This is a genomic window from Pantoea sp. PNA 14-12 (assembly GCF_004364735.1).
Taxonomy (GTDB): Bacteria; Pseudomonadota; Gammaproteobacteria; order Enterobacterales; family Enterobacteriaceae; genus Pantoea; species Pantoea stewartii.
Genome location: NZ_SOAJ01000007.1, coordinates 57,672 through 115,075, shown reverse-complemented (window position 1 = coordinate 115,075; position 57,404 = coordinate 57,672). Strand labels below are relative to the sequence as shown.

Here is a 57,404-nt window from a genome sequence, read left to right as displayed (position 1 = left end):
CAGCGTCGTGCGGCGCGATATCTGTCACGTCGGCATCCGCCAGCGCCAGCGCGGCCAGCTCATCGTCGCTCAGCGGCGCATCATCCGCCTGTTCAGTTTCAGCGATGGCAGCGTCGTGCGGCGCGATATCTGTCACGTCGGCATCCGCCAGCGCCAGCGCGGCCAGCTCATCGTCGCTCAGCGGCGCATCGTCCGCCAGAGGTGCCTGTTCAGGCGCGGATGAGGCAAGCTCAACCTCCGCTGACGGCAGCGCAGTCAGTTCCTCATCATTGACGTCATCGGCAGGCTCAACGGGCGTGATCATACCGGTATGCGGATCAACCGCCGTTTCAGGCCCGGCTACACGGGCGGTAACCGGTACGTCTTCAGACGTAGCTGCATCACTTTCCTGTTGCTGTTCAACACGGTTTTCAGGTGCGGCACCGCGTTCCTGTTCAGCGGTTTCCGCCTGACTGCGTGCCGGGGCTTCCTGTTCTGGCTGCTGGGCTTCCGGTTGTGCCGTCTGCGCATCCGTTAAGGGTTGTTTCTCTTCTTCTTTGCCAAATCCCAGCCAGGAAAAAAAGCCTCGTTTCTTCTCTTTTGCCATTGTGTAACCACACTCCTCGATGGCTTCATCCCGGTAGCACAATGTTCCCAGGGTTAAAAACAGTATTGGTGATAAACGCCAAAGTGGCGTTAAACCGCAGAATTATGCATAACATCAGCAGCGTCGTAGTCTAACACTTTCCTGGCGGCTCACCACAGCACCCTTTTTTAACGTTTCTTCTCATCGTTTCGCCCGTTAAACTACGCAACAAATTATGACGATTTGTGAGCAAGATGATAAAACCTCCCCGTAAAACAGGTGGTGCGGGCCAAATCCGCATTATTGGCGGACAGTGGCGCGGCCGCAAATTACCGGTGCCAGACAGCGCGGGTCTTCGTCCCACCACCGACAGGGTGCGAGAAACCCTGTTTAACTGGCTGGCACCCCACCTGCAGCAGGCTGACTGCCTGGATTGCTTTGCCGGAAGTGGCGCACTGGGGCTGGAAGCGCTCTCACGCTATGCCGCGTCGGCAACGCTGCTTGAGCTGGAGCGCCCGGTGGCGCAACAGCTGAGCAAAAACCTTCAGACATTGCAGGCCTCAAACGGCAACGTTGTACAAACCAACACTCTGAGCTGGCTGGCGCAGGACGGCCATCCCTTTGGTATCGTGTTTGTCGATCCTCCGTTTCGGCAGGGTTTGCTGGAGCAAACCCTGCAACTGCTGGAAAAAAATAACTGGCTGACAGCGGATGCACTCGTCTACGTTGAAAGCGAAGTTGAAAACGGCCCACCGCCGGTGCCGGTTCACTGGGATTTACATCGCGAAAAAATTGCGGGCCAGGTGGCCTATCGTTTATATCAGCGCCAACAGGAGACGCATGATGTTACTTAATTTAGGACGCCTGCTGATGCTGTGCGTATGGGGTTTTTTACTGTTTAACCTGATTCATCCGTATCCGAAGCCCCTGACCTGGTTCATCAATGTGGCCTTGATATTTATGATCCTGATGCACGGCCTGCAGTTAGTCCTGCTGCGCACGACGCAGGGCAAAGATGCACCACCGCTCGATCGCGCTACCCAGATCAAAGTCTTTTTGTTTGGCGTGTTCGAACTGGTTGCGTGGCAGAAAAAAAATTTCCCACGTAAATAAAGGATAACGGCGGGCATCACGCTCGCCGTCAGTTTTCGGCAGGCGTGAAGCGGATAAAACGCGTGCCCTGAAGTGTCAGCTCGCCTTTCGTGCCCTTGTCCATCAGATGGTAGTCGCTTTCATTAACGCGCATCTTAATATCGCTTTCGCCATTGAGCGGATGAAACCAGGCCTCATAGCGCATTTCGTCTCCGGCGATCACTTCGCGCTCACGTGAGCGGCGACTGGATACCGAAAACTCACGTTTGGTTTTGACCTCAACCGCGACGGTGCGTACCGGCGAGGCATCGTTGACGGCTGCCTCGCGCCGCTGTTTGATGAACTGGCGTGTCGCGAGTACGGCAATAATGGCCACGACGATAATAAAAAGTAGCGGTGGTTTCATCTTTCCTCAGCGTTTATCCGGTCTCAGATCGTCTTGCATTGCGCGATAAAGCATACAACCAGAGTTGACCGATTGTCACATCGCGCTGGCATAACCTAGACTGACAGGAGTGTTTCAGGAACTGTCACCATTTTGGTAAAAAGGGAGAAGCAATGCTCTGGTCCTTTCTCGCTGTACTTTTCTCCGGCTGGCTGTACGTTGATGCCTCTTACCGGGGCCCGCAATGGCAACGCTGGTTATTTAAACCTGTCACGTTGCTCCTGTTAGTCGGTGTGGCCTGGCAGGCCCCCACACGCAATACATCTGATTACCTGATTGTGGCTGGGTTAGTCGCCACGCTCATCGGCGACACGCTGACGCTGCTCCCGCGGCAACAAATGCTTTATGCGCTGGGCGCGTTTTTCCTGTCGCATCTGCTGTACACGCTGTGTTTTGCGGCCAATATGACGATGACATTTTACTGGCCCATCCCACTGACCTTTCTGATCATCGGGGTGGTTGTGATTGGTGTGCTGTGGAGTAAGCTGGAAACGCTGCGCTGGCCCGTCTGTACGCTGATCGGCATGACGCTGGTCATGAACTGGATGGCTACTGAACAATATGTCTTCCGCCCCAGCGATTACAGCTTCTCAATTCTGGTTGGCTCTGCCCTGCTGCTGCTGGCTAATATCGTGTGGTTTATCAGTCATTTTCGCCGCCGTTTCAGCGCCGACAGCGCGATTGTCGCGGCCTGCTACTTTGCCGGTCACTTTATGATCGTCCGCTCCCTGTGGATCTACTGAAAAAAGACACAATAATGCTGGCGTTGGGTTAAACCTCTGGGTGTAAGATAAGCCGTGGGCACGTCGCCCACGTCTTCCGGAGGTTATATGCATCAACATCATGCTTGTGGCTGCGGTAAGCCACGCAATACTCATCGAGCCGCAAAACCACTTTGTGCCATTCGCCCTGTTCGTCCGGGCACCTTATCCATTACTGCGGCCTCTCCTGAAACGACAGAGAGCACCAGCTGCGGCGGCGACTGTAGCTGCTCTGCCGCGTCTGCCGGCGAAGCCAGTGACGAAGGTGACCGACGACGATCCTCTGATGCTTTTCAGTTCAGCTGGCAGGTTAGCGGTATGGACTGCCCCAGTTGTGCCCGCGCAATCGAAACCGCCGTTCGCCAACTCCCTGACGTCCTGCAGGTCCGCGTCGTCTTTTCCAGTGAAAAACTTGTCGTTAATGCCCGTGCCCCGGTTCAGTCTGCAATAGAAGACGCCGTGATAAAAGCAGGTTTTCATCTCTCCTCAACCTCTGTTTCTGCGCCTGCGCCATCGCCCTGGCGTGCCCGTTTCCCGCTTTTACTGCTTGCTGCGCTCATGGTAGCCAGCGCTGCGCTTACGCAGGTGAATGCCGTTTGGGGCGACCGGTTATTTATTCTGACGACGCTGGTCGGGCTGGTGCCGGTCGCGCGTAAGTCGTGGCAACGTCTGCGAACCGGCTCTGCCTTTACCATTGAAACTCTGATGACCCTGGCGTCGGCAGGTGCGTTATTAATTGGTGCGCATGCGGAAGCCGCCATGGTTCTGCTGCTGTTCCTGTTGGGCGAAAAACTGGAAGCCTATGCCGCAACCCGCGCGCGCAGTGGGGTAAGCCAGCTGATGGCGCTGCGTCCCGAGTTCGCTGTGCGCCTGCAAAATGGCACCCGTAGTGAGGTGCCCCTGTCCGCGTTGCAGCCTGGCGACCGGATCGTAATCGCCGCCGGTGACCGTTTGCCGGTCGACGGCTGCTTACTGGCGGAAAGCGCCAGTTTCGATGAGAGCGCGCTGACGGGCGAGTCGGTACCGGTGCTGCGTCAGCGTGGCGAAAAAATACTGGCGGGTGCGACCAGCGTTGATCGTCTGGTGGAACTGGAGGTGGTTTCCAGGCCTGGCGAAAGTGCCATTGACCGCATTTTGCAGTTGATTGAGGAAGCCGAAAGTCATCGTGCTCCGGTAGAACGTTTTATCGATAACTTTAGCCGGATTTACACGCCAGCCATCATGCTGCTGGCCCTGCTGGTGATGGTGCTGCCGCCCCTGTTTGGCGCGGGTGCCTGGCTGCCCTGGGTTTATAAAGGCCTGACGCTGCTGTTGATCGGCTGTCCCTGTGCGCTGGTGATCTCCACGCCCGCCGCCATCACGTCCGGACTGGCCGCCGCCGCCCGCCGTGGTGCGCTGATTAAAGGAGGCGCGGCCCTGGAACGGCTGAGCACAGTGCAGACGATCGCGTTCGATAAAACGGGTACGCTGACAGAAGGCCGGCCGCAGTTGACGCGAATTTTGCCGTTCGGCGAGGCTAACGAAGACGCGATTCTGCAATTAGGTGCCGCGGTGGAACAAGGTTCTACCCATCCACTGGCAACGGCGATTGTGGCAGCCGCACAGTCCAGGGCACTGCCGCTTCCGTCTGCCACTCAACAGCAGGCACTGGCGGGAAGCGGTATTCAGGCTGAAGTGGACGGCCAGCGTATAACGTTGCTGGCACCGTCGTACGTCAGCAGCCTGAGCCCGGCGCACCAGGCAATGGTGCATGAGCAGGAAGCCCAGGGCGAAACCCTTGTGATGGTGCTGCGTAATGGCGAGGTGCTGGGGGCGCTGGCCTTACGGGACAAGCTGCGCAGCGAAACCCCCGCCGCCTTGCAGGCCTTAAAAGCGCTTGGCATCAACAGCCTCATGCTGACAGGTGATAACCCGCGGGCGGCCGCTGTCGTCGCCCAACCTTTAGGCATCGCCTGGCATGCCAGCCTGTTGCCAGCCGGTAAGGTGGAGGCGGTTCGTCAGCTCAGTGAGCAGCAGGTGGTGGCGATGGTGGGCGACGGTATCAACGATGCGCCAGCCATGAAGGCCGCCACGCTGGGTATTGCGATGGGCAGTGGGACGGATGTCGCGCTGGAAACGGCGGATGCCGCCCTGACGCGCAATCAGCTCAGCAACCTGGCCCCGATGATTGCCCTGGCGCGCCGCACCCGGGCGATTATCCGTCAGAATATTGGTATTGCGCTGGGGCTGAAGGCGCTGTTCCTGGTGACGACGCTGGCGGGGTTAACGGGATTGTGGCTGGCGGTGCTGGCTGATTCCGGTGCCACCGCACTGGTCACGGCAAACGCGTTGCGGCTGTTGCGCACGCGGGATGCATAACCTGACGGCGGCTCACTGCCGCCGTTATTCTCCCATCCCTTTCTGAATCAAAAACTGGTAAGGCAGCGTGTCGGTTTGTTCGGCCAGTAGCTGATGCTCCATAAACCGGCAAAAACCGGGGATATCCCGCGTGGTTGCCGGATCGTCCGCGATAATCAGCAGCGTTTCACCGTCCTGCATGCCGCGCACCGTTTTACGTACCATCATGACCGGCTCGGGACAACGCAGGCCCTGAGCATCCAGTTGATGGTCGGCGGAAGAAAATGCATCACTCATGACGGTCTCGATTTCAGTTAACGGGCGCTTATTCTAGCGCGTCCGCCCTTTGACGCAAGGCGGTAACGATTGCGTTAAAATTAGCCATTGCATTAATAGCACAACAGGGTAAGATGCGGCCGTTTTTTGTTCATAAAACTGCAGCGCACTGAATGTTCAGTTGCCTGCACTGGGTTCCCTCACCCCACCACTAAAAAGGCTTACTATGCTCGCATTTACCCCGCGTCAGCGCGCTCATGCGCTCGTCTGGTTGTCCCTGTTTCATCTGCTGGTGATCACTTCCAGCAATTATCTGGTGCAGTTGCCTGTTTCCCTTTTCGGTTTTCATACCACCTGGGGCGCCTTTAGCTTTCCGTTTATTTTCCTGGCCACTGATCTGACCGTGCGCATCTTTGGTGCGCCGCTTGCACGCCGCATTATTCTGGCGGTGATGGTGCCGGCCCTGTTTATCTCTTACGCGATTTCCAGCCTGTTTTACCAGGGCGAATGGCAAGGCTGGCAGGCGCTGCAACAGGTAAACCTGTTTGTCGCCCGTATCGCCTGCGCCAGCTTTATGGCTTACGCATTGGGCCAGATTCTGGATGTGCACGTTTTCAACCGCCTGCGTCGCTTGCCGCAGTGGTGGGTGGCGCCAGGCTGTGCCATGTTTTTAGGCAACATCAGCGATACGCTGGCCTTCTTTTTCATTGCCTTCTACAAAAGCTCCGATCCGTTTATGGCACAGCACTGGGTAGAAATCGCTCTGGTCGATTACAGTTTCAAAGTGCTGATTTGTATAATTTTCTTTTTGCCTGCCTATGGTGTTTTACTCAACGCTGCGCTCAAACGCCTGGCCGAACGCCAGGCCCAGCCGCAGATACATTTCGGCTAACCGGCAATACAGCCTTTCCTGACAATCCGCTAAAATCTCCTGACAATACTCAGGTTGCGTTTGCAACCTGATTCCTGTTGTATAAACGCCTTCGTGGAATGTTAAAAAGGGATTCTGATGCGTAATTTAGTGAAATATGCGGGAATTGGTTTGCTGGTACTCGGCCTTGCCGCCTGCGATCAAAAGAAAGATGAAGCAGCAAACGATAATGGCGCATCTGCCAGTCAGTCTGCACAAACCGTGGCGCTGATGGACGGTAAATTACGTTTTACCCTGCCACCTGGCCTGTCAGATAAGAGCGGTAAACTGGGTTCTCAGAGTACCAACATGCACGTTTATGCTGATGAAAGCGGTGCGCGGGCGATTATCGTCATTGCCGGTGAGCCGACGAATGAGGGCCTGGATGTGTTAGCGCAACGCATGGAACAACAGCAGCGTAATCGCGATCCCCAGCTTCAGGTTGTCTCCAATAAAGCGGTCACGCTGGGCGGTGAGCCGGCACAGCAGCTGGATACCGTCATCTCAGCAAACAACCAGACCTCCTGGTCCTCGGTTGTTCTGGCCAAAGTCGATGGTAAGCTGATGACGATGCAGATTACGCTGCCCGGGGACAATCAACAGCAGGCCCAAAGCGATGCTGAAACCGTGGTGAAAAGTATTACCCTGAAATAACGGCAAGGGCACACCACACCACCGCGCGTTAATACTGAGCCATGCAATGATCATTCTGCCGCATGGCTCAGTTATCACTCATCCCTTCTGCTTTAGACACACTGTTCGCGCGCCTGACGCCAGTAATCAATCAGCCGCAGGTAGTTCTCTTTTACCGCCGCCACCAGTGCGTCGTCACGTATTTCACCCTGCAACCACTGGCGCGAGGGCTGTGCAAAGATTGTGCGCCCCACCGCAAACCCTTTTACCCACGGGGCCTGCGCCGCCGCGGCAAACCCCGCTTTAAGCGTGGCTTCTGGCGCATCAAGTCCCAGTAATAAAATGCCACGACAGTAAGGATCCTGCTGTTCGATCAAGGCACCTATGTCACGCCAGCTTGCCGGAGACAGGGGTGGGAGCTTCCACCAGTCAGGCTTGATGCCAAGCGCATAAAAGTGGTTCAGCATCTTCAGAAAATGCGCTTCATTGTGGTCTGGCTGGCTGTCAGGCAGGATCACTTCCAGCAGTAACTCATGACCGCTCTGGTTACAGCTTTTCCACACTTCCAGCAACAGCGCGTCCTGCTCCTCGCGCAGTTCGGCACTGTCGTGAGGATGATAAAACACCAGGCATTTCACCACATGCTCCGCTGGCCAGCCGATCAACTGGGAACCAATGCTGCCATGTTCCAGGCGTAACGGACGCGACCCCGGTAGTTCAATGGGTCGGCCAATCCATCGGTTCTTACCCGTAATCGCATTCAGCGTTTTCTGACCGAAGGTCGTGTCCGCCAGAATGCCGCTTTTACTTTCAATGCCGGCTTGCTGCACGGCCTGCTCCGCAGCCTGCAATAGCAAAAGTTTCAACTGCGGAATGCGCGAAACGTCCGCGCCAGCCTCCGTAGCCATCTCTACCAGCTGTTTGCGGTGATCAAAAGCGAAAATATTCAGTTCCGGCCAGGCGTGTTGACGCGACGTGACGCGGTGCAGATGGGTCAGACGGCTATCCAGATCGGGGCGTTTCACGTCCTGTTCGCGGCTTAAAAAGTCATCCAGCTCCTGTCGGGTGGGCATCGCAGGGGCGCACCCGTGTCGCGAAACCACCAACGCGCCACAGGCGTTTGCGTAGCGGCAGGCCTGTTCCCATCCTTCATCATTTAACCAACCGCGCAGCAGACCGGACATAAACGCGTCCCCTGCGCCCAGCACATTCAGGACCTCGACACGCACGCCGCTGTGCAGTTTCACCGCTGCCCAGTTGTCTGGAATCGCGCCTTCAAATACCACGCATCCCATTGCTCCTCGCTTACAGACCAGCGTTGCGTTGCTCACCGTGCGCACGTTTTTCAGCGCGGTCAGCGTATCGGTGCTGCCGCCTGCGATATGAAACTCTTCTTCCGTGCCGACAATGAGATCGAAATAATGCATAACCTGCTGCAGTTGCGCGGTGACTTCAGAGGAGGCAATAAACCGGGTTTCCCCGTCCCCCAGTGAAGTCAGGCCCCACAATACCGGGCGATAGTCGATGTCCAGCGCGGTACGCAGACCATGCTTACGGGCATACTCCAGCGCTTTCAGCACGGCCGCTCGCGTCTGCGGGTGCGACAAATGCGTGCCGGTTACCGCAACCGAGCGAGAAGAAGCGATAAAGTCTTCATTAATGTCGTCTGGCACCAGGGCCATATCGGCGCAGTTGTCGCGGTAAAAAATCAGCGGAAAAGTGTCTTCATCTTTAATGCCCAGGATGACCAGAGCGGTCAGCCGCTTTTTGTCCGTGATAAGTGCTTCTGTATTGCAGCCGACCCGCTGCAAACTTTCCCGCAGAAAACGGCCATTATGTTCATCGCCTACACGAGCCAGCATGGCGGATTTCAGCCCCTGAATCGCCGTACCGTATGCGACATTGCCTGATGACCCGCCCAGATATTTCGCGAAAGACGTGGTGTCTTCCAGCCGCGCGCCAATTTGCTGACCATAGAAGTCGACGGCAATGCGTCCGATACAAATCACATCAAGACGCTTCTGTTCTCTCTGCATGCTTCTGGTTTCCTTCTGTGATGAGCAGACACTGCGGACAGGTTGTGCGTGGGGTCTGAAGGTGTCTGGTTAACGATAAACGCAGTATGAGGAACAAATATTCCAAACTCAATTCAAAATGAAACTTACACTGCGATTATGTGAAGCAGTTAAAAATCTGTTATGCCCGACACGTCAGTCAGGCGTTGCCGGACGGGACCTCGCGGACCCGGTGCGACAGGGCCATGATGCTCCTGCCCGTTTTGCAGCATCTTTCTGCGTGATGAAATGAAATCTCGAAAACTTTGTAACTCTCACTAAACATTCCAGTTACGCTTATGGCATAGCTTCCCGCTGCCCTGTCAGCAAGGGTAAATTTGATCCCCCTCGCAAAATGAAATATTTCTTCTGTAATCGTATTTTATGAAAAATGCATTTGTTTATAATCCTCTGACATTTCAGTTCTTCAGGTAGCCTTTTCCGTTACGTCACGCCTTTTTAGCGCGGTGCCGGACTCTGCTACTGCCAGCACGTTGAGGAAGGTTTATGGCCACCATCAAACTGACTACCGCACAGGCATTAGTTAAGTTTCTCGATAATCAATACATTGACGTAGACGGCACAGAGACAAAGTTTGTAAAAGGCATTTTCGCCATTTTCGGTCATGGCAATGTGTTGGGACTGGGACAAGCGCTGGAGCAGGACAGCGGCGATCTGGTGGTCTATCAGGGGCGTAATGAACAAGGGATGGCCCACGCCGCAACGGGCTTTGCCAAACAGTCTTTGCGCCGCCAGATTATCGCCTGTACGTCGTCCGTAGGGCCCGGCGCCGCCAATATGCTGACGGCCGCCGCCACTGCCACCGCAAACCGAATTCCTCTTCTGCTCCTGCCTGGCGACGTCTTTGCCACCCGCCAGCCCGATCCGGTCCTGCAGCAGATTGAGCAGCCCTGGGATCTGAGTATCAGCACCAACGACGCCTTTCGTGCCGTCAGTAAATACTGGGACCGCGTCAGCCGTCCGGAGCAACTGATGAGCGCCTGTATTAACGCTATGCGCGTCCTGACCGATCCGGCTGAAACGGGTGCCGTCACGCTCTCTTTACCGCAGGATGTTCAGGGTGAAGCCTGGGATTATCCGGATTATTTCTTCCAGAAACGCGTTCATCGTCTGGATCGGCGTCAACCCACCGTTGCCCAGCTCGAAGATGCGCTGAAGCTCATCATCCGTAAACGTAAGCCATTAATTATCTGCGGCGGGGGCGTGAAATATTCCGGCGCAGGCGAGGCACTGCGTGCATTTGCCGAACGCTATCAGATTCCGTTTGCTGAAACCCAGGCGGGAAAAGGTACCTTATTATCTGATCATCCTCTCAACGTCGGCGGCGTGGGTGAAACCGGCTGTCTGGCGGCCAACCTGCTGGCAAAAGAGGCCGATCTGGTGATAGGCATTGGAACGCGCTACACCGATTTCACCACCTCGTCGAAATGGATCTTCCAGCATCCTGATGTGAGCTTTCTGAATGTCAACGTCAGCAACTTTGACAGTTATAAGCTTGATGGCGTGCAGCTGCTGGCCGACGCACGTGAAGCACTGCTGGCGCTCAGTCATGGACTGGTTTCACAGCACTATGCCAACGACTGGGGCGATCAGGTTGCCCTGGCCCGGCAGCAGCTGGAAGACGAGACACAGCGCGTTTATCACATCACGCCCAACGATACCGCCTTTGAGCCTGAGATTGCCGATCACCTTGACCGAAAAGCCGTCTATGCCGAATTTAACCGCCTTACGCAGTCTCTGCTGACACAAAGCAGCGTAGTGGGCACGCTGAATCAGCACCTGCCTGCCGATGCCGTGATCGTGGGCGCTGCGGGCAGCCTGCCCGGCGACCTGCAACGCGCCTGGCGTACGCGGGGTTATAACGGCTATCACCTTGAATATGGTTACTCCTGCATGGGGTACGAAGTGAATGCGGCACTGGGCGTCAAACTGGCGCAGCCTGAGCGAGAGGTTTATGCCCTGGTGGGCGATGGCTCGTTCATGATGCTGCATTCCGAGCTGGTGACCTCCCTTCAGGAAGGGGCGAAAATCAATGTGGTCCTGCTGGATAACATGAGCAATGGCTGCATTAACAACCTGCAAATGGGGCACGGCATGGACAGCTTTGTTACCGAGTTCCGTTTCCGTAATCCGGACGGTGGCAAGCTCGACGGCGGACTGGTTCCGGTGGATTTTGCCGCCATTGCCGCCGGTTATGGCTGCAAAACCTATCGCGTCAGTACGCTGGAGCAGCTTACCGCCGCGCTGGAAGACGCAAAAACGCAGCGCGTTTCCACGCTGATTGATATCAAAGTGCTGCCCAAGACCATGATTCACAACTACTTCAGCTGGTGGCACGTTGGTGTGGCACAAACCGCCCACTCGACGCGCGCGCAACAGGTGGCGAACACGCTGAATACGCATCTGGCTCAGGCCCGTAAATACTGATTTCCGGGCCGTCTGACGGCCCATGTTTCTACTCTCCGATTTAACCCTACAGGTGTAATTATGACATTGAAACTTGGTGTGATTGGAACAGGTGCGATTGGTCAGGAGCACATTCGCCGCTGCAACAATGTCTTACAAGGGGCAAAAGTGGTTGCGGTATCCGATATCAATGCGGAAGGCGCCAAAGCCGCGCTGCAACGTCTGAACAGTGATGCAGACGTATGCGAGGATGGCTTCGCAGTCATTCAGTCACCCAACGTGGATGCCGTGCTCGTCACCTCCTGGGATCCGACCCATGAAGCGTTCACGCTGGCCGCCATTGAGGCGGGCAAACCAGTCTTCTGTGAGAAGCCGCTGGCGATGAGCGCTGAAGGCTGTCGTCGTATCGTGGACGCCGAGATCAAACACGGCATACGTCTCGTACAGGTCGGCTTTATGCGCCCCTACGATGCCGGTTATCGGGCATTGAAAAAGGTGATTACCGATGGTGATATCGGTGAGCCGCTGATGCTGCATTGCGCGCACCGCAACCCGACGGTGCCGGAAAACTACAACACCGAAATGGCGATTACCAATACGCTGATCCACGAGCTGGATGTCCTGCGCTGGCTGACCCGCGACGACTATAAAACCGTGCAGGTGGTGTTCCCGCGCGTCAGTTCTAAAGCCCGTCCACACCTGAAAGACCCGCAAATCGTTCTGTTTGAGACGCAAAAAGGGATTCGCATTGATGTGGAGATCTTTGTGAACTGTACCTACGGCTACGATATTCAGTGCGAAGTCGTGGGCGAGGAAGGTATCGCCAGACTGCCCGAGCCGTCATCGGTACAGTTACGTAAAGACGCCAAACTGTCCAATACCATTCTGGTCGACTGGAAAGATCGCTTTATTGAGGCATACGACGTTGAGCTACAGGCCTTTATCAACGACGTAAAAGCGGGCCAGTTAACCGGTCCTTCCGCATGGGATGGTTTTGCCGCCTCGGTCGCTGCTGACGCCTGTATCAAAGCGCAGAAGAGCGGCGCGATCGAACCCATTGAAATGCCCGCCCGTCCGGCATTTTATAACTGACTCCTCTCGCCTTCAGGCAGGTAACTGATGAACAATCAAAAGGTTAAGCTGGCGATCGCGCCCATTGGCTGGACGAATGATGATATGCCCGAACTGGGCAGCGAAAACACCTTCCAGCAAACGGTCAGTGAAATGGCGCTGGCCGGGTTCACCGGCAGTGAAGTCGGCAGTAAATACCCACGCGATCCTGCGGTTCTGAAACCGATGCTGGAGATTCGCGGTATTGAGATCTGTAACGCCTGGTTCAGCACCTTCTTTGCACAGGGCGACAAAGCGAAAACGATTGAGGGATTCACCGAGCACATGAATTTCCTCTTCGAGATGGGCGCCCGGGTGATTGGGTGCTCTGAACAAAGCAAGAGCATACAAGGCACGACGCTGGCGGTGCTGGACGATAAGCCCGTGTTTAACGACGATGAATGGCAGCGCACGGCGGAAGGCTACAATGAACTGGCCGCGATCGCCGCCCGTAAAGGCATGCGCGTCTGCCTGCACCATCACATGGGCACCGCTATCCAGACGCCAGCAGAAATTGACCGTTTTATGGCCATGACGAACGATACTGTCGGCTTACTTTACGACACCGGCCATATCTACTATTCCGAAGGCTCACAGCAGGCCATGCTGGCGGTACTGGAAAACCACTTGCCACGTATTTTCCACGTGCACCTCAAAGATGTGCGGGATGACATCGTCGCTGAAGTCAGAGATCAGCATCTGTCTTTCCTGGACGGCGTAAAAAAAGGCACTTTTACCGTGCCGGGCGATGGCGTGATCGACTTTAAACCCGTGTTTAAAATCCTTGATGATTACGGCTATCAAGGCTGGATGGTGGTGGAGGCAGAGCAGGATCCCGCGCTGGCGAATCCATTTGAGTATGCGGTGAAGGCACGAAAATATATTCGCGAGCACACCGGGCTGTAAATTCACCCTGACGCAGGACGATATGCCTAAGGCTGCCCCAGGGCAGCCTTTTTTCAGCCCGATCGCACCGTTTGACGACGAATCTGTGAGTCATTTCATAAACCAATGAAATAAATTATGCCTGAAAAACAAACAAATGAAATTTTCCATCCATCTGGTATCATAGCGATTCTTATCCAGCCACGCTTTCCGCACATGAGCCGACGTAATGAGCAATAACCCTTCCCAACTTTCACTGCTGCAGGACGAGATTCGTCGCCGTTATGAAACGCTGAGTAAGCGTCTGAAGCAGGTGGCTCGTTATATTCTTGATAACAGTAACAGCATCGCCTTTGATACCGTCGCGTCTATTGCTCAGCAGGCCGATGTGCCGCCTTCGACCCTGATTCGCTTTGCCAACGCCTTTGGTTTTAGCGGCTTCAACGAAATGAAACAAATTTTTCGTCAGCATCTGATGGAAGAGACGGTTAACTACACCGAACGGGCACGCCTGTTCCGCCAGACCGCCGCAGACGACGCAGCGAACGCGCCTGAAAGCCCGGCGGAAATTCTGAATGTCTTCACCATGGTAAACAGCCAGGCGTTGCAGCAACTGGCGATGCAGGTGAGCCCGGAGCAGTTGAACAAAACGGTGCAGTTACTCAATGATGCCGAGAACGTCTATGTTATCGGCCTGCGTCGCTCGTTCAGTGTCGCCTCCTATCTGGTTTATGCCCTGCGCCATCTGGAGCGCCGCGCCTTTCTGATTGACGGGTTAGGCGGCATGTTCACTGAACAGCTGACGCTGGTGAATCCGAAAGACGTGGTGATTGCTATCAGCTGTTCGCCTTACGCCCGCGAAGCGGTAGAAGTGGTTGAGCTGGGCGCCAGGCGCGGTGCACGCCTGATTGCGATTACGGACAGCCAGGTGAGCCCTCTGGCCGCGTTCAGCGACGTTTGCTTTGTGGTGCGGGAAGCCCAGGTTGACGGTTTCCGCTCTCAGGTGGCGTCACTCTGTCTGGCTCAGACGCTGGCGGTTTCCCTGGCACTGAACAATGCCCGGACGCCCCCCGCATCCTGACGATTGCGCCACCTGACAGGGCGGCGTAGCCTGCGCCGGTCAATCGGAGACGGCCTCGTCAGGTAACAGACAGAGTCTGTCGCCGAACACCGTTCTCTGGTCAACTTACAGGTATCATCACGCAATAAAAAAGGCAGCGAATAGCGCTGCCTTGTCAGTTCTCGCCACGGATTAACGTCGCGGATAACTGTCGCTGTTAACCCAGGCGTGATCGTGCTCCCAACTGAACTTCCACAAACGTACCGGCCCCGCCATGACGTTAAGGTAGTAATTGTCGTAGCCTGCCAGCGTCGCCACAGGATGATAGCCGCGCGGCACCATGACCACATCACGGTTATACACTGCCATGCACTCATCCAGCGAACGGTCGTCAGTATAAACGCGCTGCATGGCAAACCCCTGCTCGGGTTGAAAACGGTGGTAATAGGTTTCTTCCAGATAGGTTTCGTGTTCGCTGTTTTCCTGATCGTGTTTGTGGCTCGGGTAAGAGCTGGTATTGCCCTCATCGGTATACACTTCCACGACCAGCAGGCTCTCTGCCGGTTGAGTGTCCGGCAGAATATTATGCACCAGGCGCTGATTTTGCCCTTTGCCCCGCCGTTCAACGCCAACATCCTCCGGCGCAATCAGGCGAGCGGGCAGCTTGCCGCCCTGCCCGGGTGCCTGGCAGACCGCCAGCTCAAGATCGCTTTCAGCCTGTACCCTGACGTCATCATCATGAGGAACATACACAGAATAAGGCGGCGTGCGCTCAAACGGTGACAGACGTTTGCCGATATTCGGGAAACGTGCGTGGCGCGTGGTGACGGAAGCCAGCCCCGCGACCAGCACCAGGCAAAGTTCGCTGTCGCCACTTTTCAGGTCGAGCGTTTGCCCTTTTTTCAGCAGATAGGATGAAAAACCGACATAACGCCAACCGGCGCGCGCTGGCGTCACCTGCTGAATGCAGCCGTTATTGTCGGGCTGTTTTACCTTCGAAAGTAAGGCCATTCGCCTCCTCCTGTTTTGCGGTCCTTCACCTGACAACCCGCGCCCCTGTGTGTGGAACGCTGCGTCAGTGGTGCAGGTGATTTAGCCTAACGTTGGCATGCTGAATTCGGACACCGTTTGCTGACCGCCTGGCCAACGCACGGTGGCGGTTTTCATGCGGGTGTAAAAACGCACGCCGTCTGGCCCGTGCACGTTTAACGCACCAAAGACTGACCGTTTCCAGCCCCCAAAACTGTGGAAGGCCATCGGCACCGGCACCGGCACATTGACGCCGACCATTCCGGCCTCAACATCCTGCACAAACTCCCGCGCGGTATGGCCATTGCTGGTAAAGATGGCGCTGCCGTTACCAAATTCGTGGCTGTTAACCAGCTTCAGGGCACTGTCGTAATCCGGCGCGCGCATAATGCTCAGCACCGGACCAAAAATTTCCTCACGCCAGATGGTCATCTCGGCGGTAACGTTATCGAACAGCGTACCGCCGACGTAGTAGCCCTCTTCGAAACCGGCGACTTTGTGGTTGCGGCCATCAACGACCAGCTTCGCCCCTTCCTGCTCGCCCAGATCGATATAGCCCAGCACTTTTTTCTGGTGTGCCGCAGAAACCACAGGCCCCATTTCATTTTCATCGCTGCCTTGCTGGATTCCCGGCCCAACCCGTAATGCGTTGATCAGCGGTGTCAGGCGCGAAATGAGCTTATCGGCGGTATCGTTGCCCACTGCAACGACAACCGGCAGCGCCATGCAACGCTCGCCCGCCGAGCCAAACGCACCGCCCATAATCGCGTTTACCGTGGCTTCCAAATCGGCGTCTGGCATAACGATGGCGTGATTTTTTGCCGCGCCAAAAGCCTGAACGCGCTTACCGTGCGCACTGGCCGTTTTGTAAATATGCTCGGCCACACCGGATGAGCCAACGAAGCTGACGGCGGCAATACGCGGATCTTTATAAAGCTGTTCTGCATTGTCATTGGAACTGTGCACGACATTAAACACGCCATCCGGCAGGCCCGCCTCCTTCAACAGCTCGGCCATGCGCACCGATGCTGACGGATCCAGCGCAGGCGGCTTGAGAATAAAGGTGTTACCGCAGGCCAACGCAATCGGAAACATCCACAACGGCACCATCGCCGGAAAGTTGAAGGGCGTAATCCCTGCCACGACGCCCACCGGCTGCATCAGCGAGTAACTGTCTACGCCACCGCCCACATTCGGGGAATACTCGCCTTTAAGCAGGTGCGGAATACCACAGGAAAATTCGATGACTTCGATACCGCGCGTCAGCTCACCCAGCGCATCTGACCAGACTTTGCCATGCTCAGACACAATCAGCGCCGCCAGTTCATCGCGGTGCTGCTCCATCAGAGCTTTAAAATTGAACATGATGCGTGCGCGGCGCAACGGGGAGGTTTTTGACCAGGCAGGAAAGGCCGCATGTGCCACATCAATCGCCTGAGCCACTTCATCTGCGCTGCTTTGCGTGAGCTCACGGATAACCTTGCCGGTTGCCGGATCGAACACAGGAATGGTTTCGTTGCTGGCGCTGAATGTGGTTTGACCGCCAATAAAGTTTCCTACGATAGTCATGATGTTGCCTCTTTGGTATGTACGGTTCCAGCGGGCAGAGCACAGAAGTGGCATGCTGGCTGGGCAGGAAAAGCCAAAAGCATGCTGGAAAACTATTACAATGGAATAAATTTTTCAAATGGATATTTTTGGAAAATTACTTTTTAGCGGCACAGATCGCATTTCTCTTTTCATAAAGGATTGACGCCTTCGCGGCGGCCATTCTGGCTCGTCATCGCTGACGGTGTAATCGGGGTCCCCATGACATTGTCGCTTCAGGGCGGTTTAACGCCTTTGCGGGATGAAAGGTTTTCGGCCTGACGGCATTAAGCAGCCCGGATATGTTTCATAAATTTTAAATATGAAATATACATTTTCTTTTTGCTGAGAGTCTGCCAGAAAAATGGCTGCTGGCCATGAGGAGAGTTGTCTGGTGAAAAAACATCACTACGCACTAACGCAGTGCAAAAAAGGGCGTTAATCGTCATTTTATGAACCAATAATTTCTTCACTGCCCCATCAGGAATCATGTGTTTCACCTTTCCCGGGCGAGCGACGCGCTTCATCACAACATTATCGCTATGATTTTAAAGGCATTGATAGCAGTGAAACGTTTATCAGATAAACCTGGCCTGCTTTATGCAACATCCGGTGACTTCCCCGCACTGAGATGAGATAACCGTGTCTGACGAAAAAAACAGTGGCTTACTGTACGGCCTTGATCAGCGAATTCCGCCTGTGCAGGCTTTTTTTAGCGCATCGCAGCATGTAATGGCAGGTCTGGTCGGGATTATCACGCCGCCTTTGCTGATTGGCACCGCGCTTGGTCTGGAAGCCTGGCTTCCGTATTTAATTAGTATGTCGCTCCTTGCTTCGGGCATCGGCACCTTTCTGCAGTCAAATCGCGTGTGGGGCGTGGGCGCGGGCATGATATGCATGCAGGGCACCAGCTTTGCTTTTCTCGGCGTCGCCATTTCAGGTGGCCTGTGGGTCAAAGCCCAGGGCGGCAGCCCTGAGGACATTATGGCGATGCTGTTTGGCGTCAACGCCGTGGCCGCGCTGGTTCCGGTTATCGTCAGCCGCTTTATTGATACCTTAAAACGGGTCTTCACGCCGGTCGTGACGGGAAGCGTGATTGCGTTAATCGGTATCAGCCTGATTAAGGTCAGCGTGATTAACTGGTGCGGCGGTCAGAATGCACAGGATTTTGCCAGCCTTAGCAACCTCGCCCTGGGGGCGTTGACGCTTGGCGTGATCGTGCTGCTGAGCTGTTCGGGGAACCGCTGGCTGCGTCTGTCATCCATCGTGGTCGGCATTCTCACCGGCTGCGTCGCGGCGGCACTGAGCGGCAAATTTCAGGTGCATGGTTTGGGGGACAGCCTGTTTCGCCTGCCCGCGCTGTTTCCGTTTGGCTTTCACTTCAACAGCAGTCTTTTTGTGCCTGTGGTGCTGGTTTCACTGGTCTGCATCATTGAGGCGGTAGGCGATCTTACCGCAAACCACCTGATCTCCGGTAAGTCGATTACGGATAAAGCGTTCAGTGCGCGCCTGAAAGGCGGCATTCTGGCTGACGGAATGAGTTGTATGATTGCCGCCATGCTGAGTGCCTTTCCAAATACCACCTTTGCGCAAAACAACGGCGTCATACAGATGACCGGTGTGGCAAGCCGTTTTGTTGGCCGCTATATCGGTGTGATGCTGATTTTACTGGCTCTGTTTCCGCCGTTTAGCGAAGCGTTGCGTCAGATTCCCACGCCCGTCCTGGGTGGCGCGACCATGGTGATGTTTGGCTGCGTGGTAACGGCCGGCATTCGTATTCTCAGCCAGACAGCGCTGACGCGCAGAGAGATGCTGATTGTCGGCCTGGCCTTCAGCTTCGGCTTAGGGATTGAGTCCGTGCCTGCTGCCCTTTCCCATCTGCCTCCCCTGTTTGCGAACCTGTTTGGTTCAGCCGCCACCAGCGGCGGGATTGTTGCCATCGTGCTGAATATTCTGATTCCCGGCGGGCAGGAGCCGGTGCCACAGGACGCCACGAAAGAGGAATCTGCGCCCTCAGTATAAGGCGACGGCAGGCGCGTTTCATTGCGGCGGCATCGCTGTTGACAGCATATCGCCGTGACAGTCGCCATTGTCCGCCGCGGCATCAGGACGCTTAACACCCTTTCGCGTCCTGTTTCCCTCACCGTCTCGCCTCGCTTACCCTTTTCCTCAACGAATCCGCTTCTGATTTTTCCTTCAACTACACTTCAATCAGTTATTTATGCGTAGAGAGAACGAATGAACGGGTTGCAGCAGGAAAGAATTGGACAAAATATCTTAATCAAACTGGCGATGTTAGTGATTATCCTTGCCGGGATAAGAGCCGCTTCCGATATTCTGGTGCCGTTACTCCTGGCGGCGTTTTTTGCCATTGTGTTGAATCCCTTAGTCACGATACTGATGCGGCGCGGACTGCGGCGCGGGATGGCGATTACGCTGGTGATCACGGTCATTTTTGTTGTGATTTTGCTGCTGGGGGCCGTACTGGCCAGCTCAATGAGTGAGTTTTACGATCTCTATCCTCAACTGCGCACCATCATGGAAAAGAAAATGCTGGTCGTTCAGCATCTGGCGGCCAGCATTCATCTGAATGTCTCTACCGATGCGCTGGTTCAGCGCTTCGATCCCAACACATTGATGAATCTGGCCAGCGTGGCGCTGAGTGGTTTTTCCGGCGCAATGACCAATACTGTCCTGTTGATCCTTACCGTCGTCTTTATGCTGTTTGAAGTGCACCACCTGCCTTACAAAATGCGCAACTCGTTTGTGAACCCCAAAATTCGTATTGCGGGTTTACACAAAGCGCTTAAAGGCGTGACGCATTACCTGGCATTAAAAACGCTGATCAGCCTGATTACCGGTATCTCGGTCTGGCTGACGCTGTACCTGCTGGATGTGAAATTTGCATTACTGTGGGGCGTGGTAGCCTTTATCCTGAATTTTATTCCCAATATCGGGCCGATTATCGCCGGTATTCCCCCTTTCCTGCAGGCACTGTTGCTGAACAGTGTGTTTGACGCGGCGATGGTGGCGGCGCTGTTTACCGCCATTCATATGGTGTTTGGCAATATGTTAGAGCCGCGCATCATGGGGCGCGGACTGGGATTGTCGACACTGGTGGTCTTTCTGTCCTTGATCTTCTGGGGCTGGCTGTTGGGTCCGGTCGGTATGCTGCTCTCCGTACCGCTGACCAGCATTACAAAAATTTTGATGGAAACCACGCCAGGCGGAAGCCGGCTGGCAATCATGCTGGGCACCGGACGTCCTAAACCTGCCCGGCTGCTAACCAAGTAAACGCTGCTGCACATGCTGCAGATGCGCTCTCATCGCAGCCTGTGCAGCCTGCTCATCTCCCCCGACAATGGCCTCTGCAATGCACTGATGGTCGGCGTTCATTTCGTCAGCAAAGGTATTGTCGGCGTAATGGCGTTCCAGCCGACGAAAATGCGCGCTGTCGCGTTTGTTCCACAGGTTTTCCATCATCTCCCGCAGCAGATCGTTACCGCTCATCTCGCTAATTAAAAGATGAAAGGCTTTATCCTGTTCTATAAACGCCGCATCGTTTTCATTAAATTGCTGGAGACTGATGCTCATCGCCATGAGCCGCTCACGTTGCGCCTCACTGCCGTTACGCGCCGCCATTCCTGCCAGCAGACTTTCATAGGCTTCGCGCGCCTGTAAAAGATCCTGCAGGCTGAAATGTTCGGTGTCTTTGACCGCTGAGGGCTGAGGCAGGGTTTGGGCGACAAATACGCCCGTTCCGGTCTGGATAGTGACGTAGCCCGTCATTTCAAGCGCAATCAGCGCTTCACGCACGGACGAGCGACTGACGCCCAACTGCTTTGCCAGCTCTCGCTCCGGTGGCAACGCACCGCCGGGTACGAAATCCCCACGCTGAATGCCCGCGATAATGGCATTGGCGATCTGTCGATAAAGTCGTTCAGTTTTCAGTACCGGTAGCACCATCACCTTCTCCTGTTATGGCCGTCTTTGCAGAATCCAGCCGGACGTATTTACTATGCTGCGATCCGGATCACGGCCTTAATTTACGCGCTAATTTACTCTTGGTCCAGCGGCCTGACCACTGGGCCACCCGTTCATCAAGGAGTAATAATGGAACATACATGGCGCTGGTACGGCCCCAACGATCCTGTTTCACTGGACGATGCTCGCCAGGCAGGTGCAACCGGTATTGTTACGGCACTTCATCACATCCCAAACGGCGACGTGTGGCCCGTAGCCGAAATCAAAGCGCGTCAGGCGCTACTGGCGGAAAAAGGATTCACCTGGTCTGTTGTTGAAAGCATTCCCGTTCACGAATCCATTAAAACGCAACGGGGCGATTATTCGCGCTATATCGCCAACTATCAGCAGTCGATTCGTAATCTGGCCGCCTGCGGGATCGATACCGTGTGCTACAACTTTATGCCGGTGCTTGACTGGACGCGTACCGATCTGGCCTGGACCTTGCCGGATGGGGCGAAAGCGTTGCGGTTTGACGCCGATGCGTTTGCTGCGTTTGAACTGTACCTGTTAAAACGTCCCGGTGCGGAAAAAGAATACAGCCCCGCCGAGCAGCAGGCCGCTGCTGCCTGTTTTGCCGCGATGAACGAAGAAGAGAAAGCCACGCTGGTGCGCAACATCATTGCGGGTTTACCCGGTGCGGAAGAAGGCTACACGCTTGAACAGTTCCAGGCCCAGCTGGCCCAATATGATGGCATTGATAAAGCCAGACTGCGCGAGCATATGGCCACCTTCCTGCGGGCTATTGTGCCAGTGGCAGAAGAGGTGGGCATCAAACTGGCGGTACATCCCGACGATCCGCCGCGTCCTATTCTTGGCCTGCCGCGCATTGTCTCCACCCAGGAGGATATGCAGTGGCTGAAAGAGACTGTCGACAGCCTGCATAACGGATTCTGCTTCTGTACAGGATCATACGGCGTTCGCGAGGATAACCCACTGGTTACGATGGCCGAAACCTTTGCCGATCGTATTAACTTCGTGCATTTACGCGCCACAAAACGCGAAGCAAACCCCAACAGCTTCCACGAAGCCGCTCATCTGGCGGGAGACGTTGATATGGTTGGCGTCATCAAAGTCATTCTGGCTGAGGAGCAGCGCCGTCGCCGTGCAGGCAATCTACGCGCTATTCCTATGCGTCCCGATCACGGTCATCAGATGCTGGACGATTTGCACAAGCGCACCAATCCGGGCTATTCAGCAATCGGCAGGCTCAAGGGGCTGGCCGAGCTGCGTGGCGTAGAAGTCGCGCTGAAGCAAATCTACTTCCAGGATTAGCCCACCACGGTGCCGCTGGAGGGACGTGCCAGACCAGAAGCCATCGTGTTCGGTTGACCCGGCGCATGTGGTCCGTGCCTGCGGCGTCAATGCCCTTTTGCTTTCTCCACCGCGCGGGGACATTCTTTTGCCCCGCGCGCACGGCTTGCCTGCCGGCCACAGGAACACTTAGCAGAAAATGTGAGTATTCACTTTCATCAGTACACTCTGTCATATGCCGTCTTTCACCCAATCCGGGCATGAATTTTCTGTCAATAAATTATGGACGAGGCCGATAATGACGATTATCGGAGGCAAAGGATATCCGACCGTTCACCCGTGGTGTGAACTGGCGTGCTATGCTGAATAAACCCTTAGCACCGCTCAAAAACATGATTACAATTCAGAGGTTATACGGTGCCGCTGATTAAAGAAAAACCGGCCCATACCAGGCTACTTATCGTCTTTGCTGGCGTTCTGCCACTCCTTCTGGGACTGTTTTTTTGTGCCATTGATGCGCGTCAAACTGTGCGCGAGCAACAGATCAACACGGCAGCGACTTTACTGTCTCAGGCAGAAAAAATCAGCGACAACGCCTGGAGCATGATTGCCTGGCTTCGGCAGTACGAGGAGCAGCCCTGCGAGCAAATTGAGCATGCATTGCGGCTTAACGGCACGCTTTATCCCTATTTTCGTGGCCTGGGCACGCTGGAAAACGATGTGATCACCTGCTCTTCGGCTTACGGTAATAAACCCTCAACCCTGAAGGCGATGATTGGCGTAACGCCGCCGGTGGCGCGCAAAGACGGGTGGAGTTTGTCTCTGCGCGGCTCCTACAGCGTACCCGACCGGCCCGCCGTCATCTTTGTGCGTAACCTTACCGCAGGCAGAGCCGTCTGGGTAATGGTGGAAGGGCAATATCTCATCGATTTTATGAGTGCGTTAGGGAGCACGCACGATTATCAGATCACGATGCGCTTCAGTGACGGTGCGTCAATTGTGTCAGGTGAACATGATTTTACCGGGGATACCGGGCCTTCTCCTCAACTTTATCGCGCCACGTCATCGCGCTATCCCATCAGCGTAACGCTACTGGCACCGGGCACAGAACGCATAAAAGCACTGAAACAGTTGTTGCTCCTGATTATGCCTTTTGCTTCCGTGTTTTCCGTTTTGTTGATGATTCTCACGGCATCGTGGCTACGCCGGCGATTTTCATGGGCAGATGACATTCGTCGCGCCATTCGTTCCGGGCAGTTCAGCGTGCACTATCAGCCCACCTACAGCTATGCGCTTAAACGCTGCACCGGCGCAGAAGCCCTTTTGCGCTGGACGCTGCCCAATGGTGACAGCGTACGTCCCGATACCTTCATCAGCGCGGCGGAAGCCGAGGGAATGATCATTCCCGTTACCCGCCATTTAATGGATTTAATCGTTGAAGACGCGCGGCAGTGGAAAACGAATCCCGGTTTTCATCTGGCAATTAACGTGGCCGCCGACCATCTTCAGCATCCAGACTTCGTCGATGAGATGCTGAGCTTCGCGGAAAAGATGGCAGTAACGGAATTTAACCTCACTCTGGAGCTGACCGAACGAAGCCTGATTAAGGAAGGTAACGTGGTGGCGGACAAACTGGAAAGATTGCGTGCGGCGGGGATGAAAGTCGCGATTGATGACTTCGGAACCGGCCATTGCTCGCTCAGTTATCTGCAAACTTTCGCGCTGGACTATCTCAAAATCGATCGGGGCTTTATTAATGCCATTGAATCACTGGATGGCGAAACGCCTGTGCTGGACGCCATTATCAGCCTGAGCCACAAGCTTAAGCTACAGGTATTAGGTGAAGGTGTTGAAACTGCACTGCAATTCCACTACCTGCAACAGCACGGCGTGACCTTCGTGCAAGGCTATTTTTATGCCCGCCCTATGGAAAACAGCGCCTTCATTGCATGGATGGAAAAATATGGTCATTTGCCAGTGCCTCCTGAAGCGCTCTAGAGCACATCAGGTCACCATCGAATGACAACAGCACGAGATGATTTTGTAGGGATTTAGCGCCGTTTACGTGCCGCGCGCAATGCGACGGCTACCGTTTCTTCCTGCTGGCAGACAGACAGGCCTTCACAGGGCCGACGGGTTCGCTGACTTAGCCGCTGTAGCGTTGGCACCGACTGCTGGAGTAACTGCTGGCATTCTTCATATGCCGAGCACTGCTTCCCCGTTGTCGTCGACGTGATAAGCGTTTCGCTCAGCTTCGTCAGTCGGTTTATCCAGCGTTTCCCCCGACAGCGAAACCAACCCGGCGCAGAGTCCATCTGTGTCCTCTCGCCGCGCTGCCTGTCAGCGGACAACATGGTGGCAGGATAGATTAATTTTTTTTCCACACTATCGATGAGCGCCACCCAGGGATTTTGGCTCATGGCGATATCCTCCTTGACAATTTCTATCCAAATCAAGGGGGATGAGTATTACTGAAGGGAATTGATTAGGCAAGCCTCAACGGTCAACACGAAAAATCATAAGTAATTTTAACCTGTAATGCGTCAGAGCGCGTTTTCACTTGCCATCGGCACGTATCGTTACCAGGCAATCGCGTTCGCCTGCTTCTTTTTTTAGCCAGTAAGACTGGTGTAAACACAAGGCAGAGTTGGTCACTTTCAGGCCAAACATGACAAATATCACACAAAAACGTTATACTCTGCGGTCGATGAAATGAATCACGGCAGTTTTCGTTGTATTTATACGTCGACAGATAATGCTGTTTTACGGCTATGCTTAAATTTCCTCAACGCAGCGGTCTGAACGCTGTGGTCGGTTCGCGCCGTTGAGGACTTTCATGTTCCATTACAGGGTAATTCTATGAAATTGCGTAGGAAGCGTGTAAAACCGATTGGGATCGATGATGTGACCATCATTGATGATGCCCGTTTACGAAAAGCCATTACCGCCGCGTCGTTGGGTAACGCCATGGAGTGGTTTGATTTTGGTGTTTATGGCTTTGTGGCTTATGCCTTAGGTAAAGTCTTTTTTCCGGATGCCTCACCGGGCATTCAAATGATTGCCGCTCTGGCAACGTTCTCTGTTCCTTTTCTGATTCGTCCTCTGGGTGGCCTGTTCTTCGGCATGCTGGGTGATAAATATGGCCGTCAGAAAATACTGTCCATTACCATTGTCATTATGTCGGTCAGTACGTTCTGTATTGGTCTGATTCCCTCTTACGCCTCCATCGGCATCTGGGCACCGATTTTGCTGCTGTTGGCCAAAATGGCGCAGGGCTTTTCCGTCGGCGGGGAATATACCGGCGCATCGATTTTCGTGGCGGAGTATTCACCGGACCGCAAACGTGGCTTTATGGGAAGCTGGCTCGACTTCGGTTCTATTGCCGGTTTTGTGCTGGGTGCGGGCGTTGTCGTCCTGATCTCGACCATTATTGGCGAAGAGAACTTCCTTGAGTGGGGCTGGCGTCTTCCTTTCTTCCTGGCCTTGCCGTTGGGCATTATTGGTTTATATCTGCGTCATGCGCTGGAAGAAACGCCAGCATTCCAGCAGCACGTTGATAAGCTGGAACAGGGGGATCGCGAAGGCCTGCGTGATGGTCCGAAAGTCTCTTTCAAAGAGATCGCCACCAAACACTGGCGCAGCCTGTTAGCCTGTATCGGCCTGGTCATTGCGACCAACGTGACCTACTACATGCTGCTCACCTACATGCCAAGTTATCTGTCACACAACCTGCATTACTCAGAAGATCATGGCGTGCTGATCATCATCGCCATCATGATGGGGATGCTGTTTGTGCAGCCGGTAATGGGCATGCTGAGCGACCGTTTTGGCCGCCGTCCGTTTGTGATTCTGGGCAGTATTGCGTTGATGGTTTTTGCTATTCCCGCCTTTATGATGATCAACAGCGGCGTGCTGGGAATGATTTTTGCCGGACTGCTACTACTGGCGGTAATCCTGAATGCCTTTACGGGTGTGATGGCATCGTCTCTGCCTGCAATGTTCCCTACGCATATTCGTTATAGCGCCTTAGCCAGCGCCTTCAATATTTCGGTATTGATTGCCGGTCTGACGCCAACGGCCGCGGCCTGGCTGGTCGAAGCGACCAACAACCTCTACATGCCCGCGTACTATTTGATGGTCGTGGCGGTGGTCGGTCTGATTACCGGTCTTTACATGAAAGAGACCGCGAATAAGCCGCTGAAAGGGGCGACGCCTGCCGCATCAGATTTAGAAGAGGCGCGCGAAATCCTTCAGGAACACCACGATAACATCGAACAGAAAATCGAAGATATCGACGCAGAAATTGCCCGTCTCGAAGCGAAACGTAAAAATCTGGTGCAGCAGCACCCGGACATTAACGAGTAAGCTCCCCCGTCTCCCGCCTTGTGGCGGGAGACGTTTTATTCTCTCAGCGCACCGCACACAAACCTTCATCGCCTGCTCTTAATCGGAGTAGACTGTCCGTCTTATTTGAATTAGCTACGTGAGTAACTATGTCTGATTTTTCCCTTACCCAACGTCCCAGAAGATTGCGCGCCAGCGCATCCATGCGTGCAATGTTTCAGGAGTCCACCCTCAGTATCAACGACCTGGCTTTACCCATTTTTGTTGAGGAAGGCGTTGATGACTATAAAGACATTCAGGCTATGCCAGGCGTAAGGCGTATCCCGGAAAAACGTCTGGCCCACGAGATTGAACGTATCGCCAGGGCAGGCATCCGCTCCGTGATGACCTTCGGGATTTCTCATCATACCGACGCGACCGGCAGCGATGCCTGGAATGAAAACGGCCTGGTCGCACGGATGTCGCGCATTTGCAAAGATACCGTGCCTGAAATGATTGTGATGTCGGATACCTGCTTCTGTGAATACACCAGCCACGGCCACTGCGGCGTGCTGTGCGATCACGGCGTGGATAACGACGCAACCCTTATCAACCTGGGTAAGCAGGCCGTTGTCGCGGCAGCGGCAGGCGCTGACTTTATCGCGCCCTCGGCCGCGATGGATGGTCAGGTGCAGGCTATCCGCCAGGCACTGGATGCTGCGGGCTTTACGCAAACGGCGATTATGTCTTATTCCACCAAATTTGCGTCATCCTTCTACGGCCCGTTCCGTGAAGCCGCCGGAACCGCGCTGAAAGGCGATCGCAAAACGTATCAGATGAACCCCATGAATCGCCGCGAGGCCATTCGCGAATCACTGATTGATGCCGCCGAAGGTGCCGATTCGCTGATGGTGAAACCGGCTGGCGCCTATCTGGACATCCTGCGCGACATTCGTGAACGCACTGAGCTTCCCCTGGCGGCTTATCAGGTCAGCGGTGAATATGCGATGATTAAATTTGCCGCGCAGGCCGGCGCGATTGATGAACGTAACGTGGTGCTTGAGAGCCTGGGGGCCATTAAACGTGCGGGTGCCGATCTGATCTTCAGTTATTTTGCGCTCGACCTGGCGGAGCAAAATCTGCTGTAGGCAGTCGTTCTCTGCGATGCGACAACGTGTCGCAGAGAGGCCTGCTTTAACTTTGCTTAGGGTGACATTTTACTTGCGGCATGGTAACGTGATGTAATAGTACCACAAAGTCACCCCTCCCACCTTTGCAACAAATAATATACATATCACGCATAAATATAATTGCTCATCATGTTATTTCACATCCCTGGAAATAACCATGCACTTCCTTGAAAATCTTTACGTAACGCCTATTTTGAGAAACATATGTTAATTTAAAATCATCCTCATTATTTAAGGGGGTGTTATGAATGAGAACAAATACAATGAGAGCGTAATTATTTCTGTTACTGAATGGATTAATGAAAATCTCGATCAGCGATTAAGCATTGATGATATTGCGGAAAAGGCGGGCTATTCAAAATGGTATCTGCAGAAGTTATTTTCCCGCTATAACGATGAAACGCTTGCACGCTATATTCGCAAGAAGAAATTAATATCCTGTATTAACGATCTCAAAAACAGCCGTACACCTATTATCAACCTGGCCGTTAAATACCATTTTGAAAGCCAACAATCTTTTACGCGCTCGTTTAAACAGATGATGGGCTGTACGCCCAGCGTTTGCCGCAAAAGACAAATGAAAGGGGGAACGGACAGCGCCATGTCCACCGGTGCGCATCCCTGTAGTCTCTGCATACGGACGCCGAAAAAGACAAAAAAGCCGGTTTACAGCGGAATAAATGACACCCGGAGCAGCGACGATTTAATCCGCTTTTTTTAAATACAGGCGTTACTCGTCCGGCTTATAATATTGCACGCCAATCTGAATTCGCTCTCGCCCGTTGGCAACACGATGACGATTGGTATCGCGTAATGAGTAAATACATCCGCAATACTCTTGCTGATAAAAGCTTTCGCGCTTACTGATTTCGATCATACGCGCCGAGCCGCCGCCTTTGCGCCAGTTAAATTCCCAGTAGGTCAAATCGGGATATTTTGCCGCCGCACGGACACCGCAGTCATTAATCTGCTGCATGTTCTTCCATCGGGAAATCCCCAGACAACTGGTGATAACAGGAAAACCATTTTCATGCGCATAGAGCGCCGTACGCTCAAAACGCATATCGAAGCACATGGTGCATCGCTCACCACGCTCAGGCTCCCATTCCATGCCTTTGGCCCGTTTAAACCAGTCATCACGATCGTAATCTGCATCGACAAAAGGCACATTAAACTTTTCAGCAAAGCGGATATTCTCCTCTTTACGCAGTTCGTACTCTTTAAGCGGATGAATATTCGGGTTATAGAAATAGATCGTGTATTCAATGCCGGAGGCCAGCATGGCTTCCATGACTTCCCCTGAACAGGGCGCACAGCAGGAGTGCAGAAGCACTTTTTTGTGTCCACCGGGCAACGGTAGCGGTTGACGCTGATAGGGCTGAGACATAAGCACCTTCAATCAATGAAATAAAAAAGGCAGTGTAATGCCGGGACTGGTCTGTTGCAAAACTTCAGTGTATCGGATCGCCCCTGCCTGTCGTGAAGGCCTGAGGGCGAATTCCTTTACGCCATTACCATTGCAGCGTTTTTCCCGCGTAGTCCACATAGTGGTGACCACCGCGCCCCTGAAACATCGTCAACTGCGTGAAGATCCCTTCCGCGCTTTTTTCAGCCGTAAGGGGGGCCTTATCGCCGCCCATATCCGTTTTCACCCAGCCGGGATGCAGCGTTAACAGCGTGCCATTCTGCGCTTCTACCCCTCTGGCAAGGGAACGGGTCAACATATTGAGCGCCGCTTTACTGGCCGAATACAGAGGAGCGTCCGCGCTGCGGTTCTCATTCAGGCTGGCAAGCTGCGAAGACGTTAACGCAATCACGCCCTTTTGCTGATTCAGCAACGGCAGCAAAATCTCAGCGCAACGTACCGGCGCGACGGCATTGGTCAGGAACAGCTGCATCAGTTCGCTGTCATCCGTCTCGGCCAACTTTTGATGCGCTGGCCCGTAAACGCCTGCATTAATCAAAATGGCGTCATAAGGCTCTCCACTCAGCTGGACCGCAACGTGTTTAACCGCGTCGGTATCCGTTATATCCACTTGATGCCAGTCAACCTCAGGGTGCTCGCCTTGTGGCGGAATAGCACTGCGGTAAGTGGCCGTCACCTGCCAGTGATGGGCTACAAACGCGTTAACCACGGCGAGTCCGATGCCGCGTGACGCGCCGATAACTAAGATTTTCCCCTGATGAGCCATAGGATTGTCCTCGTTGATGAAGTCAGTAAGCAGAGTAGAGGCGGGTTAGCGCACGCACTGCATCATACAGGCTGTTTTGTGCGGATACCGCCGCTCCGACCCTGCTGTGTGTCCTGATACGCCCTGCCTGGGTTACTCAATCTGCTGATCAGGCGGCGAAGATTTGTTGCCATCCCGGCTCTTTTCCACACTCTGCGGATGATCTTCTCCCATTGCCAGGGCTGTCGCGCTGGCGGGATCGAACAATGAGAAGCTCTCGATCTGGTCCAGCATGATCACTTTGCGAAACGCCATGGCATTTTTGGGTTCTGAATCCAGCGTGATGCCGTGCTCGGCGTACCAGCTACTGTAATTATGTTCGACCGCCAGCTTTAATGTATGGCTGTCGCGATAACCGCTCAGCATCGGAATGAGCACGATATTGGCGGTGCTTTCATATTCAAAAGTTGCCGCATGCACCATGCCTATGTAGATGCGTCGCGATTTTAGCGTGATCCATGCCAGTTCCCCCTCCTCCATGCACTGGAAAAGCATCTGCTCGACGCCGTTAGAACGGGAGAGTTTTTGATAGAGGTCTTTTCGGCCAGAGACATTCAGCCGTGCGCTGCCCGCCCAGTTCGAGCGATAAAGGCAAAACAGAATGGCGAAGGTCAGCATAATGACTACCGGTGCCTGAATACCTAAAAAGCTCCAGTTCATAAACTTCATTTGCAGCTGAAGATGATCGCCGGGGAAAATATAAAGCGCGTTGGAAACGGAGGAAATAATAAATAAGACAAACCAAATAAATGCGGTGGCAAAAACCCCCTGAAGCACGAATATACAACCGTATAACGCCACCAGAAAATAGACATCCCAGCCTGAGGTACGGCGCATTTTGAAACGGCTGGAAAGATCCCGACTGGTGTACCAGTAACCACTTACCATCAATACCATAAAAATCGCGGTACCCACCTCAGACTCCTTTTAAGCTATTGACGTGCCGGTTGAAATCCTCCTTTACTTCCTCACTGAGGATATTGACCGCGGCGTTACCGTTTTCATCGATAATAATGCGCTCACCATCGGCAATGGAGTCGTTTATGTCCTGGCGGCTCATTATCTGGAGGAATTTATCCGGGCTGGCGAACAAGGAACGAACAAAGCTGATCATGACAGGTCACTTACTGAGTTAAAAAACACAAGTATGTGACCGAATTGGCTTTGCTGCCATTTTATTGCCGGTAAACATTCTTAAAAGCCTGATTAACGAAGCGGTAAATGTTGCTGATTTTTTCGCGTTCTGCTCTCCCCCTTTATAAAAGATGGCGAAACGAATTCATTCATCCCTGACGATGATGCCCTTCTTAACGCTATCCGGTCTGCCCGATGCACGCCATAAAACGACAGGGCACAAACCGCTTTTGTCGCCTGATGGCAGCTCATCGCGGCGGTCGACAGCGCCGTGCATCGTACGCACCTTGTTGCCGGCCCCGACGTAAAGGATCGGCCACTTGCTCGTACGCGGAAAGAGAAACATCGTTTCTTCAGTCTGGATCACATAACCGGGTTATTTTGTTGCACTAGTGTGATGCAAGTTTCAATTACGTTGCACCTCGATTGCGCTTAATTTATCGGCAGGTTATCAACTCCACCATTCCGTTGCACATAATCACCTGACGTGGCTGTTTTTTAACAGGCCAGGGCAAACTGGCATGCATTGTGCTTGTTACTTCAATAACAACATTGCGAGCAATGACAGCCAGGTAACATTGAGGACGACATGAGCGCTCACACCGAACTGCTGAAAAAAATCGAGGCTGCCATTAGCCAGCAAACGCCCAGCGAAAAACGGATAAGTTCGTGGCTGCTCAGCCATTCCGAACAAATCCCCTTTGAAACGGCGGACAGCATTGCCCAAGCGACCGGCACCAGCGGAATTACTGTCGGGCGTTATTTGCGCAAGCTGGGATTTAAAAATCTTGATGATGTGAAAAACCTGCTGCGCGATGTGCCGAATACGCCGTACAAGCAATGGGGCGTGATTGACCGTCTTGATTCATGGGAGCAGCAACGCATGCTGCCGGATCCGGCCAGTCAGTCATTACAAATGGAGTTAGAGGCTATCCGCTATGTCTACCAGCTGGCGCAGACGGAGACCTTTCGCCATATCAGCCAGCAAATAGCCGAGGCCGAAACCGTCATCGTGTTGGGGATTCAGTCCACCCGGGGCATCGCGAACACCTTCTTCAGTCATCTGGAATATCTGCGACCGCGCGTGACCTATGCCGATGGCAGCTCGGGCAGTTGGCTGGAGTCGCTGAACTCCGAGTCGTCAAAGCCTTACGTCATTCTTACGGATACGCGAGCCTATTCCACCGTAGCAAGACAGTTTTGTCGGGTCGCCACCGCACGTGGCGTGTCGATGGCGCTGGTTACCGATATCTGGTGTCCGTGGGCCCGGGATTATCCGGTGGATTTACTCCAGGTAAAAACGGACACCGCCAATTTTTGGGATTCGCTGGCCCCCATCAGTTGCCTTTTCAACCTTCTGCTGTCTGCAGTTGTCGAACGCCTTGGCCCCGCGCTTTCTCAGCGCCTGGCACAAAACCGACTGTTGCAGCAGGAATTTGGTCAGTTTGAACATTGATAAAACAGGGATTACAGAATGATGCAGGAAACAGAGCTGGTCGATATCGCAGTGGCCTTTCCGGCGCTGACTATCGATCTGAAATATGCCACCGCCGATAACATCACGGGCCAGCCCATCTACAGCGTAGCCCGCTGCCTGCTGCATCCCGATGCCGCCGTCGCGCTGGAGAAAAGTATTGCTATTGCCAGCGTGGCGGGTTTTACGCTGCTGGTACTGGACGCCTATCGCCCACAAAAAGCGCAGGAGCTGCTGTGGCACGCCTGTCCTGATCAGAATTACGTCGTGCCTTTATCGCAAGGCTCGAATCACAGCCGTGGCACCGCGATTGATGTCACGCTAATCGATGCTGACGGGCACATTCTGGATATGGGAACCGGGTTTGATGAAATGCAGGCGCTGTCGCACCCCTATCATCCCGACGTGCCGCTGGCTGCTCAGCGCAACAGGCTACTGCTTAATGCCGTGATGTTTGGCGGTGGCTTTACTGGCATTGCGACCGAATGGTGGCATTTCGAGTTACCGGAAGCGGCCCGTTATCCGCTGATTAACGATGTTTTCACCTGCATATCCCCAGCCCAGACTGACGGAGTTTTACCATGACAATGACGCACACAGCACCCCGTTATTTTCGCCCTTTGTTACTTGCTATTACCCTCGCGGCCACGACGACATCCGTGCTGGCTGCGGTACCGAAAGACATGCTGGTGATCGGGAAAGCGGCCGATCCGCAGACGCTGGATCCGGCGGTGACGATTGATAACAATGACTGGACCGTTACGTATCCTGCCTACCAGCGCCTGATCAAATACAAAACAGAAGACGGTAAAGGCACCACGGAGATCGAGGGCGATCTGGCTCAAAGCTGGCAGAGTAGTGACGATGGCAAGGTCTGGACGTTTACGCTACGTCCGGATGCCGCCTTTGCCGATGGCTCACCCGTGAATGCTGAGGCGGTTAAGCTCTCTTTTGAGCGTCTGATGCGTATCAAACAAGGCCCGTCGGAAGCCTTTCCAGCCGACATGAAAGTCGAGGTAGTCGATCCGCATACCGTGCGTTTCACGCTGAACACCCCGTTCGCACCGTTTCTTTATACGCTCGCGAATGACGGCGCGTCCATTATTAACCCTGCCGTGCTGAAAGCGAACGCCGCCGATGATGCGCGCGGCTATCTGGCCGAGCATACCGCAGGATCCGGTGCCTATATGCTGCAACGCTGGCAGAAAGGTCAGCAGCTGGTGCTGGTGCCTAACCCGCACTTTACGGGGCCTAAACCGGCCTTTAAGCGCGTTTCCGTGAAAATTATCAGCGAAAGCTCTGCCCGTCGTTTGCAGCTGGCAAAAGGCGATGTCGATATTGCCGATGCGTTACCGGTAGACCAGTTCGCCGCGCTGAAGAAGCAAGGCGACGTTGCCGTCATGGATTATCCCGCCCTGCGTGTGACCTACCTCTATCTGAACAACAGCAAAGCACCGCTGAATCAGCCTGATTTACGCAGAGCGATCTCCTGGGCTACCGACTACCAGGGCATGGTACAGGGCATTCTGGGCGGCAACGGTAAACAGATGCGCGGTCCGATTCCGGAAGGCATGTGGGGCTATGATCCTCAGGCCATGCAGTACAGCTTTAACATGGATAAAGCCAGGGCTGAACTGGCTAAACTGCCCAGCAAACCGCAGACGTTGTCCTTTCTCTATTCGGACAACGATCCAAACTGGGAGCCGATTGCCCTTTCCATGCAGGCCAATCTGAAGACGCTGGGCATCAACGTTAAGCTGGAAAAACTGGCCAACGCCACCATGCGCGAGCGTATCGGTAAAGCGGACTATGACATTGCCATTGGCAACTGGAGCCCGGATTTTGCCGATCCCTACATGTTCATGAACTACTGGTTTGAATCAGACAAAAAAGGTCTGCCCGGCAACCGCTCTTTTTATTCCAACCCGGCGGTTGATGCGCTGCTGAAGAAAGCGGTTTCCACGACCAGTCAGGCTGAACGGACCCGCGATTACCAGCAGGCCGAGCAGATCGTGATTAACGATGCGGCTTACGTGTATTTATTCCAGAAAAATTATCAGGTTGCGATGAATAAGTCGGTTAAAGGCTACGTGTTTAATCCGATGCTGGAGCAAATCTTTAACCTCGCCACCATGCATAAAGAATAACAACCTTCACGCCCGTTCACGCAGGGCCTGCCTGGCCCTGCTGAGGAAGACATGATGAGTTACTGGAGTCTGTTAAGACAGCGTAGCTGGGGACTGCTGTTGGTGGTCGCTGGCGTCTGCGTCATTACGTTTATTATTTCGCATCTTATTCCCGGGGATCCGGCCAGGCTGCTGGCCGGCGATCGTGCGAGTGATGAAATTGTCCAACACATCCGCCAGCAGTTAGGGCTGGACTTACCGCTGTGGCAACAATTTATCCGTTATGTACAGCAACTTTTGCATGGCGATCTGGGCACCTCGATCCGCACAGGCCGCCCGGTGTTAGACGATTTGCGGGCATTCTTTCCCGCCACGCTGGAGCTGGCCTTTTGTGCGCTGTTGATCGCGCTGCTGGTCGGCGTGCCGCTGGGCGTGCTTTCTGCCGTTTATCGCAACCGCTGGCTTGATCATCTGGTGCGTCTGCTGGCGCTGACCGGTATTTCGACCCCGGCGTTCTGGCTGGGACTGGGTGCCATCGTCCTGTTTTATGGCAAGTTGAACCTGCTGCCCGGCGGCGGACGCCTGGATGACTGGCTTGATCCACCCACACGCATCACCGGTTTCTACCTGGTTGATGCCTTGCTGGAGGGCAATACTGAGGTCTTTATGAACGCCCTGCAGCATCTGATTTTGCCTGCCACCACGCTGGCCTTTGTCCATCTGGGCATCGTGGCGCGTCAGATTCGCTCGGCCATGCTGGAACAGTTGAGCGAAGACTATATTCGCACCGCGCTGGCGAGCGGACTGCCTAAGTTTACTATCGTCGTGCGCTATGCCCTGCCCAACGCCCTGATCCCCTCTGTGACCGTGCTGGGGCTGGCCCTGGGTGACCTGCTGTATGGTGCCGTCCTGACCGAAACCGTGTTTGCCTGGCCCGGTATGGGCGCGTACGTGGTGTCCTCGATTCAGGCACTCGATTTTCCCGCCGTGATGGGTTTTGCCATCGTCGTGTCCTTTGCGTACGTGCTGGTCAACCTGTTTGTGGATCTTCTTTATCTGTGGATTGACCCGCGCATGGGTCGGGGAGCGTAACGCATGATGATGACGCAAGAACAGCCTGCTGTACGTCAGGCGAAACCCACGCTTCTCGTCTGGAAGCGTCGGCTCTGGATGGTGCGTAAAAGTCCACTGACCCTGCTGGGGGCCGCCATTATTGTCCTGATGCTGGGATTGATGGTGTTCTCGCCCTGGCTGGTGCCCCACGATCCGAATGCCATCAGTTTGACCGACCGTCTTCAGCCGCCCAGTGCTGTGCACTGGTTTGGCACCGATGAAGTGGGCCGGGATCTGTTTAGTCGCGTGTTGGTCGGCAGCCAGCAGTCTGTCGCGGCCGGACTGGCCGTGGTGTTGCTGGCGGGCATCAGCGGTTCATTACTGGGCTGTCTGTCCGGTGTTCTGGGTGGTCGCAGCGATGCGCTCATTATGCGCCTGATGGACATCATGCTGTCTATCCCTTCGCTGGTGCTGACCATGGCGCTGGCCGCGGCGCTGGGACCGAGCCTGTTTAACGCCATGCTCGCCATCGCCATTGTGCGTATTCCTTTTTACGTCCGGCTGGCACGCGGTCAGACGTTGATTGTCAGACAGCATACCTTTGTCGAAGCCGCCAAAACCTTTGGTGCCTCGCGCTGGCATCTGATTAGCTGGCATATCCTGCGTAATGCACTGCCGCCGCTGGTGGTACAGGCCTCGCTGGATATCGGCAGCGCCATTCTGATGGCCGCGACGCTGGGCTTCATTGGCTTAGGCGCGCAGCAACCGACCGCTGAATGGGGCGCGATGGTGGCGAACGGGCGCAACTACGTGCTGGACCAGTGGTGGTACTGCACCTTCCCCGGCGCGGCGATCTTAATCACCGCCGTTGGATTCAATTTGTTTGGCGATGGGATTCAGGATCTGCTGGATCCGAAAGCAGGAGGACGTCACTGATGCAAGAGAGAATCCTGACGATTGAGGATTTACGCCTCAGTTTCCCGGTCTATCAGGGCGAGGTGAATGTGCTGAACAATGTGTCCATGCACATTAACCGTGGTGAAATTGTCGGCGTAGTCGGGGAATCCGGTTCGGGGAAATCGGTCACCGCCATGCTGGCGATGCGGCTGATTCCCGAACACAGCTATCAGATCAAAAGCGGCAAACTGGAACTGGCGGGACAGAATGTCCTGACCGCCAGTGAGGCCGCGATGCGTAAAATGCGCGGCAATCGCGTTGCCATGATCTTTCAGGAACCCATGACCGCCCTGAATCCCACTCGCCGCATCGGCAAGCAGATGGTGGATGTCATTCGACAACATCGTCCCGTGTCAGCCCGTGAGGCCAACGCACGGGCGCTTGCGCTGTTGGGCGATATGCAAATCGCGGACGCAAAGAACGTGATGGCGCGCTATCCCTTCGAGCTTTCCGGCGGCATGCGTCAGCGCGTCATGATCGCCCTGGCCTTTTCCTGTGAACCCGATCTGCTGATTGCCGATGAACCCACGACCGCGCTGGATGTCACCGTACAGCGTCAGGTACTGCGCCTGTTAAAACAAAAAGCGGAGGCAACGGGCACAGCGGTGCTGTTTATCAGCCACGATATGGCGGTGGTTTCGCAGTTGTGCGACCGGATTTACGTCATGTACGCCGGCGCAGTCATTGAAAGCGGCCTGACGGAAACCGTCCTGCATTCACCGAGCCATCCCTATTCCATTGGCCTGCTTGCCTGCTCGCCCGATGCCAGCGAACCGCGCGCCCCGTTGGCGTCCATTTCCGGCACCGTCCCCAACCTGACCTGCCTGCCCTCGGGCTGTGCGTTTCGCGAGCGCTGCTTCGCGGCAGGCGAACGCTGCACCCGCGCACCACGTTTACAGGCGACGGGCAACGCTGCCCAGCAGGTGGCCTGCTGGTATCCACAACAGGAGACGCGCCATGTCTGATGCTCTGCTCACGCTACAAAACGTACACGTTGCCTTTCCTGCGAAGAAGAACTGGCGTGGCAAAGTGACGGAACGGGTTCATGCACTGAATGGCCTGGATATCCAGGTCAGACAGGGCGAAACGCTGGGCATTGTCGGTGAATCCGGTTGCGGCAAAAGCACCCTGGCGAAACTGTTGATGGGCATGCTGAGTCCGACAACGGGTCAGCTTGACCTGGCCACCGCCGCTGGCGGAGGCCGGGAACGTCGCATGCAAATGGTCTTTCAGGATCCGCTCTCGTCACTGGATCCCCGCCTGCCGGTCTGGCGTATCATGACCGAACCGGTCTGGATTCAGTCACGCGCGTCAGAAAAAACGCGACGCGCCCTGGCTGAATCCCTGGCCCGTCAGGTGGGGATTCGCCCGGAATACCTGGACCGTCCACCGCATGCGTTTTCCGGCGGTCAGCGTCAACGCATTGCCATCGCCCGGGCACTGTCCTCCCAACCCGACATCATTGTGCTGGATGAACCTACCTCGGCACTGGATATTTCTGTCCAGGCGCAGATTCTGAACCTGCTGGTGGAACTGCAACAGCAGTACAATCTGACGTATATCCTGATCTCTCACAACGTCTCGGTCGTCCGTCACATGAGCGATCGCGTTGCGGTCATGTATCTGGGCCAGATTGTCGAACTGGGCGCGGCTCAGCACGTTCTCGATTCGCCTCAGCATCCCTATACGCAATTGCTGATGGACTCTGTGCCACGCATTGGCGCGCCGCTGGAGGGGGCTCCCGTCAACACCGAACTACCGGGTAACCGCCACCTGCCAACCGGCTGTTTCTTTCGCGATCGCTGTCCGCAGGCAACAAGTGGCTGTGCCACGCCTCAGTCTTTGCGCGTTCAGGATGACGGGCGGGCGGTCAGGTGCTGGCTGGCCCATAACCTTATGCATGCCTGATTCACAACACATCAAGCGGGTGGCGCAACGCGACCACCTTTTAACGATCACTCTTTCAGGAAGACATTGCGATGAAAATCATTGTGCTTGGCAGCGGCGTGGTGGGCGTCACCACCGCCTGGTATCTGCAGCAGGCAGGGCATCAGGTCACCGTGATCGAACGCGAAGCGGGCCCGGCATTGGGTACCAGCGCCGCCAACGCCGGTCAGATCTCGCCTGGCTACGCCGCGCCCTGGGCCGCACCAGGCGTGCCGCTTAAAGCGGTGAAGTGGATGGTGCAGCGCCATGCGCCCCTTTCGGTACGGCCGGATGGATCTCGCTTCCAGCTGGCCTGGATGATGCAAATGCTGAAAAACTGCAATCCTCACAGCTATGCCGTCAATAAAGCCAGGATGGTCAGACTGGCAGAGTACAGCCGTGACTGTATCAGTGCGCTGCGGGCCAGCACAGGAATTGAATATGAAGGACGCCAGGGCGGCACCCTGCAGCTGTTTCGCACAGAACAGCAGTTTGAAAACGCAGCGCGTGATATTGCCGTGCTGCAGGAGGCTGGCGTGCCGTATCAACTGCTTGAAGCCGACCAGCTGGCGACCGTCGAACCTGCACTGGCTGACGTCAAGCACAAGTTGACGGGAGGTTTACGGTTGCCTAACGATGAGACTGGCGATTGCCAGCTGTTTACCCAGCGACTTGCCGCCCTGGCGCGCGATGCCGGCGTCACGTTCCGCTTTAACACGCAGGTGGATGCGCTACTGACCGAAGGTGACAGGATCAGCGGGATTGTCTGTGGCGATCAGACGCTGACGGCGGACGGGTACGTTATGGCATTTGGCGCTTACTCTACCCAGTTGCTTCGACCACTGATGTACATTCCGGTGTATCCGCTGAAAGGCTATTCCCTGACGATTCCCCTCGCCGATGAGGCCGGTGCCCCGGTTTCCACGGTACTGGATGAAACCTATAAAATTGCCATCACGCGTTTTGATAATCGCATCCGCGTCGGTGGTATGGCGGAAATCGTGGGATACAGCAAAACCCTGCTGCCCGCGAGACGGCAAACGCTTGAAATGGTGGTAAACGACCTTTATCCCCGTGGCGGCCGCGTTGAGCAGGCGACCTTCTGGACCGGATTACGGCCGATGACGCCTGACGGCACGCCGATTGTCGGTCATACACATTTCACCAACCTGTGGCTGAACACCGGACATGGCACGCTGGGCTGGACGATGGCCTGCGGATCCGGCCAGCTGTTAAGTGATGTGATTTCAGGCAAACAGCCCGAGATTGCGCACGCAGACTATGCGGTTTCGCGCTATGCCTGAGCGCGTCACTGATGGCGAAGCTCGTTACACGGCCTGCGCGCAAGCCCAGGCCGAGCTCCAGGCCCACTGGAAATTATAGCCTCCCAGCCAGCCGGTCACGTCAACGACTTCACCGATAAAATAGAGTCCCGGCACGTCACGTGCTTCCATTGTTTTAGAGGACAGCTGAGTCGTATCCACACCGCCCAGCGTGACTTCAGCGGTACGGTAACCCTCCGTGCCGTTGGGCTGCACCTGCCAGTTGTGCAACGTCTGCACCAGCGCTGACTGCTGCTTGCTGTTCAGTTGCTTCAGCGTGACATCCGGCACCACCTGCATTTCCTGTAAAATTTCGACCAGGCGCTTAGGCAGAATTTTCGCCAAACTGTTTTTCAGACTCAGATTCGGGTGCGCGTCACGCTGAATCGTGAGGAACGCATCCAGCGGCGTGGCAGGCGAGAGATTGACCGAGATAAACTCACCCGGCTGCCAGTAGCTGGAAATCTGCAAGACCGCCGGGCCGGACAGGCCACGATGGGTAAACAGCATCGCCTCTTTGAAGACGGTGCCGTCTTTCGCTTCGATGGTCGTGTCCAGCGCCACACCGGACAGTGTCTGCAGTTGTTCAAGCAGGGGTTTATGCAGCGTAAAGGGCACCAGGGCGGCACGGGTTGGCAACACCGTTAACCCAAACTGCTCGGCCACTTTATAGCCAAACGGTGACGCGCCCAGGCCCGGCATGGAAAGCCCGCCGCTGGCGATGACCAGCTTCTCTGCCTGTACGCTGCTGCCGTTGAGCTGCAGGACGTAGCCCGCTTCGTCGCGGGTTACACTCAGGATTTCGCTGCGCAAACGCAGGGTCACACGCCCCTTTTCACACTCGGCGAGCAGGAGATCGACCATCTGCTGCGCAGACTCATCGCAAAACAGTTGCCCCAGCGTTTTCTCGTGCCAGGCAATGCCGTGACGATTCACCAGATCGATAAAATCCCATTGGGTATAACGCGCCAGCGCTGACTTACAGAAATGGGGATTATTCGACAGGTAGGCGGCCGGTTCGGTATAGAGATTGGTGAAATTGCAGCGCCCGCCGCCTGACATTAAAATCTTGCGGCCCGGCTTTTTGCCGTTATCCAGCAGTAATACGCGGCGACCGCGCTGTCCAGCCTGCGCGGCACAAAAAAGCCCCGCGGCCCCTGCTCCAATCACGATAACGTCAAACTGTTCCACTGCCATTGTCCACCTGATAAAAGAGGGGCAGATTGTAGTGATCTGCCTGCGTTGATGCCAGTGTCAAAAAATTGCCGCAATTATGTCATAATGTAACTTTATAATTTTTAAGGAATTTACGCCTTTAAGCTTACAAAATTGACACTTTTAAGCCGGTTCAGGTCTATATTTTCCTTTCCCAGACCACATATTGTCGCGGATAATGCGCCGCGTTCATGTCCTCCAAAATGGCGTAACGTCTATGCTACATCTGTTTGCTGGTCTCGATCTTAGCACCGGCCTGTTACTGGTTCTTGCTCTGCTGTTTGTATTGTTTTACGAAGCAATTAACGGCTTCCATGATACGGCCAACGCGGTTGCGACGGTCATCTATACACGCGCTATGCGTGCTCAGCTTGCTGTGTTAATGGCTGGGGTATTCAATTTCTTTGGCGTGCTGCTCGGCGGATTAAGCGTGGCTTACGCCATCGTGCATATGCTCCCGACCGATCTGCTGCTCAATGTTGGCTCCGCTCACGGTCTTGCTATGGTCTTCTCCATGCTGCTGGCCGCGATTATCTGGAACCTGGGAACGTGGTATTTAGGGCTTCCGGCCTCCAGTTCTCACACCCTGATCGGCGCGATTATCGGTATTGGCCTGACCAATGCGTTAATGAGCGGGACATCGGTGGTGGATGCGCTTAACATTCCGAAAGTGCTGAATATCTTCCTGTCGCTCATTCTCTCCCCCATTGTCGGTCTGGTGATTGCGGGCAGCCTGATTTTCCTTCTGCGCCGTTACTGGAGCAACACTAAAAAGCGTGCACGCATTCATATGACGCCCGCTGACCGTGAGAAGATTGACGGCAAGAAAAAACCGCCTTTCTGGACCCGTACCGCCCTGATTGTCTCCGCCATTGGCGTCAGTTATTCACATGGTGCTAACGACGGGCAAAAAGGCATTGGTCTGATTATGCTGGTCCTGATTGGCGTTGCGCCAGCGGGCTTTGTGGTCAATATGAACGCGTCGGGTTACGACATCACGCGAACGCGCGATGCTGTGAATCACCTGGAACAGTATTACCAGCAGCACAGCGAATCACTGACCCATATTATCCAGATGGCACCGCCTAAGCTGCCCACGCCGGAAGAAGTCGAACCCACCAGTCCCAAAGAGTTTCACTGCGACAGTGCGCGTGCGCTTCAGGCCGTGCAGCGTGCGCAGGTGCTTCTGAACAATCTGCAAAATTACAATGACTTGTCGGTTGAGCAACGCAGCCAGATGCGTCGCCTCTTGTTGTGTATTTCCGATACGGCCGATAAAGCGGCGAAGCTGCCGGAAACCTCGCCAGAGGATAAACGCTTCCTGGGCAAGCTCAAAGGCGACCTGCTGAACACCATTGAGTACGCCCCGGTGTGGATTATCATGGCGGTCGCACTGGCATTGGGAATCGGCACGATGATTGGCTGGCGCCGTGTGGCCACCACCATCGGTGAGAAAATCGGTAAAAAAGGCATGACGTATGCGCAGGGCATGTCGGCGCAGGTTACTGCCGCAGTGTCCATAGGGATTGCCAGCTACACCGGCATGCCGGTTTCCACGACCCACATCCTCTCGTCTTCCGTGGCCGGCACCATGCTGGTCGACGGTGGCGGACTGCAGAGTAAAACGATCAAAAACATCGCCATGGCCTGGGTTTTCACCCTGCCGGTCTGTATTTTGTTATCAGGTTCACTCTACTGGATAGCGCTGAAGCTCATCTGAGTAAGCAGCACATCAGGGCGACTTCGGTCGCCCTTTTTAATGCCAGATAGCCAGGGCGATCAAACTGATAATGACTAATCCGCACAGCGAACTGGTCAACAAAAACAAGCCTCTTACCCGCTCACACCGGCGAATAAATTCGTCATCATGATGATCAAGATAGCGCCTTGCCCAAATATAGCGGACCAGCCGCACCTGCTTGCCAGGCTGACCATGGGAGGTGAAAAAACCCGCGCCGTCAACATATTGGTATAAGAGGGGATCGCAACCCCGCAGAACCACCAGCAGCGCACGCAACGAAGAGAAATAGCGCGCCATATTTACAAGGCATACCACACAAAGAGCCCAAAAAAGCGCGATAGTGCTGATCATGTCACCCTCCTTACCGGCACCGCAGAACAGTGCAAAACGCGCACCATGCTGAACAGTCCCTGCAGAATTTGCCAACAACCTCGTTAAGCGATTTGTAGTTTTATTTTTGAATCATCAGAAAAGTAACAGCCATGTGATCAAGGCTGCTTTTTTTAGTTTAGGAGAAATGTTCAATTTTTTACCAGCGAGGATTTTCGTTTTATACGAGTAAAAATCGTTCATCATTGATCTTATTCACAAGCCAGACGGCTTCAGAAGCATTTGTTAACACACAGGGCTATACTTTCAGGTATAACAACAGCATTGCCTGTATTGCAGGTTACCCAATTTGGTGGCGCTCATCGCCCGTTCGCGCAATGGATTTCGCAGCTGTGACGCGTCTGGAAACCGCTGCCATTCTGAATCTCGTGGAAGGAGTTATATCATGGCTTATAAACATATCCTGATTGCAGTCGATCTTTCGCCAGAAAGTCAGTTATTAGTGGATAAAGCTGTCTCGCTCGCGCGCCCTTACGACGCCAAAATTTCGCTGATTCATGTCGATGTGAATTACTCTGATCTGTACACCGGCCTGATTGACGTCAACCTGGGCGATATGCAAAAGCGGATTTCTGAAGAAACCCATCTGGCGCTGAAAAATCTGTCAGATGCAGCGGGCTATCCCATCACCGAAACCCTGAGCGGCAGTGGCGATCTGGGCCAGGTGCTGGTCGATGCGATTAAAAAATACGACGTGGACATGGTGGTGTGCGGTCATCATCAGGACTTCTGGAGCAAGCTGATGTCATCAGCGCGTCAGTTGATCAACACCGTGCATATCGACATGTTGATCGTGCCACTGCGCGACGAGGATGACGAATAACCCGCACGAAAAAAGCCGGGGCGGTTGACGTGAAGGAACGTCGTCGCCGACCGGCTTGACATGACTACTCCGCGAGCGGCGGATAGATATCGAAGCGGTGGCTTTTCGTGACCACCGCAGACTGCGTAACGACACCGGCCAGCGGTGGCGCATAATCAGGACGTTTCACCACGATACGCTTCTTTGCCAGACGGCGGGCCGGTTCCAGCAAGGCATCCGCATCCTCATCCGCGCCGACTAATGACTGAAACACCCGCATCTCTTTTTTCACCATGGCGCTTTTTTGCCGATGGGGATACATAGGATCGAGATAAACCACATCTGGCGGTGGCGCAATATCGGTGAGTGCCTGAATACTGGAGGCATGAATCAGTGAAAGACGTTCACGCAGCCAGCCACCAATTTCCGCATCCTGATAGCCACGCGCCAGCCCGTCTTCCAGCAGTGCCGCCACCACGGGATGCCGTTCCAGCATGCGCACCCGACAGCCTAAGGCCGCCAGCACAAACGCATCGCGCCCTAACCCGGCGGTCGCATCCACCACATCGGGCAGGTAACTGCCTTTAATGCCGACCGCTTTTGCTACCGCTTCGCCACGGCCACCGCCAAAACGCCGGCGATGCGCCATGGCACCGGAAACAAAATCCACGAAGATGCCGCCCAGTTTAGGCTCATCCCGCTTACGCAGTTCAAGATGCGTTGCGGTCTTTACCAGCGCCAGCACCGCATCGTCACAATGCGTCAGTTGCCAGCGTTCGGCCAAAACAGATAAGGCGCCGTCACCGGCGCCTGTTTCATCAAACAAACAAATTTTCACGTACGGCTTATCCCTGAATACCGTAGTGTTCCAGCATGGCATCCAGCTGAGGCTCACGGCCACGGAAGCGTTTAAACAGCTCCATCGGTTCTTCCGAACCGCCGCGCGTCAGAATGTTGTCGAGGAAGGACTGGCCGGTTTCGCGGTTAAAAATGCCCTCTTCTTCAAAACGTGAATACGCATCCGCCGCCAGTACATCGGCCCACAGATAGCTGTAATAACCCGCTGCGTAACCGCCCGCGAAGATATGGCTGAACGCATGCGGGAAGCGGCCCCATTCCGGGCTGGGGACCACGGCGACTTTGCTTTTCACTTCGCGCAGCGTCTCCAGGATCTGTGCGCCTTTTTCTGGGTTGAATTCAGTATGCAGACGGAAATCGAACAGACCGAACTCCAGCTGGCGCAGGATGAACAACGCCGCCTGGTAATTTTTCGCTGCCAGCATCTTATTCAGCAGGTCTTCAGGCAATGGCTCGCCGGTTTCGTAGTGCCCGGAAATAAACGCCAGCGCCTCCGGCTCCCAGCACCAGTTCTCCATGAACTGACTTGGCAGTTCCACCGCATCCCATGGCACACCGTTAATGCCTGACACGCCAGCCGCCTCAACGCGGGTCAGCATGTGGTGCAGGCCGTGACCAAACTCATGGAACAGGGTGATCACTTCGTCGTGCGTGAACAGCGCCGGTTTACCACTGACGGGACGGTTAAAGTTACAGGTCAGGTAAGCGACCGGTTTTTGCAGGCTGCCATCGGCTTTACGCATCTGCCCAACGCAGTCATCCATCCACGCGCCGCCACGCTTATGCTCACGCGCATACAGGTCAAGGTAGAAGCTGCCGCGCAGCTCGCCACTTTCATCAAACAGATCGAAGAAACGCACATCCGGGTGATAAACATCCACATCCGTCCGCTCTTTGGCGGTGATGCCATAGATGCGTTTGACGACTTCAAACAGGCCAGACACCGCACGGGATTCCGGGAAGTAAGGACGCAGTTGCTCATCACTAATGGTGTAGAGGTGCTGTTTCTGTTTTTCGCCATAGTAGGTCAGATCCCAGGGATTCATGGTCTCCACGCCGTACTCTTTCTTCGCGAAAGCACGCAACTGCGCCAGCTCTTTCTCGCCCTGTGGACGTGCGCGGTCGGCCAGATCGTTCAGGAAATCGATCACCTGAGCAGGGCTTTGCGCCATTTTGGTTGCCAGCGATTTATCCGCGAAGGAGTCGAAACCCAGCAGCTGAGCCAGTTCGTGGCGCAGAGCCAGCTCCTCGGCCATAATCGGGCCGTTATCCCATTTGCCCGCATTAGGGCCTTGATCGGAGGCGCGGGTGGAATAAGCACGGTACATTTCTTCACGCAACGCGGCGTTATCACAGTAGGTCATCACCGGCAGGTAGCTGGGAATATCCAGCGTCAGCAACCAGCCTTCCTGACCTTTGGCTTCAGCCTGCGCTTTCGCTGCGGCCAGTGCGCTCTCCGGCATGCCCGACAGTTCGCTTTCGTCAGTGATCAGCTTGCTCCAGCCCATCGTGGCATCCAGCACGTTGTTACTGTAGGCAGAGCCCAGCTCAGACAAACGCGCGGCAATTTCGCCATAGCGCTGCTGCTTGTCTTTTTCCAGACCAATCCCGGACAGCTCAAAGTCACGCAGGGCGTTATCGACGGCTTTCTGCTGCGCCTGATCCAGCGTGCGGTAATGACTGCCTTCCTTTAAATCCCGGTAAGCCTGATAGAGCCCTTCGTGCTGACCAACCCAGGTACTGTACTCAGACAGCAGCGGCAGCGTTTGCTCGTAGGCTTCACGCAGTTCCGGGCTGTTTTTAACCGAGTTCAGATGGCTGACCGGCGAAAAAATACGGCTCAGGCGATCGTCGGCTTCTGCCAGCGGCTGGACAAGATTATCCCAGGTGTAAGGTGCGCCGTGCGCTACCACTTTTTCCACCATCGCCCGGCATTCATTTAAAACGTCGGTCACGGCAGGCACCACGTGCTCAGGCTTAATCGCCGAAAACGGGGGAAGCGTGAACGAGGTGAGTAACGGATTAGTCATAGCGCAGTCCTTTAACAATGTGTGGGGCGCGATGAATCGCGCAACGCAATCTTATTAACATGCGGTCTGGAATGCTGAAAATCAATGGTGTAACCGGTCATGAATAGCAGAATAGCGCCAGGCTGGCCTTCCGCCGGCGTTTGGATTAACCATAGCAGAGGATAAAACAGGCTAACACACCGATGGCGCAGAAGGTTTACCCTGTAATCCAGGGCCAGAGGCCCGCTGCCGTGCGCGAAATGCCAGCAATTATTCTTATCTGTCGTTATAATCGGGCCAACTTGATTATTTTTAGCTTCAACCGCGGACATACCCTTTTTTATGTTGAGTTATCGCCACAGTTTTCACGCTGGCAACCATGCCGACGTGCTTAAGCACACCGTACAGAGCCTCATCATCACTGCGTTAAAAGAGAAAGAAAAACCGTTTCTCTATCTGGATACGCACGCCGGTGCAGGACGTTATCAACTCAGCGGCGAGCACGCAGAGCGCACGGGTGAATATCTGGAAGGCATCGGACGCATCTGGCAACAACCGGACGCGCCCGCCCTGCTGCAACCCTATTTCGATGCGATTCATGCCCTGAACCGTAACGGCACGCTGCGCTACTATCCTGGCTCTCCGCTAATCGCCCGCCATCTGCTGCGCCCTGAAGATAAGATTCAGCTGACCGAGCTGCATTCCAGCGATTATCCGCTGCTGCGTACCGAGTTCAGCAAAGACAGTCGCGCGCGCGTTGAAAGGGCCGATGGCTATCAGCAGCTAAAAGCGAAGCTGCCACCGCTGTCACGTCGTGGACTGATACTGATTGATCCGCCTTACGAAATGAAAAGTGATTACCAGGCCGTCGTAAAAGGCATTCAGGAAGGTCACAAACGTTTCGGTACCGGTATTTATGCGCTGTGGTACCCGGTCGTCTTGCGTCAGCAAATCAAACATATGCTGCGCGAGCTGGAGGCCACGGGCATCCGTAATATCCTGCAGATTGAGCTGGCCGTGCGCCCCGATAGCGATCAGCGTGGCATGACCGCGTCCGGCATGATTGTCATCAATCCCCCGTGGAAGCTGGCCGATCAGATGAACACGCTGTTGCCGTGGCTGCATCAGAAGCTGGTGCCAACCGGCACAGGCCATTTCAGCGTTAACCAAATCGTACCTGAATAATTCCTTTCCCAGCTTAACGTCGCCGCGCACAGCACGGCGGCGTTGAACGTAGGTCATTTTTATGTGGATCATCCTGGCGGGCGCGCTGGCCGCCCTGCAACCGGCGAAACGCCTCTCTCTGTTATTGCTCGCGCTGGCAACGGCGCTGGGCGTTTATCATAACGTCCTCGACTGGCCCGTTACCTTTGTGTTTGCGGCTGTCGCTGCCCTGGTCGCGTTTCGTATCTACGATCGCCGGAGTCGGCGATGGCAGATCGTCAGCGAAGCCCTTCTGGTGTTGATTGCGCTGGCGCTGATGCTGCACCTTATTCCGGGATTCAATAATCCCCTGCAGGTCGAGGCGGTTAAGGTCGGTGCCCGCAGCGTGCCCTTCTCATTTTCCTTTAATTTCGATAAAGCGCTGATTCCTTTTCTGCTGCTGGCCTGTCTGCCGACGCTGTTCAACGCAGAGGCGCATCCGCCGCGCTCGCCGGCCTGGTGGCTCGCGCCTGTCGCCGCCGTGCCGCTGCTGTTGGGCAGCGCCGTGTTGCTGGGCGGCCTTGCCGTCGAAACGCACCTTCCGGACTGGCTGGGGGCGTTTGCGCTGGCCAATCTGTTTTTTGTCTCACTGGCCGAAGAGGCGTTTTTCCGGGGTTATCTCCAGCAGCGCCTGCGCCAGAAATGGGGCGGCGTGATCGCCCTGCTGGTAACGGCACTGCTGTTTGGTCTGGCCCATGCATCTGGCGGGGTGCTGCTGATGATCTTTGCAGCGCTGGCCGGACTGATTTATGGTCTGGTCTGGCACTGGAGCGGCCGCCTGTGGCTGGCGACCGCGTTCCATTTTGCACTCAACATGGCCCACCTGCTGTTCTTTACCTACCCTGCGCTGGCGCACTGATCCTTACAGCGTGAAGACCGCCAGGTCGTGCGCCATCTCGGTGTCAGGGAAAATGCGCTGGCATTCTGCCAGCAGGCGCGCCATGTCCCGGGCGAGGTAACGCGAACTAAAATGGGTGGCAATCAGGCGCTTTGCTCCGGCCTGCTTTGCCACCGTCGCAGCCTGTAAGGTAGTAGAGTGACCGCGCCCGTTGGCTTTTTCAGCCAGCGCCTCTTCCAGCGTGGTTTCATGCACCATCACATCAACGTCCGCCGCCAGCTGTAGCGCGACGTCAGTGGGCGCAGTATCACCAAAAATGGCCAGCGTTTTGCCTTTCACTGGCGGCCCAAGATACTCAGCGCCGTTAACGGTACGCCCGTCTTCCAGCGTAATCGTGTCGCCCTGCTTTAACTGCTGATACCAGGGTCCGCGCGGTACGCCCTCTGCTTTCAGGCGAGGCGCATCCAGAAAACCGGGTTTGTCATGCTGCTCAATGCGATAGCCAAAGCAGGCAATGGTGTGATTCATCGGCCAGGCGGTCACGCGAAATTCGCCATCATTCAGGACCTCACCCGCGGCGATCTCAACGATCTCCAGCGGGTAATCGGTATACGAGCTGGACAGCGACAGTGCCGTTTCAACGAAAGCTTTCAGCCCTGCTGGACCGTAAACCGTCATTGGCGTGGTTAACCCCGCCATCGAGCGACTGGTAAGCAGGCCCGGCAACCCAAAAATATGGTCGCCATGAAGATGGGTGATAAAGATTTTATCGAGTTTGCCAGGCTTCAGGTCTGAGCGCATAAACTGGAGTTGCGTGCCCTCACCGCAGTCAAACAGCCAGGTGGCGCCGCTTTTGTCGCGGGTAAACGCGATGGCAGTGACATTGCGTTGCAGACTCGGCGCGCCCCCGCCGGTGCCAAGAAAAGTCAGGTACATGCTATGCTTCCCTGTAAATAATGAAACGATAAGGCCTGTTACAATCATAGGCGCAATTTTTGCGACGCCGTACCCTGCGGCGTTACACTCTCTATCACTTTCCCAGTAACCGGATGAGACTTCCATGACCCGACATTATGACTATCTCGCCATCGGCGGCGGCAGCGGCGGTATCGCTTCAATTAACCGTGCAGCAAGCTATGGCCAGACGTGCGCCCTGATTGAAGCCAAAGCGCTGGGCGGAACCTGTGTCAACGTCGGCTGCGTGCCGAAAAAAGTAATGTGGCACGCCGCACAAATTGCCGAGGCCATTCATCTTTACGGGCCGGATTATGGTTTTGATACCACCGTTAATCGCTTTGACTGGGGCACGCTGGTGAAAAACCGTAGCGCCTATATCGATCGTATTCACCAATCATACGACAATGTTCTGGGGAAAAATAAGGTCGATGTGATCCACGGTTTTGCCCGTTTTGTTGATGCCCATACCGTTGAGGTGAATGGCGAAACGATCACCGCCGATCATATTTTGATTGCTACGGGCGGACGCCCGAGTCATCCCGACATTCCCGGCGCGGAATACGGGATTGATTCTGACGGCTTCTTTGAGCTGGATGCCCTGCCAAAACGTACCGCCGTGGTCGGCGCGGGCTATATCGCCGTTGAGCTGGCGGGCGTGGTAAACGCATTAGGTTCAGAAACCCATCTGTTTGTTCGCAAACATGCGCCACTACGCAATTTTGATCCGCTAATTACGGATACGCTGGTTGAGGTGATGAACGCGGAAGGCCCAACGCTGCATACGCAGGCGACGCCAAAAGCGGTAGTAAAAAATGTCGATGGCAGCCTGACGCTGCAACTGGAAGACGGCAGTGAATACACGGTTGATTGCCTGGTCTGGGCGATTGGACGCGTTCCTGAAACCGACGGCCTGAATATTCAGGCAGCGGGTGTGGCGCTGGACGAGAAAGGCTACATCAAGGTCGATAAATTCCAGAACACCAACGTGCCTGGCGTTTATGCCGTCGGCGATAACACCGGTGCCGTCGAACTGACGCCGGTCGCCGTCGCGGCGGGCCGTCGCCTGTCAGAGCGTTTGTTCAATAACAAACCGGATGAGCATCTGGACTACCGCAATATCCCGACTGTGGTGTTCAGCCATCCCCCCATCGGCACGGTGGGCCTGACAGAGCCGCAGGCGCGCGAACAGTACGGTGATGACCAGGTGAAAGTCTACAAGTCCGCCTTTACCGCGATGTACACCGCCGTCACGCAGCATCGCCAGCCGTGCCGCATGAAACTCGTCTGCGTCGGTCCGGAGGAAAAAATCGTCGGCATTCATGGCATTGGCAGTGGTATGGACGAAATGCTGCAGGGCTTTGCGGTTGCGTTAAAAATGGGCGCGACCAAAAAAGACTTTGATAATACCGTGGCGATTCACCCGACGGCGGCGGAAGAGTTTGTCACCATGCGCTAACCCGTTCCTCTCTGCTGCCGACAGACAGCAGAGAGACCACCGCTCGCTGGCCTTCGCGCCAGTGAGCGATTTATCAGTTGAAATAGGTCTCCCGCAGCGGCGTCAACGCCGCACCGAGTGCCGAGCTGTCGCCCTCAATAGTGCTCAGCAGAATATCCGGATACTCCGCCGAAATATTACAGCGTTTGCCCGAACTGACCCGGGGCATGGCTAAAAACATTTCGCCCAGCTTACGGGGCAATTCGCCGCCTAAAATAATGGCACCGGGATCGATAACGGCATTCAGGGCATCCATCGCCCGATGTAAATTGGGCGTGACTTCGTTGACCCATTGCCGGGCAATGGGCCAGTCCGGATCGAATTTATTATTCAGATCGCGAATGTTGTGAATTTCAATACCGCCGTTGCGCAGTCGATCAATTAAGATCCCCAGCGCAGGACGCAGTTTGCCCTCTTCCGGCGAAAAAATCCGGCTGATCTCGCCCGCATTGCCAAAAGCGCCCTGAAACGGTTTGCCGTTAATGACAATGCCGCCACCAAAGCCGTAATTAAAAGAGAGGTAGCCGAAGGTCTCGTAGTGCAGGCCCGCGCCCAAAAAAGCTTCTGCATGCGCGGCCGTCGTGGCGTTATTTTCAATCCAGACGGGCCGGTCAAACAGCGTCATAATTTCACGGCGCAGATCAATGCCCATCCAGTTTTTCAGCGGTTCTGGCGGATTAAAATATTTCCGGGCGTCATACAGAAAGCCCGCCATGCTGTATCCGACGCCACACACTTTTTCTGACGAAATACCAATATGTTTTAAGGTATCCAGATAATGGCGTTTGAGATCCAGCAGCGTTCGGGCAGGATTGCCGGGCAGCGTGTCCAGCACGCAGTATTCGATAATATCGCCGCGGAAATTAATCAGGCTTGCCGCCACGCTGTCAGAGTTAATGGAAATACCGTAACTGTAACGTGCGTCCGGATTCAGGGATAACGACGGGCTGGGCTTACCCCTTCCCTGTGAGGGCGATTCCCCCAGGCTGAGAAAACCGTTTTCGGTCAGTGTATCAACAATACGGTGAACCGATGACTGATTCAGAATCGTTTGTGAAACCAGCGAGGAGCGGGAAATGCCGTGATTGCGGCGAACAAGCTCAAGAATAAGTTTTTCACTGCGATTAAGTTCGACTTCATCACGACCTGAATATCCATGAACCACCACGTTATCCTCACCGTTTTAATGACAGGTTCTGTTACACCCTAGCACGCTTTTATGCATTCCGAATAGTCATGCGCCTGACCTTTACGTGCTGTGTGAACATGCTGATTCAGGACGATATTCCTAAAAAAAATCGCATCACCAAATCATCATAATACTGACACAAAACAGGCCGACACTCTAATTTCATGCGTAAAGCATTATATTAAATCAGCGTTTCCCGTTGCTGAGTCATTGTGCAGCACAAGGTAAACGAACGAGCTCAGGACCTTTCACAAAATGAACGGATTAAGAATGGATACGCGCGTAAAGGTGATTGAACGTATTGCTCAAGAGGCATCACAGCTGGCGCTGGATTATTTCAGGCAGCTCAGTGAATTAGAAATCTGCGAAAAAAGGCCCCAGGATGTGTTCAGTGAAGCAGATCAGGAGGTTGAGAAGCTGATTCGTCAACGTCTGGCGCAATATTTCCCCAATGAACGCGTCATTGGCGAAGAGCAAGGCGGCGAACTCAGTGACCGTTACTGGTCGGTCGATCCGATTGATGGCACCAGTAACTTTCTCCGTGGCTCGTCGTTATGGGGCATTTCTGTCGGTTATGTCATCGACGGCGAACCGGTCATCGGGGTGATTGTTCATCCGGTGTTAAACATCATGCTGAGCGGGGGCAAGGAGGCCGGCATTTATTTTAACGGCCAGCCTTTTACGCGACCCGAAATCGCCCAGGGACTCAAAACCGTTGCCATTGGCGACAGTCCTTCATGGGACTTCACCCACCAGCTCTGCATTGAAAAAGCGTACCGGGATACTGGCTGGAATGTGGTGCGCTACCGCTGTGCCACCATCGGTTTAAGCTTTAGTGTGCTGGGCTATGTCGATGGCTATCAGGAGTGCTTCAGCAGTATGTGGGATGTTTCCGCGGGCTATGCCCTATGCAAAGCCGCAGGGCTTGATGCTCATCTGGCCGGGAGCCAGGAAAAAAGTTCAACACATGTGAGTGTTGGCACCGCGGCACTCAATCGCCTTTCCGCCCAGTTTATTCCGCACCCCCGCTTTACCCCCGCCTGAATATCCGTCAGTCCGCGCTCTCTTCCTGCCGTCTTTTCATGACAGCGTTTCGGCGCTGTCCTCCCCGCTTTTTTCTTCATATGACCGACAAACGTTCTGCCTTCAATATTATTCACTATGCATGATAATAGTTAGCAGAGTAAATGTACGAAATCAAAGCAACTCATTATTATCATGTTAAATATGGGTTTTATAAAATTAATAAATTCTTAACCTGCCTGAAATTGCCTAATTTCGCCGCATCAAATTATTATGCGCATCGCATTAATTAAGATGCACACATTTCTTCAATGACGGGGCAGCCATACGTGAATACGCTTGAAATCAATAATGCCATGCTCAGATTCGACGACTTTGTCGCGCTGGACGGCATTTCACTGAAGGCCGAAAAAGGACAGTTCGTTTCCCTGCTGGGTCCGTCTGGATGTGGCAAAACCACGCTGCTCAAAGTGATTGCGGGCTTTTACAGCCTGGACAGCGGGGAAGTCCTGATTCACCAGCAGGACATGCATCAGGTTAAACCTGAGCACCGCGATACGGCCATGTGCTTTCAGTCCTATGCGCTGTTCCCTCACCTGTCTGTGGCCGAAAACATTGGGTTTGGGCTGAAGCAGAGGAAAATGGCCAAAGCGGAGAGACAGGATCGCGTCACGCAAACCGCCGCTCAGGTCTCGTTAAACGCCCACTTACCGAAGCTGCCTGCGCAGTTATCGGGCGGTCAGCAGCAGCGTGTCGCGCTGGCCAGAGCGCTGGCTGTGCGGCCCGAAATCGTGTTGTTCGACGAACCGCTGTCGAATCTCGACGCCACATTACGCGACAGAGTCCGCCTCGAAATCCGCCAGCTGCAGCGTTCACACGGGTTTACCGCTATCTATGTGACCCATGACCGTGCAGAAGCCCTGTCCATGTCTGACGTCGTCGTGGTTATGAACGCCGGACGCATTGAGCAAACCGGCACCCCTGAAGATATTTATTACTCGCCGGTTAACCGGTTTGTTGCGGGCTTTGTTGGCCAGGCGAATGTGATGAAAGCGCATGTCATCGACGGTGACAGTCACACCGGAATGTATCGTGTTTCCTGCGTGCTGGGTGAAATGAACATTCACAGTCCTGTTCCGCCCCTTTCCGACAAGGTATACACCTTCTGGCGTCCGGAAGATGCTCTGCTGAGCGAACAGGAAACCGGTATGAATACCCGTGCTTTCGAAATAGGTGCCGTGAGCTTTCTGGGCAACCTGTCCGAGCTACAGGTTCACCCAAAGGACCATGAAGAGCCGGAATACCAGTGGCATATTCAGTTAGTCGGTAAAAATCATATTCGGGAAGGAGATAGCGTTAATTTTTCCATCGCGCCTGACAGGATTCGCTTTTTGCAGGAAAGCTGGTCATGAAAGTGCACAACCGAAACATAGTCGCCTGGTTACTGGTGCTGCCTGCGGTCGCTCCCGTCGTGCTCACCCTGATTCTGATCGTCGTTATGGCCATCGCGCAATCTGTCGGACTGTTCAACTTTGGCGCGCCTGCGCATTTTACGCTGCAGTACTGGGAAACCATCCTGAACGACAGTCAGCTGTGGCGCGCCACCGGCTATTCCCTGAAAATTGGCGTGGTCAGTGCCGTCCTGTCTGTGGCGCTGGCCCTGCCGCTGGCGCTGTGGCTGAGAAAGCCCTTTCCCGGCTCTGTGCTGATGAGCGGCTTACTGAAAGCCCCGTTGATGGTACACGGGCTGGTCGCCGCCCTGCTGTTCATCAATCTGATTTCCTGGCAGGGCTTTATTAACCTCGGCCTGCTCAAACTGGGCATCATCTCGCAACCCATCCGTATGCAGAATGATCGCTGGGGCATTGGTGTCATTATCCTGCAGGTCTGGAAACAGCTTCCCTATGCCCTGTTGATCATCACCGGCAGCCTGCGCGCTATCGGGGACGAAATCGTTGATGCGGCCCGCGATCTGGGCGCAGGCAAAACCGCCCGCCTTTTACAGATCATTCTGCCCTTATCCATCAAAGCCGTTCAGGTCTCGCTGATCCTGATCTTCATTGGCGCATTGGGCGACTTTTCATTCCAGGTCGTGGCTGGCCCCACCAGCGTTTTCTCCCTGTCGCAATACATGCTGCGCTTTCCGGAAATCAGCGCCCAGGGCTGGAACCTTGCGGCCGTGGTGGCGGTGATATTAATGCTGGCGGCGTTTGTCGGTGCGGTGGTGCTGGCCGGTGTGGCGAAGTGGCTGCAAAAAGTGGGAGAACATAAATGATGAGAGCCAGAAAAAGCATGTCGCCCCTGCGTATCATGATGATGATCCTGATTACCGCACTGTTCATGTTGTGGCTGGTGATCCCCTTTATTCTGACCGTGCTGTGGTCTCTGGTGGATAAAACGCATCCCTGGGCCTGGCCGGATGCCCTGCCGCCCGTGCTTTCCCTGGGCCGCTGGGTCGAAGTCTGGACGACCACGGCCCTGCCGCAGGCGCTGAAGAACAGCTATTTACTGGCGGCAACCGTCTCTGTGCTCACGTTGCTACTGGCCCTGCCAGCGGCCTGGGCGTTTGGCCGGATGTCGTTTACGGGTAAATCCCTGCTACAGAATGCGGTTTTGCTTCCGCTCATCGTGCCCGGCTTTGTGATTGCGCTGTTTTTTTCCATGCTGTTGAACGTGGTGGGCATCCACAGTCGGTTTGTCGGCATTTTACTGGGACATACCATCATCTTAATGCCCTATGCCGTGAGGATTCTGACCCTTTCCTTTTCTCAAATACGTCAGGACACCCTGGATGCCGCCCGCGATATGGGCGCGTCTGTAGTAAATCGTTTTTTAGTTGCCTGCCTGCCAACTATCAGACCCGGCATATTTGCGGCCTTAATTATTGTCTTTACGTTATCCATCGAAGAGTTCGCCATTAGCTTTATTGTCGGCTCGCCGGATTTTATTACCGTACCGACCATTCTTTATTCTTATCTGGGTTACAACTTTATCAGACCTAATGCCGCTGTTATTTCTTTAATGCTGGTCGTGCCGAATGTCATTTTAATGCTGATAGCTGAAAAATTACTGACAAAGAATCCCGTCGCCGCTTTTTCTGGAAAAGGCTGACGGTTATTAACTCGCTTAACTGGGGAAAATCATGTTCAGACGATCTGCCACCTTATTATTACTTGCGTGGGCTTTTTGTACTCAGGCTCAGGATATTACACAAATGGACTGGCAACACATTGTTGACGAGGCTAAAAAAGAAGGGAAATTAACCTGGTACCAATGGTATTACCAGGATCGTCTTAAAGAGCAGGTCAGCCTGTTTGAAAAACAGTACGGTATTGCTGTTACGATCTCTGAAGGTCCGCTGCAAGGCAATATTAATAAACTCATGGCTGACCGGGGACGGGAAACAGGCGATATTGATGTGTTTTCGATTGGCGGAGGCGCATTCGGTACGGTATCGCCTCAGCAAACGTTTTTTGGCCCGATTAATACACTGCTGCCGG

At 54.6% G+C, this 57,404-nt stretch carries 54 protein-coding genes (2 of these 54 cut by a window edge); 35 read left to right on the top strand and 19 right to left on the bottom strand.

Translation table 11 applies throughout. The features are described 5' to 3' along the window. Positions 1–586, bottom strand: partial view of a signal recognition particle-docking protein FtsY gene (gene ftsY, locus C7434_RS20080; protein WP_133745853.1) — the beginning only. It extends 1,124 nt beyond the left edge of the window; only the first 586 of its 1,710 coding nucleotides appear in the window; it begins with the start codon at positions 584–586; the stop codon falls past the left edge of the window. Positions 587–819: 233 nt separating this feature from the next. Between ftsY and rsmD the strand changes: the two genes are divergently transcribed. Continuing rightward, positions 820–1,419 (top strand): 16S rRNA (guanine(966)-N(2))-methyltransferase, encoded by a 600-nt coding sequence (gene rsmD, locus C7434_RS20075; RefSeq protein ID WP_033738212.1) that lies wholly within the window; start codon positions 820–822, stop codon positions 1,417–1,419. After that, positions 1,409–1,678, top strand: a complete 270-nt coding sequence (locus C7434_RS20070; protein ID WP_006121057.1) for a DUF1145 family protein — start codon at positions 1,409–1,411, stop codon at positions 1,676–1,678. Before rsmD ends, C7434_RS20070 begins: the two co-directional genes overlap by 11 nt. Positions 1,679–1,706: 28 nt before the next feature. Here C7434_RS20070 and C7434_RS20065 read toward each other — a convergent pair whose 3' ends face one another. Next, positions 1,707–2,063: a DUF2500 domain-containing protein gene (locus tag C7434_RS20065; RefSeq protein WP_006121058.1), complete on the bottom strand. Its 357-nt coding sequence runs from the start codon at positions 2,061–2,063 to the stop codon at positions 1,707–1,709. Positions 2,064–2,215: 152 nt separating this feature from the next. Between C7434_RS20065 and C7434_RS20060 the strand changes: the two genes are divergently transcribed. Further along, positions 2,216–2,845 (top strand): lysoplasmalogenase, encoded by a 630-nt coding sequence (locus C7434_RS20060; protein ID WP_133745852.1) that lies wholly within the window; start codon positions 2,216–2,218, stop codon positions 2,843–2,845. Between the two features lie 87 nt (positions 2,846–2,932). Further along, complete coding sequence (locus C7434_RS20055) at positions 2,933–5,221, top strand: zinc/cadmium/mercury/lead-transporting ATPase (protein WP_058708190.1); 2,289 nt, start codon at positions 2,933–2,935, stop codon at positions 5,219–5,221. A 24-nt stretch (positions 5,222–5,245) separates the two neighbouring features. Here C7434_RS20055 and tusA read toward each other — a convergent pair whose 3' ends face one another. Further along, positions 5,246–5,497 carry a sulfurtransferase TusA gene (tusA, locus tag C7434_RS20050; RefSeq protein WP_006121061.1) on the bottom strand — a complete coding sequence of 84 codons (252 nt, stop codon included), beginning with the start codon at positions 5,495–5,497 and terminating at the stop codon, positions 5,246–5,248. 205 nt (positions 5,498–5,702) lie between these two features. Between tusA and C7434_RS20045 the strand changes: the two genes are divergently transcribed. Together C7434_RS20045 and C7434_RS20040 are read left to right on the top strand one after the other, a co-directional pair. After that, entirely contained in the window at positions 5,703–6,368 is a 666-nt protein-coding gene (locus tag C7434_RS20045; protein ID WP_054686865.1) for a 7-cyano-7-deazaguanine/7-aminomethyl-7-deazaguanine transporter, read from the top strand. 117 nt (positions 6,369–6,485) lie between these two features. Continuing rightward, positions 6,486–7,040 carry a DcrB family lipoprotein gene (locus C7434_RS20040; RefSeq protein ID WP_133745851.1) on the top strand — a complete coding sequence of 185 codons (555 nt, stop codon included), beginning with the start codon at positions 6,486–6,488 and terminating at the stop codon, positions 7,038–7,040. A 92-nt stretch (positions 7,041–7,132) separates the two neighbouring features. Here the strand turns inward: C7434_RS20040 and iolC are convergent, their stop codons facing one another. After that, complete coding sequence (iolC, locus tag C7434_RS20035; RefSeq protein WP_006121065.1) at positions 7,133–9,055, bottom strand: 5-dehydro-2-deoxygluconokinase; 1,923 nt, start codon at positions 9,053–9,055, stop codon at positions 7,133–7,135. A 525-nt stretch (positions 9,056–9,580) separates the two neighbouring features. Between iolC and iolD the strand changes: the two genes are divergently transcribed. The 4 genes from iolD to C7434_RS20015 all read left to right on the top strand — a co-directional run bounded on the left by iolD (position 9,581) and on the right by C7434_RS20015 (position 14,576). Then, entirely contained in the window at positions 9,581–11,521 is a 1,941-nt protein-coding gene (iolD, locus tag C7434_RS20030; RefSeq protein ID WP_058708192.1) for a 3D-(3,5/4)-trihydroxycyclohexane-1,2-dione acylhydrolase (decyclizing), read from the top strand. 60 nt (positions 11,522–11,581) lie between these two features. Further along, a complete protein-coding gene (locus C7434_RS20025; protein ID WP_133745850.1) occupies positions 11,582–12,592 on the top strand; it encodes a Gfo/Idh/MocA family oxidoreductase in 1,011 nt (336 codons plus the stop codon). Between the two features lie 27 nt (positions 12,593–12,619). Beyond that, entirely contained in the window at positions 12,620–13,516 is an 897-nt protein-coding gene (gene iolE / locus C7434_RS20020; RefSeq protein WP_006121068.1) for a myo-inosose-2 dehydratase, read from the top strand. Positions 13,517–13,724: 208 nt separating this feature from the next. After that, complete coding sequence (locus C7434_RS20015; protein ID WP_006121069.1) at positions 13,725–14,576, top strand: MurR/RpiR family transcriptional regulator; 852 nt, start codon at positions 13,725–13,727, stop codon at positions 14,574–14,576. A gap of 171 nt (positions 14,577–14,747) precedes the next feature. On the opposite strand, the gene iolB is transcribed toward C7434_RS20015, so the two are convergent. The 3 genes from iolB to C7434_RS20000 form a co-directional block, all read right to left on the bottom strand. Continuing rightward, positions 14,748–15,566 carry a 5-deoxy-glucuronate isomerase gene (iolB, locus tag C7434_RS20010; protein ID WP_033738235.1) on the bottom strand — a complete coding sequence of 273 codons (819 nt, stop codon included), beginning with the start codon at positions 15,564–15,566 and terminating at the stop codon, positions 14,748–14,750. A gap of 81 nt (positions 15,567–15,647) precedes the next feature. Beyond that, positions 15,648–17,153 (bottom strand): CoA-acylating methylmalonate-semialdehyde dehydrogenase, encoded by a 1,506-nt coding sequence (locus C7434_RS20005; protein WP_133745849.1) that lies wholly within the window; start codon positions 17,151–17,153, stop codon positions 15,648–15,650. 305 nt (positions 17,154–17,458) lie between these two features. After that, entirely contained in the window at positions 17,459–17,662 is a 204-nt protein-coding gene (locus C7434_RS20000; RefSeq protein WP_133745848.1) for a hypothetical protein, read from the bottom strand. Between the two features lie 151 nt (positions 17,663–17,813). Here C7434_RS20000 and C7434_RS19995 point away from each other — a divergent pair, with 151 nt between their 5' ends. Next, on the top strand, positions 17,814–19,193 hold the full coding sequence (locus C7434_RS19995) for a nucleobase:cation symporter-2 family protein (RefSeq protein WP_133745847.1): 1,380 nt from the start codon (positions 17,814–17,816) through the stop codon (positions 19,191–19,193). A 216-nt stretch (positions 19,194–19,409) separates the two neighbouring features. Beyond that, positions 19,410–20,465 carry an AI-2E family transporter gene (locus C7434_RS19990; RefSeq protein ID WP_006121073.1) on the top strand — a complete coding sequence of 352 codons (1,056 nt, stop codon included), beginning with the start codon at positions 19,410–19,412 and terminating at the stop codon, positions 20,463–20,465. Here the strand turns inward: C7434_RS19990 and C7434_RS19985 are convergent. Next, a complete protein-coding gene (locus C7434_RS19985; RefSeq protein WP_039342744.1) occupies positions 20,454–21,137 on the bottom strand; it encodes a FadR/GntR family transcriptional regulator in 684 nt (227 codons plus the stop codon). The genes C7434_RS19990 and C7434_RS19985 overlap by 12 nt on opposite strands. Before the next feature lie 147 nt (positions 21,138–21,284). On the opposite strand from C7434_RS19985, the gene uxuA reads away from it, so the two are divergent. Continuing rightward, the gene (uxuA, locus tag C7434_RS19980) at positions 21,285–22,469 is read left to right on the top strand and encodes a mannonate dehydratase (RefSeq protein ID WP_133745846.1); all 1,185 of its coding nucleotides are present in this window, start codon (positions 21,285–21,287) and stop codon (positions 22,467–22,469) included. A 396-nt stretch (positions 22,470–22,865) separates the two neighbouring features. Continuing rightward, positions 22,866–24,446 carry an EAL domain-containing protein gene (locus C7434_RS19975; RefSeq protein WP_054632928.1) on the top strand — a complete coding sequence of 527 codons (1,581 nt, stop codon included), beginning with the start codon at positions 22,866–22,868 and terminating at the stop codon, positions 24,444–24,446. Positions 24,447–24,499: 53 nt separating this feature from the next. On the opposite strand, the gene C7434_RS19970 is transcribed toward C7434_RS19975, so the two are convergent. Beyond that, positions 24,500–24,868: a hypothetical protein gene (locus C7434_RS19970; RefSeq protein ID WP_226374594.1), complete on the bottom strand. Its 369-nt coding sequence runs from the start codon at positions 24,866–24,868 to the stop codon at positions 24,500–24,502. A 439-nt stretch (positions 24,869–25,307) separates the two neighbouring features. On the opposite strand from C7434_RS19970, the gene proP reads away from it, so the two are divergent. From proP to C7434_RS19955, 3 genes are all read left to right on the top strand, one after another. Further along, the gene (proP, locus tag C7434_RS19965; RefSeq protein WP_006121078.1) at positions 25,308–26,813 is read left to right on the top strand and encodes a glycine betaine/L-proline transporter ProP; all 1,506 of its coding nucleotides are present in this window, start codon (positions 25,308–25,310) and stop codon (positions 26,811–26,813) included. A gap of 128 nt (positions 26,814–26,941) precedes the next feature. Further along, on the top strand, positions 26,942–27,919 hold the full coding sequence (hemB, locus tag C7434_RS19960; protein WP_006121079.1) for a porphobilinogen synthase: 978 nt from the start codon (positions 26,942–26,944) through the stop codon (positions 27,917–27,919). A gap of 286 nt (positions 27,920–28,205) precedes the next feature. Continuing rightward, positions 28,206–28,682 carry a helix-turn-helix domain-containing protein gene (locus C7434_RS19955; protein WP_133745845.1) on the top strand — a complete coding sequence of 159 codons (477 nt, stop codon included), beginning with the start codon at positions 28,206–28,208 and terminating at the stop codon, positions 28,680–28,682. 9 nt (positions 28,683–28,691) lie between these two features. Here the strand turns inward: C7434_RS19955 and C7434_RS19950 are convergent, their stop codons facing one another. From C7434_RS19950 to C7434_RS19935, 4 genes are all read right to left on the bottom strand, one after another. Then, on the bottom strand, positions 28,692–29,348 hold the full coding sequence (locus tag C7434_RS19950) for an epoxyqueuosine reductase QueH (protein ID WP_006121081.1): 657 nt from the start codon (positions 29,346–29,348) through the stop codon (positions 28,692–28,694). Between the two features lie 124 nt (positions 29,349–29,472). Continuing rightward, a complete protein-coding gene (locus tag C7434_RS19945; protein ID WP_033738243.1) occupies positions 29,473–30,153 on the bottom strand; it encodes an SDR family oxidoreductase in 681 nt (226 codons plus the stop codon). Positions 30,154–30,285: 132 nt separating this feature from the next. Next, positions 30,286–31,107: a hypothetical protein gene (locus tag C7434_RS19940; protein ID WP_006121083.1), complete on the bottom strand. Its 822-nt coding sequence runs from the start codon at positions 31,105–31,107 to the stop codon at positions 30,286–30,288. A 1-nt stretch (position 31,108) separates the two neighbouring features. Beyond that, entirely contained in the window at positions 31,109–31,306 is a 198-nt protein-coding gene (locus C7434_RS19935) for a hypothetical protein (protein WP_033738245.1), read from the bottom strand. Between the two features lie 609 nt (positions 31,307–31,915). Here C7434_RS19935 and C7434_RS19930 point away from each other — a divergent pair. The 8 genes from C7434_RS19930 to C7434_RS19895 all read left to right on the top strand — a co-directional run bounded on the left by C7434_RS19930 (position 31,916) and on the right by C7434_RS19895 (position 40,166). Continuing rightward, a complete protein-coding gene (locus tag C7434_RS19930) occupies positions 31,916–32,782 on the top strand; it encodes a MurR/RpiR family transcriptional regulator (RefSeq protein ID WP_133745844.1) in 867 nt (288 codons plus the stop codon). A gap of 18 nt (positions 32,783–32,800) precedes the next feature. Continuing rightward, positions 32,801–33,385 carry a D-alanyl-D-alanine dipeptidase gene (ddpX, locus tag C7434_RS19925; RefSeq protein WP_039342773.1) on the top strand — a complete coding sequence of 195 codons (585 nt, stop codon included), beginning with the start codon at positions 32,801–32,803 and terminating at the stop codon, positions 33,383–33,385. A gap of 2 nt (positions 33,386–33,387) precedes the next feature. Next, positions 33,388–34,947: an ABC transporter substrate-binding protein gene (locus C7434_RS19920; protein ID WP_205950870.1), complete on the top strand. Its 1,560-nt coding sequence runs from the start codon at positions 33,388–33,390 to the stop codon at positions 34,945–34,947. Between the two features lie 54 nt (positions 34,948–35,001). Beyond that, positions 35,002–36,018, top strand: coding sequence for an ABC transporter permease (locus C7434_RS19915; RefSeq protein ID WP_054632925.1), 1,017 nt, complete (start codon positions 35,002–35,004; stop codon positions 36,016–36,018). A gap of 3 nt (positions 36,019–36,021) precedes the next feature. Continuing rightward, complete coding sequence (gene ddpC / locus C7434_RS19910) at positions 36,022–36,915, top strand: D,D-dipeptide ABC transporter permease (protein WP_133745842.1); 894 nt, start codon at positions 36,022–36,024, stop codon at positions 36,913–36,915. Beyond that, complete coding sequence (locus C7434_RS19905) at positions 36,915–37,901, top strand: ABC transporter ATP-binding protein (protein WP_058701451.1); 987 nt, start codon at positions 36,915–36,917, stop codon at positions 37,899–37,901. The genes ddpC and C7434_RS19905 overlap by 1 nt, the downstream gene beginning before the upstream one ends. Beyond that, positions 37,894–38,844: an oligopeptide/dipeptide ABC transporter ATP-binding protein gene (locus C7434_RS19900; RefSeq protein WP_133745841.1), complete on the top strand. Its 951-nt coding sequence runs from the start codon at positions 37,894–37,896 to the stop codon at positions 38,842–38,844. Before C7434_RS19905 ends, C7434_RS19900 begins: the two co-directional genes overlap by 8 nt. A gap of 71 nt (positions 38,845–38,915) precedes the next feature. Then, complete coding sequence (locus C7434_RS19895; RefSeq protein WP_039342784.1) at positions 38,916–40,166, top strand: D-amino acid dehydrogenase; 1,251 nt, start codon at positions 38,916–38,918, stop codon at positions 40,164–40,166. A 24-nt stretch (positions 40,167–40,190) separates the two neighbouring features. Here the strand turns inward: C7434_RS19895 and C7434_RS19890 are convergent, their stop codons facing one another. Then, positions 40,191–41,375: an NAD(P)/FAD-dependent oxidoreductase gene (locus C7434_RS19890; protein ID WP_033738343.1), complete on the bottom strand. Its 1,185-nt coding sequence runs from the start codon at positions 41,373–41,375 to the stop codon at positions 40,191–40,193. 241 nt (positions 41,376–41,616) lie between these two features. On the opposite strand from C7434_RS19890, the gene pitA reads away from it, so the two are divergent. Continuing rightward, the gene (pitA, locus tag C7434_RS19885) at positions 41,617–43,119 is read left to right on the top strand and encodes an inorganic phosphate transporter PitA (protein ID WP_033738258.1); all 1,503 of its coding nucleotides are present in this window, start codon (positions 41,617–41,619) and stop codon (positions 43,117–43,119) included. 36 nt (positions 43,120–43,155) lie between these two features. On the opposite strand, the gene uspB is transcribed toward pitA, so the two are convergent. Next, complete coding sequence (gene uspB, locus C7434_RS19880) at positions 43,156–43,491, bottom strand: universal stress protein UspB (protein ID WP_006121097.1); 336 nt, start codon at positions 43,489–43,491, stop codon at positions 43,156–43,158. 424 nt (positions 43,492–43,915) lie between these two features. On the opposite strand from uspB, the gene uspA reads away from it, so the two are divergent. After that, the gene (gene uspA / locus C7434_RS19875) at positions 43,916–44,353 is read left to right on the top strand and encodes a universal stress protein UspA (RefSeq protein WP_006121100.1); all 438 of its coding nucleotides are present in this window, start codon (positions 43,916–43,918) and stop codon (positions 44,351–44,353) included. A gap of 64 nt (positions 44,354–44,417) precedes the next feature. On the opposite strand, the gene rsmJ is transcribed toward uspA, so the two are convergent. Together rsmJ and prlC are read right to left on the bottom strand one after the other, a co-directional pair. Next, on the bottom strand, positions 44,418–45,170 hold the full coding sequence (rsmJ, locus tag C7434_RS19870) for a 16S rRNA (guanine(1516)-N(2))-methyltransferase RsmJ (protein ID WP_033738260.1): 753 nt from the start codon (positions 45,168–45,170) through the stop codon (positions 44,418–44,420). 7 nt (positions 45,171–45,177) lie between these two features. Then, positions 45,178–47,220 carry an oligopeptidase A gene (prlC, locus tag C7434_RS19865; protein WP_054632922.1) on the bottom strand — a complete coding sequence of 681 codons (2,043 nt, stop codon included), beginning with the start codon at positions 47,218–47,220 and terminating at the stop codon, positions 45,178–45,180. 321 nt (positions 47,221–47,541) lie between these two features. Between prlC and C7434_RS19860 the strand changes: the two genes are divergently transcribed. Beyond that, complete coding sequence (locus C7434_RS19860) at positions 47,542–48,384, top strand: 23S rRNA (adenine(2030)-N(6))-methyltransferase RlmJ (RefSeq protein WP_006121111.1); 843 nt, start codon at positions 47,542–47,544, stop codon at positions 48,382–48,384. Between the two features lie 61 nt (positions 48,385–48,445). Next, entirely contained in the window at positions 48,446–49,261 is an 816-nt protein-coding gene (locus C7434_RS19855; RefSeq protein ID WP_133745840.1) for a CPBP family intramembrane glutamic endopeptidase, read from the top strand. A 3-nt stretch (positions 49,262–49,264) separates the two neighbouring features. Here the strand turns inward: C7434_RS19855 and rnz are convergent, their stop codons facing one another. Next, on the bottom strand, positions 49,265–50,176 hold the full coding sequence (gene rnz, locus C7434_RS19850) for a ribonuclease Z (RefSeq protein WP_133745839.1): 912 nt from the start codon (positions 50,174–50,176) through the stop codon (positions 49,265–49,267). A gap of 124 nt (positions 50,177–50,300) precedes the next feature. Between rnz and gorA the strand changes: the two genes are divergently transcribed. Beyond that, positions 50,301–51,653, top strand: coding sequence for a glutathione-disulfide reductase (gene gorA / locus C7434_RS19845; RefSeq protein ID WP_133745838.1), 1,353 nt, complete (start codon positions 50,301–50,303; stop codon positions 51,651–51,653). A gap of 73 nt (positions 51,654–51,726) precedes the next feature. Here the strand turns inward: gorA and C7434_RS19840 are convergent, their stop codons facing one another. After that, positions 51,727–52,857, bottom strand: a complete 1,131-nt coding sequence (locus C7434_RS19840) for an ROK family transcriptional regulator (protein ID WP_133745837.1) — start codon at positions 52,855–52,857, stop codon at positions 51,727–51,729. A gap of 294 nt (positions 52,858–53,151) precedes the next feature. Here C7434_RS19840 and C7434_RS19835 point away from each other — a divergent pair, with 294 nt between their 5' ends. The 5 genes from C7434_RS19835 to C7434_RS19815 form a co-directional block, all read left to right on the top strand. After that, positions 53,152–53,925, top strand: coding sequence for an inositol monophosphatase family protein (locus C7434_RS19835; protein WP_039342793.1), 774 nt, complete (start codon positions 53,152–53,154; stop codon positions 53,923–53,925). Between the two features lie 335 nt (positions 53,926–54,260). Next, positions 54,261–55,316 (top strand): ABC transporter ATP-binding protein, encoded by a 1,056-nt coding sequence (locus C7434_RS19830; protein ID WP_226374599.1) that lies wholly within the window; start codon positions 54,261–54,263, stop codon positions 55,314–55,316. Continuing rightward, positions 55,313–56,179: an ABC transporter permease subunit gene (locus tag C7434_RS19825; RefSeq protein WP_039342799.1), complete on the top strand. Its 867-nt coding sequence runs from the start codon at positions 55,313–55,315 to the stop codon at positions 56,177–56,179. The genes C7434_RS19830 and C7434_RS19825 overlap by 4 nt, the downstream gene beginning before the upstream one ends. After that, positions 56,179–57,015 carry an ABC transporter permease subunit gene (locus C7434_RS19820; RefSeq protein ID WP_133745870.1) on the top strand — a complete coding sequence of 279 codons (837 nt, stop codon included), beginning with the start codon at positions 56,179–56,181 and terminating at the stop codon, positions 57,013–57,015. Before C7434_RS19825 ends, C7434_RS19820 begins: the two co-directional genes overlap by 1 nt. A 31-nt stretch (positions 57,016–57,046) precedes the next feature. After that, positions 57,047–57,404, top strand: the beginning of a protein-coding gene (locus tag C7434_RS19815; RefSeq protein WP_033738282.1) for an extracellular solute-binding protein. 746 nt of this gene lie beyond the right edge of the window; only the first 358 of its 1,104 coding nucleotides appear in the window; it begins with the start codon at positions 57,047–57,049; its stop codon lies beyond the right edge, outside the window.

Bases quoted from the DNA above. Each gene is read 5' to 3' on its own strand.
- rsmD (WP_033738212.1), top strand. From the start codon at position 820: ATGATAAAACCTCCCCGTAAAACAGGTGGTGCGGGCCAAATCCGCATT.
- C7434_RS20070 (WP_006121057.1), top strand. From the start codon at position 1,409: ATGTTACTTAATTTAGGACGCCTGCTGATGCTGTGCGTATGGGGTTTT.
- C7434_RS20065 (WP_006121058.1), bottom strand. From the start codon at position 2,063: ATGAAACCACCGCTACTTTTTATTATCGTCGTGGCCATTATTGCCGTA.
- C7434_RS20060 (WP_133745852.1), top strand. From the start codon at position 2,216: ATGCTCTGGTCCTTTCTCGCTGTACTTTTCTCCGGCTGGCTGTACGTT.
- C7434_RS20055 (WP_058708190.1), top strand. From the start codon at position 2,933: ATGCATCAACATCATGCTTGTGGCTGCGGTAAGCCACGCAATACTCAT.
- tusA (WP_006121061.1), bottom strand. From the start codon at position 5,497: ATGAGTGATGCATTTTCTTCCGCCGACCATCAACTGGATGCTCAGGGC.
- C7434_RS20045 (WP_054686865.1), top strand. From the start codon at position 5,703: ATGCTCGCATTTACCCCGCGTCAGCGCGCTCATGCGCTCGTCTGGTTG.
- C7434_RS20040 (WP_133745851.1), top strand. From the start codon at position 6,486: ATGCGTAATTTAGTGAAATATGCGGGAATTGGTTTGCTGGTACTCGGC.
- iolC (WP_006121065.1), bottom strand. From the start codon at position 9,055: ATGCAGAGAGAACAGAAGCGTCTTGATGTGATTTGTATCGGACGCATT.
- iolD (WP_058708192.1), top strand. From the start codon at position 9,581: ATGGCCACCATCAAACTGACTACCGCACAGGCATTAGTTAAGTTTCTC.
- C7434_RS20025 (WP_133745850.1), top strand. From the start codon at position 11,582: ATGACATTGAAACTTGGTGTGATTGGAACAGGTGCGATTGGTCAGGAG.
- iolE (WP_006121068.1), top strand. From the start codon at position 12,620: ATGAACAATCAAAAGGTTAAGCTGGCGATCGCGCCCATTGGCTGGACG.
- C7434_RS20015 (WP_006121069.1), top strand. From the start codon at position 13,725: ATGAGCAATAACCCTTCCCAACTTTCACTGCTGCAGGACGAGATTCGT.
- iolB (WP_033738235.1), bottom strand. From the start codon at position 15,566: ATGGCCTTACTTTCGAAGGTAAAACAGCCCGACAATAACGGCTGCATT.
- C7434_RS20005 (WP_133745849.1), bottom strand. From the start codon at position 17,153: ATGACTATCGTAGGAAACTTTATTGGCGGTCAAACCACATTCAGCGCC.
- C7434_RS20000 (WP_133745848.1), bottom strand. From the start codon at position 17,662: ATGATTCCTGATGGGGCAGTGAAGAAATTATTGGTTCATAAAATGACG.
- C7434_RS19990 (WP_006121073.1), top strand. From the start codon at position 19,410: ATGAACGGGTTGCAGCAGGAAAGAATTGGACAAAATATCTTAATCAAA.
- C7434_RS19985 (WP_039342744.1), bottom strand. From the start codon at position 21,137: ATGGTGCTACCGGTACTGAAAACTGAACGACTTTATCGACAGATCGCC.
- uxuA (WP_133745846.1), top strand. From the start codon at position 21,285: ATGGAACATACATGGCGCTGGTACGGCCCCAACGATCCTGTTTCACTG.
- C7434_RS19970 (WP_226374594.1), bottom strand. From the start codon at position 24,868: ATGAGCCAAAATCCCTGGGTGGCGCTCATCGATAGTGTGGAAAAAAAA.
- proP (WP_006121078.1), top strand. From the start codon at position 25,308: ATGAAATTGCGTAGGAAGCGTGTAAAACCGATTGGGATCGATGATGTG.
- hemB (WP_006121079.1), top strand. From the start codon at position 26,942: ATGTCTGATTTTTCCCTTACCCAACGTCCCAGAAGATTGCGCGCCAGC.
- C7434_RS19955 (WP_133745845.1), top strand. From the start codon at position 28,206: ATGAATGAGAACAAATACAATGAGAGCGTAATTATTTCTGTTACTGAA.
- C7434_RS19950 (WP_006121081.1), bottom strand. From the start codon at position 29,348: ATGTCTCAGCCCTATCAGCGTCAACCGCTACCGTTGCCCGGTGGACAC.
- C7434_RS19945 (WP_033738243.1), bottom strand. From the start codon at position 30,153: ATGGCTCATCAGGGGAAAATCTTAGTTATCGGCGCGTCACGCGGCATC.
- C7434_RS19935 (WP_033738245.1), bottom strand. From the start codon at position 31,306: ATGATCAGCTTTGTTCGTTCCTTGTTCGCCAGCCCGGATAAATTCCTC.
- C7434_RS19930 (WP_133745844.1), top strand. From the start codon at position 31,916: ATGAGCGCTCACACCGAACTGCTGAAAAAAATCGAGGCTGCCATTAGC.
- ddpX (WP_039342773.1), top strand. From the start codon at position 32,801: ATGATGCAGGAAACAGAGCTGGTCGATATCGCAGTGGCCTTTCCGGCG.
- C7434_RS19920 (WP_205950870.1), top strand. From the start codon at position 33,388: ATGACGCACACAGCACCCCGTTATTTTCGCCCTTTGTTACTTGCTATT.
- C7434_RS19915 (WP_054632925.1), top strand. From the start codon at position 35,002: ATGAGTTACTGGAGTCTGTTAAGACAGCGTAGCTGGGGACTGCTGTTG.
- ddpC (WP_133745842.1), top strand. From the start codon at position 36,022: ATGATGATGACGCAAGAACAGCCTGCTGTACGTCAGGCGAAACCCACG.
- C7434_RS19905 (WP_058701451.1), top strand. From the start codon at position 36,915: ATGCAAGAGAGAATCCTGACGATTGAGGATTTACGCCTCAGTTTCCCG.
- C7434_RS19900 (WP_133745841.1), top strand. From the start codon at position 37,894: ATGTCTGATGCTCTGCTCACGCTACAAAACGTACACGTTGCCTTTCCT.
- C7434_RS19895 (WP_039342784.1), top strand. From the start codon at position 38,916: ATGAAAATCATTGTGCTTGGCAGCGGCGTGGTGGGCGTCACCACCGCC.
- pitA (WP_033738258.1), top strand. From the start codon at position 41,617: ATGCTACATCTGTTTGCTGGTCTCGATCTTAGCACCGGCCTGTTACTG.
- uspB (WP_006121097.1), bottom strand. From the start codon at position 43,491: ATGATCAGCACTATCGCGCTTTTTTGGGCTCTTTGTGTGGTATGCCTT.
- uspA (WP_006121100.1), top strand. From the start codon at position 43,916: ATGGCTTATAAACATATCCTGATTGCAGTCGATCTTTCGCCAGAAAGT.
- prlC (WP_054632922.1), bottom strand. From the start codon at position 47,220: ATGACTAATCCGTTACTCACCTCGTTCACGCTTCCCCCGTTTTCGGCG.
- C7434_RS19860 (WP_006121111.1), top strand. From the start codon at position 47,542: ATGTTGAGTTATCGCCACAGTTTTCACGCTGGCAACCATGCCGACGTG.
- C7434_RS19855 (WP_133745840.1), top strand. From the start codon at position 48,446: ATGTGGATCATCCTGGCGGGCGCGCTGGCCGCCCTGCAACCGGCGAAA.
- rnz (WP_133745839.1), bottom strand. From the start codon at position 50,176: ATGTACCTGACTTTTCTTGGCACCGGCGGGGGCGCGCCGAGTCTGCAA.
- gorA (WP_133745838.1), top strand. From the start codon at position 50,301: ATGACCCGACATTATGACTATCTCGCCATCGGCGGCGGCAGCGGCGGT.
- C7434_RS19835 (WP_039342793.1), top strand. From the start codon at position 53,152: ATGGATACGCGCGTAAAGGTGATTGAACGTATTGCTCAAGAGGCATCA.
- C7434_RS19830 (WP_226374599.1), top strand. From the start codon at position 54,261: ATGCTCAGATTCGACGACTTTGTCGCGCTGGACGGCATTTCACTGAAG.
- C7434_RS19825 (WP_039342799.1), top strand. From the start codon at position 55,313: ATGAAAGTGCACAACCGAAACATAGTCGCCTGGTTACTGGTGCTGCCT.
- C7434_RS19820 (WP_133745870.1), top strand. From the start codon at position 56,179: ATGAGAGCCAGAAAAAGCATGTCGCCCCTGCGTATCATGATGATGATC.